This is a genomic window from Bacillus sp. UNC438CL73TsuS30, assembly GCF_000482325.1.
Classification (GTDB): domain Bacteria; phylum Bacillota; class Bacilli; order Bacillales; family Cytobacillaceae; genus Neobacillus.
Genome location: NZ_KI535298.1, coordinates 61,399 through 118,394 on the forward strand (window position 1 = coordinate 61,399; position 56,996 = coordinate 118,394).

61 protein-coding genes, 2 tRNA genes and 2 other annotated features (1 of these 65 running past the window's edge) are annotated in these 56,996 nt (G+C 38.3%); of the genes, 23 read left to right on the plus strand and 40 right to left on the minus strand.

Annotation, left to right across the window (positions count from 1 at the left end; translation table 11 throughout):
• Positions 1-377: 377 nt before the first annotated feature.
• The 3 genes from M028_RS0126360 to M028_RS31730 all read right to left on the minus strand — a co-directional run bounded on the left by M028_RS0126360 (position 378) and on the right by M028_RS31730 (position 5,971).
• Positions 378-962: a 3D domain-containing protein gene (locus M028_RS0126360; RefSeq protein WP_026576523.1), complete on the minus strand. Its 585-nt coding sequence runs from the start codon at positions 960-962 to the stop codon at positions 378-380.
• A gap of 209 nt (positions 963-1,171) precedes the next feature.
• Positions 1,172-3,232, minus strand: a complete 2,061-nt coding sequence (fdhF, locus tag M028_RS0126365) for a formate dehydrogenase subunit alpha (protein WP_231510898.1) — start codon at positions 3,230-3,232, stop codon at positions 1,172-1,174.
• A gap of 195 nt (positions 3,233-3,427) precedes the next feature.
• Positions 3,428-5,971 (minus strand): PAS domain S-box protein, encoded by a 2,544-nt coding sequence (locus M028_RS31730; protein ID WP_051591270.1) that lies wholly within the window; start codon positions 5,969-5,971, stop codon positions 3,428-3,430.
• Between the two features lie 287 nt (positions 5,972-6,258).
• On the opposite strand from M028_RS31730, the gene yhfH (M028_RS32435) reads away from it, so the two are divergent.
• From yhfH (M028_RS32435) to M028_RS0126395, 4 genes are all read left to right on the plus strand, one after another.
• Positions 6,259-6,396 carry a protein YhfH gene (gene yhfH / locus M028_RS32435; protein ID WP_081810901.1) on the plus strand — a complete coding sequence of 46 codons (138 nt, stop codon included), beginning with the start codon at positions 6,259-6,261 and terminating at the stop codon, positions 6,394-6,396.
• Positions 6,397-6,466: 70 nt separating this feature from the next.
• The gene (gene yhfH / locus M028_RS32440; RefSeq protein ID WP_081810902.1) at positions 6,467-6,604 is read left to right on the plus strand and encodes a protein YhfH; all 138 of its coding nucleotides are present in this window, start codon (positions 6,467-6,469) and stop codon (positions 6,602-6,604) included.
• Between the two features lie 70 nt (positions 6,605-6,674).
• Positions 6,675-6,809, plus strand: a complete 135-nt coding sequence (yhfH, locus tag M028_RS32445; RefSeq protein WP_081810903.1) for a protein YhfH — start codon at positions 6,675-6,677, stop codon at positions 6,807-6,809.
• 110 nt (positions 6,810-6,919) lie between these two features.
• A complete protein-coding gene (locus M028_RS0126395) occupies positions 6,920-7,111 on the plus strand; it encodes a hypothetical protein (RefSeq protein WP_026576526.1) in 192 nt (63 codons plus the stop codon).
• A gap of 48 nt (positions 7,112-7,159) precedes the next feature.
• Here M028_RS0126395 and M028_RS0126400 read toward each other — a convergent pair whose 3' ends face one another.
• Complete coding sequence (locus M028_RS0126400; protein WP_231510901.1) at positions 7,160-7,384, minus strand: cold-inducible protein YdjO-related protein; 225 nt, start codon at positions 7,382-7,384, stop codon at positions 7,160-7,162.
• A 63-nt stretch (positions 7,385-7,447) separates the two neighbouring features.
• Between M028_RS0126400 and M028_RS33925 the strand changes: the two genes are divergently transcribed.
• A complete protein-coding gene (locus M028_RS33925) occupies positions 7,448-7,579 on the plus strand; it encodes a hypothetical protein (protein ID WP_026576528.1) in 132 nt (43 codons plus the stop codon).
• Between the two features lie 23 nt (positions 7,580-7,602).
• Here the strand turns inward: M028_RS33925 and M028_RS0126410 are convergent, their stop codons facing one another.
• The 4 genes from M028_RS0126410 to M028_RS0126425 form a co-directional block, all read right to left on the minus strand.
• On the minus strand, positions 7,603-7,860 hold the full coding sequence (locus M028_RS0126410; RefSeq protein ID WP_026576529.1) for a hypothetical protein: 258 nt from the start codon (positions 7,858-7,860) through the stop codon (positions 7,603-7,605).
• An 82-nt stretch (positions 7,861-7,942) separates the two neighbouring features.
• On the minus strand, positions 7,943-9,868 hold the full coding sequence (locus tag M028_RS0126415) for an endonuclease MutS2 (RefSeq protein WP_026576530.1): 1,926 nt from the start codon (positions 9,866-9,868) through the stop codon (positions 7,943-7,945).
• A 387-nt stretch (positions 9,869-10,255) separates the two neighbouring features.
• On the minus strand, positions 10,256-10,933 hold the full coding sequence (locus M028_RS0126420; RefSeq protein WP_026576531.1) for an LrgB family protein: 678 nt from the start codon (positions 10,931-10,933) through the stop codon (positions 10,256-10,258).
• On the minus strand, positions 10,917-11,306 hold the full coding sequence (locus M028_RS0126425) for a CidA/LrgA family protein (RefSeq protein WP_026576532.1): 390 nt from the start codon (positions 11,304-11,306) through the stop codon (positions 10,917-10,919). The genes M028_RS0126420 and M028_RS0126425 overlap by 17 nt, the downstream gene beginning before the upstream one ends.
• A gap of 129 nt (positions 11,307-11,435) precedes the next feature.
• Between M028_RS0126425 and M028_RS0126430 the strand changes: the two genes are divergently transcribed.
• A complete protein-coding gene (locus tag M028_RS0126430; RefSeq protein WP_026576533.1) occupies positions 11,436-12,038 on the plus strand; it encodes an SCO family protein in 603 nt (200 codons plus the stop codon).
• A gap of 60 nt (positions 12,039-12,098) precedes the next feature.
• Here the strand turns inward: M028_RS0126430 and M028_RS33930 are convergent, their stop codons facing one another.
• Complete coding sequence (locus M028_RS33930) at positions 12,099-12,233, minus strand: hypothetical protein (RefSeq protein ID WP_256218458.1); 135 nt, start codon at positions 12,231-12,233, stop codon at positions 12,099-12,101.
• A 204-nt stretch (positions 12,234-12,437) separates the two neighbouring features.
• On the opposite strand from M028_RS33930, the gene M028_RS0126440 reads away from it, so the two are divergent.
• On the plus strand, positions 12,438-14,057 hold the full coding sequence (locus M028_RS0126440; protein WP_026576534.1) for an ABC-F family ATP-binding cassette domain-containing protein: 1,620 nt from the start codon (positions 12,438-12,440) through the stop codon (positions 14,055-14,057).
• 54 nt (positions 14,058-14,111) lie between these two features.
• On the opposite strand, the gene M028_RS33135 is transcribed toward M028_RS0126440, so the two are convergent.
• Positions 14,112-14,243, minus strand: a complete 132-nt coding sequence (locus M028_RS33135; protein WP_133337996.1) for a YuzL family protein — start codon at positions 14,241-14,243, stop codon at positions 14,112-14,114.
• A 99-nt stretch (positions 14,244-14,342) separates the two neighbouring features.
• Here M028_RS33135 and M028_RS0126450 point away from each other — a divergent pair, with 99 nt between their 5' ends.
• Positions 14,343-14,585 carry a YkuS family protein gene (locus tag M028_RS0126450; RefSeq protein WP_026576535.1) on the plus strand — a complete coding sequence of 81 codons (243 nt, stop codon included), beginning with the start codon at positions 14,343-14,345 and terminating at the stop codon, positions 14,583-14,585.
• Between the two features lie 30 nt (positions 14,586-14,615).
• On the opposite strand, the gene M028_RS0126455 is transcribed toward M028_RS0126450, so the two are convergent.
• Positions 14,616-15,059: a hypothetical protein gene (locus M028_RS0126455; protein ID WP_026576536.1), complete on the minus strand. Its 444-nt coding sequence runs from the start codon at positions 15,057-15,059 to the stop codon at positions 14,616-14,618.
• A gap of 88 nt (positions 15,060-15,147) precedes the next feature.
• Complete coding sequence (locus M028_RS0126460; RefSeq protein WP_026576537.1) at positions 15,148-15,636, minus strand: Hsp20/alpha crystallin family protein; 489 nt, start codon at positions 15,634-15,636, stop codon at positions 15,148-15,150.
• 96 nt (positions 15,637-15,732) lie between these two features.
• Between M028_RS0126460 and M028_RS0126465 the strand changes: the two genes are divergently transcribed.
• Positions 15,733-15,996 carry a hypothetical protein gene (locus M028_RS0126465; protein WP_026576538.1) on the plus strand — a complete coding sequence of 88 codons (264 nt, stop codon included), beginning with the start codon at positions 15,733-15,735 and terminating at the stop codon, positions 15,994-15,996.
• 155 nt (positions 15,997-16,151) lie between these two features.
• Complete coding sequence (gene modB, locus M028_RS0126470; RefSeq protein ID WP_231510899.1) at positions 16,152-16,820, plus strand: molybdate ABC transporter permease subunit; 669 nt, start codon at positions 16,152-16,154, stop codon at positions 16,818-16,820.
• A 25-nt stretch (positions 16,821-16,845) separates the two neighbouring features.
• Here the strand turns inward: modB and mprF are convergent, their stop codons facing one another.
• A complete protein-coding gene (gene mprF / locus M028_RS0126475) occupies positions 16,846-19,374 on the minus strand; it encodes a bifunctional lysylphosphatidylglycerol flippase/synthetase MprF (protein WP_026576540.1) in 2,529 nt (842 codons plus the stop codon).
• 224 nt (positions 19,375-19,598) lie between these two features.
• Here mprF and M028_RS0126480 point away from each other — a divergent pair, with 224 nt between their 5' ends.
• The 4 genes from M028_RS0126480 to M028_RS0126495 all read left to right on the plus strand — a co-directional run bounded on the left by M028_RS0126480 (position 19,599) and on the right by M028_RS0126495 (position 24,207).
• Positions 19,599-20,051, plus strand: a complete 453-nt coding sequence (locus tag M028_RS0126480; protein WP_026576541.1) for a cupredoxin domain-containing protein — start codon at positions 19,599-19,601, stop codon at positions 20,049-20,051.
• A 268-nt stretch (positions 20,052-20,319) separates the two neighbouring features.
• Complete coding sequence (gene pflB, locus M028_RS0126485) at positions 20,320-22,545, plus strand: formate C-acetyltransferase (RefSeq protein ID WP_026576542.1); 2,226 nt, start codon at positions 20,320-20,322, stop codon at positions 22,543-22,545.
• Between the two features lie 61 nt (positions 22,546-22,606).
• Positions 22,607-23,344: a pyruvate formate-lyase-activating protein gene (gene pflA, locus M028_RS0126490; protein ID WP_026576543.1), complete on the plus strand. Its 738-nt coding sequence runs from the start codon at positions 22,607-22,609 to the stop codon at positions 23,342-23,344.
• A 131-nt stretch (positions 23,345-23,475) separates the two neighbouring features.
• On the plus strand, positions 23,476-24,207 hold the full coding sequence (locus tag M028_RS0126495) for an urease accessory protein UreH domain-containing protein (RefSeq protein ID WP_026576544.1): 732 nt from the start codon (positions 23,476-23,478) through the stop codon (positions 24,205-24,207).
• Between the two features lie 26 nt (positions 24,208-24,233).
• On the opposite strand, the gene M028_RS0126500 is transcribed toward M028_RS0126495, so the two are convergent.
• On the minus strand, positions 24,234-25,814 hold the full coding sequence (locus M028_RS0126500) for a cation:proton antiporter (protein ID WP_026576545.1): 1,581 nt from the start codon (positions 25,812-25,814) through the stop codon (positions 24,234-24,236).
• Between the two features lie 510 nt (positions 25,815-26,324).
• Here M028_RS0126500 and yidC point away from each other — a divergent pair.
• Positions 26,325-27,116, plus strand: coding sequence for a membrane protein insertase YidC (yidC, locus tag M028_RS0126510; RefSeq protein ID WP_026576547.1), 792 nt, complete (start codon positions 26,325-26,327; stop codon positions 27,114-27,116).
• Positions 27,117-27,157: 41 nt separating this feature from the next.
• Here the strand turns inward: yidC and crcB (M028_RS0126515) are convergent, their stop codons facing one another.
• Together crcB (M028_RS0126515) and crcB (M028_RS0126520) are read right to left on the minus strand one after the other, a co-directional pair.
• Positions 27,158-27,517 (minus strand): fluoride efflux transporter CrcB, encoded by a 360-nt coding sequence (crcB, locus tag M028_RS0126515; RefSeq protein WP_026576548.1) that lies wholly within the window; start codon positions 27,515-27,517, stop codon positions 27,158-27,160.
• Positions 27,514-27,897, minus strand: a complete 384-nt coding sequence (gene crcB, locus M028_RS0126520) for a fluoride efflux transporter CrcB (RefSeq protein ID WP_026576549.1) — start codon at positions 27,895-27,897, stop codon at positions 27,514-27,516. The genes crcB (M028_RS0126515) and crcB (M028_RS0126520) overlap by 4 nt, the downstream gene beginning before the upstream one ends.
• Positions 27,898-28,042: 145 nt before the next feature.
• On the opposite strand from crcB (M028_RS0126520), the gene M028_RS0126525 reads away from it, so the two are divergent.
• Complete coding sequence (locus tag M028_RS0126525; protein ID WP_026576550.1) at positions 28,043-28,606, plus strand: YhcN/YlaJ family sporulation lipoprotein; 564 nt, start codon at positions 28,043-28,045, stop codon at positions 28,604-28,606.
• An 87-nt stretch (positions 28,607-28,693) separates the two neighbouring features.
• On the opposite strand, the gene M028_RS0126530 is transcribed toward M028_RS0126525, so the two are convergent.
• Together M028_RS0126530 and M028_RS0126535 are read right to left on the minus strand one after the other, a co-directional pair.
• Complete coding sequence (locus tag M028_RS0126530; protein ID WP_026576551.1) at positions 28,694-28,897, minus strand: DUF6501 family protein; 204 nt, start codon at positions 28,895-28,897, stop codon at positions 28,694-28,696.
• A gap of 266 nt (positions 28,898-29,163) precedes the next feature.
• Positions 29,164-29,925 carry a VOC family protein gene (locus M028_RS0126535; protein ID WP_026576552.1) on the minus strand — a complete coding sequence of 254 codons (762 nt, stop codon included), beginning with the start codon at positions 29,923-29,925 and terminating at the stop codon, positions 29,164-29,166.
• A 190-nt stretch (positions 29,926-30,115) separates the two neighbouring features.
• Here M028_RS0126535 and sda point away from each other — a divergent pair, with 190 nt between their 5' ends.
• Positions 30,116-30,241, plus strand: a complete 126-nt coding sequence (sda, locus tag M028_RS0126540) for a sporulation histidine kinase inhibitor Sda (RefSeq protein ID WP_371261560.1) — start codon at positions 30,116-30,118, stop codon at positions 30,239-30,241.
• Positions 30,242-30,301: 60 nt separating this feature from the next.
• On the opposite strand, the gene odhB is transcribed toward sda, so the two are convergent.
• From odhB to trpE, 13 genes are all read right to left on the minus strand, one after another.
• Positions 30,302-31,570, minus strand: coding sequence for a 2-oxoglutarate dehydrogenase complex dihydrolipoyllysine-residue succinyltransferase (gene odhB, locus M028_RS0126545; protein ID WP_026576554.1), 1,269 nt, complete (start codon positions 31,568-31,570; stop codon positions 30,302-30,304).
• Complete coding sequence (locus M028_RS0126550; protein WP_026576555.1) at positions 31,563-34,412, minus strand: 2-oxoglutarate dehydrogenase E1 component; 2,850 nt, start codon at positions 34,410-34,412, stop codon at positions 31,563-31,565. The genes odhB and M028_RS0126550 overlap by 8 nt, the downstream gene beginning before the upstream one ends.
• A 208-nt stretch (positions 34,413-34,620) precedes the next feature.
• Positions 34,621-36,021 (minus strand): HAMP domain-containing sensor histidine kinase, encoded by a 1,401-nt coding sequence (locus tag M028_RS0126555; RefSeq protein WP_026576556.1) that lies wholly within the window; start codon positions 36,019-36,021, stop codon positions 34,621-34,623.
• On the minus strand, positions 36,018-36,695 hold the full coding sequence (locus tag M028_RS0126560) for a response regulator transcription factor (protein ID WP_026576557.1): 678 nt from the start codon (positions 36,693-36,695) through the stop codon (positions 36,018-36,020). Before M028_RS0126560 ends, M028_RS0126555 begins: the two co-directional genes overlap by 4 nt.
• Positions 36,696-36,733: 38 nt before the next feature.
• The gene (locus M028_RS33935; protein WP_268884128.1) at positions 36,734-36,859 is read right to left on the minus strand and encodes a hypothetical protein; all 126 of its coding nucleotides are present in this window, start codon (positions 36,857-36,859) and stop codon (positions 36,734-36,736) included.
• Between the two features lie 378 nt (positions 36,860-37,237).
• A complete protein-coding gene (gene mnmH, locus M028_RS31155) occupies positions 37,238-38,317 on the minus strand; it encodes a tRNA 2-selenouridine(34) synthase MnmH (protein ID WP_051591271.1) in 1,080 nt (359 codons plus the stop codon).
• Positions 38,318-38,533: 216 nt separating this feature from the next.
• Positions 38,534-39,316: a tryptophan synthase subunit alpha gene (trpA, locus tag M028_RS0126575; protein ID WP_026576558.1), complete on the minus strand. Its 783-nt coding sequence runs from the start codon at positions 39,314-39,316 to the stop codon at positions 38,534-38,536.
• 2 nt (positions 39,317-39,318) lie between these two features.
• On the minus strand, positions 39,319-40,518 hold the full coding sequence (gene trpB, locus M028_RS0126580; RefSeq protein ID WP_026576559.1) for a tryptophan synthase subunit beta: 1,200 nt from the start codon (positions 40,516-40,518) through the stop codon (positions 39,319-39,321).
• A complete protein-coding gene (locus M028_RS0126585; RefSeq protein ID WP_026576560.1) occupies positions 40,515-41,141 on the minus strand; it encodes a phosphoribosylanthranilate isomerase in 627 nt (208 codons plus the stop codon). The genes trpB and M028_RS0126585 overlap by 4 nt, the downstream gene beginning before the upstream one ends.
• On the minus strand, positions 41,138-41,929 hold the full coding sequence (gene trpC, locus M028_RS0126590) for an indole-3-glycerol phosphate synthase TrpC (RefSeq protein WP_026576561.1): 792 nt from the start codon (positions 41,927-41,929) through the stop codon (positions 41,138-41,140). The genes M028_RS0126585 and trpC overlap by 4 nt, the downstream gene beginning before the upstream one ends.
• Positions 41,930-42,955 carry an anthranilate phosphoribosyltransferase gene (trpD, locus tag M028_RS0126595; protein ID WP_026576562.1) on the minus strand — a complete coding sequence of 342 codons (1,026 nt, stop codon included), beginning with the start codon at positions 42,953-42,955 and terminating at the stop codon, positions 41,930-41,932.
• Positions 42,927-43,538 (minus strand): anthranilate synthase component II, encoded by a 612-nt coding sequence (locus M028_RS0126600; RefSeq protein ID WP_026576563.1) that lies wholly within the window; start codon positions 43,536-43,538, stop codon positions 42,927-42,929. Before M028_RS0126600 ends, trpD begins: the two co-directional genes overlap by 29 nt.
• Complete coding sequence (gene trpE, locus M028_RS0126605) at positions 43,535-44,923, minus strand: anthranilate synthase component I (RefSeq protein ID WP_026576564.1); 1,389 nt, start codon at positions 44,921-44,923, stop codon at positions 43,535-43,537. Before trpE ends, M028_RS0126600 begins: the two co-directional genes overlap by 4 nt.
• Positions 44,924-44,992: 69 nt before the next feature.
• Positions 44,993-45,269, minus strand: a binding site (T-box leader).
• A gap of 36 nt (positions 45,270-45,305) precedes the next feature.
• Positions 45,306-45,562 (minus strand) — a binding site (T-box leader).
• 182 nt (positions 45,563-45,744) lie between these two features.
• Here trpE and M028_RS0126610 point away from each other — a divergent pair.
• A complete protein-coding gene (locus M028_RS0126610; RefSeq protein ID WP_026576565.1) occupies positions 45,745-47,028 on the plus strand; it encodes an MFS transporter in 1,284 nt (427 codons plus the stop codon).
• Between the two features lie 33 nt (positions 47,029-47,061).
• On the opposite strand, the gene M028_RS0126615 is transcribed toward M028_RS0126610, so the two are convergent.
• Positions 47,062-47,862: a DUF2935 domain-containing protein gene (locus M028_RS0126615; RefSeq protein ID WP_026576566.1), complete on the minus strand. Its 801-nt coding sequence runs from the start codon at positions 47,860-47,862 to the stop codon at positions 47,062-47,064.
• A gap of 197 nt (positions 47,863-48,059) precedes the next feature.
• Between M028_RS0126615 and M028_RS0126620 the strand changes: the two genes are divergently transcribed.
• The gene (locus M028_RS0126620; protein WP_026576567.1) at positions 48,060-48,965 is read left to right on the plus strand and encodes a nuclease-related domain-containing protein; all 906 of its coding nucleotides are present in this window, start codon (positions 48,060-48,062) and stop codon (positions 48,963-48,965) included.
• A 69-nt stretch (positions 48,966-49,034) separates the two neighbouring features.
• Here the strand turns inward: M028_RS0126620 and M028_RS0126625 are convergent, their stop codons facing one another.
• From M028_RS0126625 to M028_RS0126645, 4 genes are all read right to left on the minus strand, one after another.
• Entirely contained in the window at positions 49,035-49,424 is a 390-nt protein-coding gene (locus tag M028_RS0126625; RefSeq protein WP_026576568.1) for a hypothetical protein, read from the minus strand.
• A gap of 242 nt (positions 49,425-49,666) precedes the next feature.
• Positions 49,667-51,535: a PTS fructose transporter subunit IIABC gene (locus M028_RS0126635; RefSeq protein ID WP_026576569.1), complete on the minus strand. Its 1,869-nt coding sequence runs from the start codon at positions 51,533-51,535 to the stop codon at positions 49,667-49,669.
• A gap of 11 nt (positions 51,536-51,546) precedes the next feature.
• On the minus strand, positions 51,547-52,461 hold the full coding sequence (gene pfkB / locus M028_RS0126640) for a 1-phosphofructokinase (RefSeq protein ID WP_026576570.1): 915 nt from the start codon (positions 52,459-52,461) through the stop codon (positions 51,547-51,549).
• Complete coding sequence (locus M028_RS0126645; RefSeq protein ID WP_026576571.1) at positions 52,458-53,210, minus strand: DeoR/GlpR family DNA-binding transcription regulator; 753 nt, start codon at positions 53,208-53,210, stop codon at positions 52,458-52,460. The genes pfkB and M028_RS0126645 overlap by 4 nt, the downstream gene beginning before the upstream one ends.
• Positions 53,211-53,401: 191 nt before the next feature.
• On the opposite strand from M028_RS0126645, the gene M028_RS0126650 reads away from it, so the two are divergent.
• The 3 genes from M028_RS0126650 (at position 53,402) to M028_RS0126660 (ending at position 53,977) form a co-directional block, all read left to right on the plus strand.
• Positions 53,402-53,475: transfer RNA gene (locus tag M028_RS0126650), tRNA-Gly, on the plus strand.
• Between the two features lie 2 nt (positions 53,476-53,477).
• Positions 53,478-53,570 (plus strand) — tRNA-Ser (locus M028_RS0126655).
• 113 nt (positions 53,571-53,683) lie between these two features.
• Entirely contained in the window at positions 53,684-53,977 is a 294-nt protein-coding gene (locus tag M028_RS0126660) for a DUF6509 family protein (RefSeq protein ID WP_081810904.1), read from the plus strand.
• Between the two features lie 37 nt (positions 53,978-54,014).
• Here M028_RS0126660 and M028_RS0126665 read toward each other — a convergent pair whose 3' ends face one another.
• The 4 genes from M028_RS0126665 to ku all read right to left on the minus strand — a co-directional run bounded on the left by M028_RS0126665 (position 54,015) and on the right by ku (position 56,695).
• On the minus strand, positions 54,015-54,218 hold the full coding sequence (locus M028_RS0126665; RefSeq protein WP_026576573.1) for a cold-shock protein: 204 nt from the start codon (positions 54,216-54,218) through the stop codon (positions 54,015-54,017).
• 173 nt (positions 54,219-54,391) lie between these two features.
• A complete protein-coding gene (locus tag M028_RS0126670; protein ID WP_026576574.1) occupies positions 54,392-54,592 on the minus strand; it encodes a cold-shock protein in 201 nt (66 codons plus the stop codon).
• 206 nt (positions 54,593-54,798) lie between these two features.
• Entirely contained in the window at positions 54,799-55,749 is a 951-nt protein-coding gene (locus tag M028_RS0126675; RefSeq protein ID WP_026576575.1) for a nucleoside hydrolase, read from the minus strand.
• A 91-nt stretch (positions 55,750-55,840) separates the two neighbouring features.
• The gene (gene ku / locus M028_RS0126680; protein WP_026576576.1) at positions 55,841-56,695 is read right to left on the minus strand and encodes a non-homologous end joining protein Ku; all 855 of its coding nucleotides are present in this window, start codon (positions 56,693-56,695) and stop codon (positions 55,841-55,843) included.
• A gap of 131 nt (positions 56,696-56,826) precedes the next feature.
• On the opposite strand from ku, the gene M028_RS0126685 reads away from it, so the two are divergent.
• A protein-coding gene (locus M028_RS0126685) for a DNA ligase D (RefSeq protein WP_026576577.1) crosses the window boundary here: on the plus strand, positions 56,827-56,996 show its start. 1,669 nt of this gene lie beyond the right edge of the window; the window shows 170 of its 1,839 coding nt (coding positions 1-170); the start codon lies at positions 56,827-56,829; its stop codon lies off the right edge, out of view.

Here is a 56,996-nt window from a genome sequence, read left to right on the forward strand (position 1 = left end):
CAGGCTTCGCCAAAGCTGTCCGAATAGGCTCCTGATTCGGACTCAACTGCCCCTGTATTCATCAAAGCTGTCCGAATGAGCTCCTGATTCGGACTCAACTGACTCCAGGCTTCGCCAAAGCTGTCCGAATGAACTCCTGATTCGGACACAACTACCCCTGGCTTCACCATAGATGTCCAAATGAACTCCTGATTCGGACACAACTACCCCTGGCTTCGCCAAAGCTGTCCAAATTAGCCCATTATTCGGACACGATCGTCCACGGCTTCGCCAAAGCTGTTTTGCAGGGACAAATAATAAAAATATCATTTAGATTCAAAAAAAAATTGCCGAGAATTTATCCTTTCTCGACAATCTGACTGCCGTTGCCGGCAGTTTTAATTCATGATCGTGACATTTACATGTTTTCTTCCCCAATTGATCGCTTTTGTTTTAGATGGGATAAACACATCGATATGATGGCCTTTAATGGCTCCGCCTGTATCTCCGGCAACAGCATATCCATACCCTTCCACGTAAACCTTTGAACCTAAAGGAATAACTTTCGGGTCAACTGAAATAACCTTTGCTTTCGGATTTGACTTAAGATTAATCCCAGTCGCCGTAATTCCGGAACAACCTTTACACTGTGCAGTGTAGGCAGTTGCTTTCACGGCAATTACTTTTGATTTTTTCACTGCCCTTTTTTTCTTCACATGTTTCTTTTTTGAAACATGTTTTTTCTTTTTACCATGTTTAGTAGCTTTTTTATTTGAATCAATAGTGAGTTTATCTCCAGGATGAATCACACTAGAAGACAGATGATTTTTCTTTTTAATCTTATGTACAGTTGTCTTATGTACTTTTGCAATATCCCAAAGGGTATCTCCCTTTTTTACTGTAATCTCAGCGGCATCGACATTAGCACCTATAGTCCCTGAGAGTGCAGCTACTGCGAATAATGCTATTATTTTTTTAAACATTTTTTTACCCCCCATGTTCTTTCGTTCGCTAACTAGTACCATGATAACATGGAATTTCCTTATAAAAAGAACAGGGAGATGTTAATTACTTTACACAAAGTCCAATTATATTACAATAACATTTCAATGGTCAGAAAAATATTTCTTCTTCGAATTATATATATTCCATAAAAAAAACGGAGGTCAAAACCTCCGTTTTCACTACAAGATTAGCTTATTTTGGAAATTGCAACGGCACAGGCCTTATACTCTGCGGTTCCGGAAATAGGATCAAATTCATTTAAGGTTAGTACATTGGTAGGCGTTTCACTCCAGTGAAAACTCATGAACACTAGACCAGGTACCACTTGATCCGTTATTTTCGCCTTAACATTTAATCCTCCTCTACGGGAACGTACCTGAACAACCTCGCCATCTACGATTCCTAATAATATTGCATCTTCCGGATGAATATCAACCGTTTCTTCCGTCTGTTTTATCTTTACTCCAGCTGCATAATGACGTGTTTGTGAGTGCGTATTATAGGATTCATAGCGGCGTCCGGTTGTGAGCATAAATGGATATTCCTCATCAGGACGCTCTAATGGCTGTGTGTAGTCAACAGGGACAAACGGTGCTTTTTTACTTGGTTGCATTTCTTGGTGGAATCGCTCATGCATGACAAATGTGCCCGGATGGTCTTCCGCAGGACATGGATAATGGAGGCTGTACTCTTTTTCCAGACGTTCATAGGAAATACCGCCATACATCTCCCATGCAAGCCTTCTCACTTCATCCCAGATTTCCTCACTGCTGTTATACTTCATCGTGTAGCCCATTATTGTTGAAAGTTCGCAAAGAATTTCCCAATCTTCTTTTACATTTGGATGGGACTCAACTGCTTTGCGCACCCGTTGAATACGTCGATCTGTATTTGTATACGTCCCATCCACCTCACCCCAAGAACGGGCCGGCAACACGACATCCGCCATTTGGGCTGTCTCCGTTAAAAAGATGTCTTGAACAACTAATAGGTCGAGCTTTTCTAATAATGTTTTAGTATGATTCATATGAACATCAGCTAGAAGTGGATTTTCTCCTATTACATAAAGGGCCTTTACGGCACCAGTTTCAATCCTATCAAAGGTTCTGGTTTGGGTATCACCTGCGATTGGGTTCAACACCACATTCCATTCTTTTTCATACCGTCCCCGATATTCCGCGTTTGTAAGACTCATTGCCCCTGCCAATTGATTTGGCAAGCAGCCCATATCTCCTGCACCCTGAACATTATTTTGCCCCCTAAGCGGCATAATTCCGGTGCCTTCCCTGCCAATATTGCCGGTTAATAATGCTAGATTCGCAATATCAAAAACATTATTTACACCGCAATGGTGTTCCGTAATCCCAAGAGTATAGGCAATCATGGAGCCGCTTGAGGCAGCATAATCTCTTGCTGTTGCAACAATATCCGCTGGATTTAACCCAGTAATTTTGGCCGCATGCTCCGGTGTATAAGATTCCACGAGTCTTTCAAGTGCAGCAAAATCAATCGTAAATTGCTTTATAAACTCCTGGCTATATAATTCTTCTTTTATAATTACATGGATAAGCGCATTAATAAGAGCGATATCCGAACCGACATTGATTTGTAAATGACGATGGGCTACTTTCACCATTTCAATTTTTCTTGGGTCAATAACAATAATTTTAAGACCTGATTTGGCTGCTCTTTTCATTCGGTTCGCGATAATTGGATGGGCCTCGGTTGTGTTTGACCCCATTAACAGCAATACCTTCGCTTTTTCAAAATCTTCAAGTGTGTTGGTTGGGAAACCGCTTCCAAAAACAGTTGCCAGACCGGCAACGCTAGGGGCGTGTCACGTTCGGTTACATCCGTCGATATTATTGCTGCCAATCACAGTTCTCATAAATTTTTGTGTGATAAAATTGGATTCATTCGTAGTCCGTGCACAGGCAAACATGGAAATGGCATTTGGACCCCAATCGCCATTAATTTCTCCCAATTTCTTTGCGATAAATTCGTAAGCTTCATCCCATGTTGTTTCAACCAGTTTTCCGCTTCTACGAATGAGCGGAGATGTTAGTCTATTTTTTGCGTGAACATATTCATAGGCAAATGCTCCTTTTACACAGGTTTGTCCCTTGTTGACAGGAGCCTCCTTATCACCGCGGATCTTCTTGATTTTATTATCCTGGACTTCGAGCACTAAGCCGCAGCCGGTTCCACAATAACCACAAATGGCCTTTACCAAAGATGTTTCACCCATTGTCTTCCCTCCTTTGATTAAACAAGAAACCCTACTACCATCATATTAATCTATTCTTTTCATCATGTAAGTTTCTTTTTCGACTCAAATTTGTCTATTTTTCGAAAACTAGATAAGCAGAAGCACCTTGTTCAGCCTCGACAAGCGCTAGAGCTAGACAAATAAAAAACGAGAGAATGAATCTCCCGTTTTTTGTCAGGCCGTTTTAGCCGGTAATAATATATTAAAGGTGGTACCTTTATTTGGTTCGCTTTCAACAAACACTTTTCCGTTATGGCTTTCAATGATTTTAAAGCTGACCATTAACCCTAACCCGTTTCCATTTTTCTTTGTGGTGAAAAACGGTTCTCCCAAGTTCTTTAATTTCTCTTTTGGAATTCCAACACCCGTGTCTTGAATCGAAATTTGTACGTTATTCTCATGAATAAGCGTTTTAACGTGCAGCTCACCGCCATTCGGCATCGCTTCGATTCCATTTTTAATAAAGTTCAAAAAGACTTGCTTTAGACGGTTTTCATCGCATTCAATCTGAATAATTTCTTGATTACACTCAAAGTGAAGGCGAACATTTTTCTTTCTCGCCTCAAATTCCAGTAAAGATACCACATTTTTAATGACCGGAACAACATTCTTTTCCTCTAATTCAACCGCTTTTGGTTTTGCTAACACCATAAAATCCTCAACAATCGTGTTAACCCGTTCTATTTCATCAAGAATGATGTTCAAGAATTCCAACCGTTCTGGGTCCGTTTCATCTAATTGAAGAAATTCAGCATAACCTCGCATCGAGGTTAACGGATTCCGTATTTCATGAGCTACCCCTGCCGCCAATTGACCGACGGCCGCAAGCTTATCCTGACGATGGAGGACTTCTTCCGTACGTTTACGTTCGGTAATATCATTGCGAATTGCTAAATACTGATAAGGTTTACCCTGGTCATTCAAGAAGGGAATTATGGTTGTATCGACCCAATAATGGGAGCCATCCTTGGCCTTATTTCTAATTTCCCCTTTCCATACATTCCCCTCGCCAATTGTTTTCCATAAACTTTTGAAATATTCCTTGGAATGGAAACCGGAATTTAATATATTATGATCTTTTCCAATGATCTCCTCACGGCTATACTTCGAAATCTCACAAAACTTATCATTCACGCTGGTAATCTTACCTTGTGCATCGGTAAAAGCAACAATAGAAGACTGGTCGAGGGCAAATTTAATATCCGTGTTTTCCTTAACCATTTGTTTTAAATGTTCTTCCGCTTTCTTCCTATTTGAAATATCGGTTCGAATCGCAACATATTGATAGGGTTTACCGTTCTCATTGAGGAATGGAACAATCGTTGTATCTACCCAGTAATTACTGCCATCTTTTGCCCGGTTACAGATTTCACCCTTCCAAACATTTCCCTGTCCAATCTTTTTCCATAACTCTTTAAAAAATTCTTTTGAGTGGTAACCAGAATTTAAGATCCGATGATCCTGACCGATTAATTCATTTCGCTGATACTTCGAAATCTCACAGAATTTATCATTAACAGTCGTAATTCGACCCTTCTCATCTGTTATGGCAACAATAGAGGATTGGTCCAGAGCGAATGTAATGTCACGAACTTCCTTAAGTGAATCCAGCAAATCCTGCTCGGCCTGCTTTCGCTTTGAAATATCAGAACGAATCGCAATATATTGGACCGGTTTTCCTTTTTTATTTAAAAAGGGAACAATCGTCGTGTCCACCCAATAAAAAGAGCCATCTTTGGCCATGTTGCGAATTTCTCCTCTCCAGATTTTTCCGGAGGTAATTGTATGCCATAATTTTGCAAAGAATTCTTTTGAATGGTACCCCGAATTTAAAATTCGATGATTTTCACCAAGAATTTCTTCCTTTTTGTATTTTGAAATTTCCTCAAATTTATCATTTACATACATAATCGTTCCACGTTTATCGGTAATGGCTACAATGGTTGATGCATCAAGAGCCGCCTTTATATCCTTTAAATTCGTATCCGAAGCAACCAGTTGTTTACTAATTAAGGTACTGGAGGCAATGAGTCCGCCAATAATTAAAATGGATACAAATAAGACTAAATAAATAATAAAGGTATCCTCGCCACTTGAAGGCTTAATGATTTCAGCAGTTGAAAGAATTGTTGTAGCTCTCTTAATTAGAAAATGCCCTTCAGCAATCGCACCTGCCATAATTACCGCACTAACCGGTTTCAGCCATACTTGATTAGCGTGTGTATAACTCTTTGATGAATATAAAATCCATAATGAAAACATGAAGGTACAAAAAATTAGAATACCAGCAAAAACACATAGCGGAATATTATATTTCAGGGTCACATTCATTGCATAAAGACTTATGATGTGAGTAGCATAAACTGCAACTGTTAAAAGTAATGCACCAATCATTAGCTGGAATAACCGAATTTTTTTACCAAAGAACGGGACAAAAGCCATCCCAGTAAAAGCAATCCCGATAAAAATGGATAAAATGGTAAATGGAATTTGATAACTTGCAAACCGGCTGCTATCTGCCGCAATAAGCCCCATAAAATTCATTACCCAAATTCCAACACCTAATGTTACCGATCCCCCTAAGAATAAAAGGCGTTTATTAGGTTCAGCTGATTTAATTAAGGTGAACATATCTAATGCTGTATAGGAAGCCATTATCGTTAATCCAATGGCAATCAAAATAAAAAAAGGATGAATCGCTCCAAGAACTATATTCATTAACGTGCATCCCTCCAATCTCCATCATTACTATTATGATTGTAATGTAAAGTATTTTATTAGGGAAGTACCAATTACTGAAAGAAAGCTAATTTTCTACTATCATTACCTAAAAGCTGTTTTTCATCAGAGATAAAAAAACATTCAGGAATCGGGACAAAAGAACTATATTTAAAAAAGTTAAAATTTTTTGAAAAAAGGCCTACACATTTTTAATTTTTTCGTTTATACTGTACTACAACAGATGAATTATTAATAAACTGTATTAAACAAAGGAGGAATTTTAAATGTTAATGAATCCAGTTGAGTTTTTCCGTAACCTACCTAAGAAGGAATGTCCAGAGTGCGGTCAGCATATGGAGGAGCAAGCGGAATCCTACATGATGGAATGTGATCGCTGCCTGTCAAAAAAAGAGGAGTATTAATTTTTCGTCCCCACTGTACTATAACAAAAGAAATATTAATAAGTTGTATATAACAAAGGAGGAATTTTAAATGTTAATGAGCCCAGTTGAATTTTTCCGTAATTTGCCTAAGAAGGAATGTCCAGAGTGTGGTCAACACATGGAAGAGCAAGCTGAATCCTACATGTTGGAATGTGATCGCTGCCTGTCAAAAAAAGAGGAATATTAATTTTTCGTCCCCACTGTACTACAACAAAAGAAATATTAATAAACTGTATATAACAAAGGAGGAGATTTAAATGTTAATGAGTCCGGTTGAATTTTTTCGTAATTTGCCTAAGAAGGAATGTCCAGAGTGTGGTCAGCACATGGAGGAACAAGCGGAATCCTACATGATGGAATGCGAACGCTGTTTATCAAAAAAAGAAGAGTAAACCAACTCTCCAGGAAGCTGGAGAGTTTTTAATTTGCAATTACTTCCGCCGCAGAAAAAGAATAAACCAATCCCTTGTTGCAAATCATGTAACAAAGGAGTTGAAATGACGTGGCAAGGGCAAAAAAAGAAGATTATCTTACAAATTCACCAAAGCAAGAACAAGTAACAATCGAGAACGGATCCATTTTTCCAAATTTAAAAAATGTTGCCGGTGATTCCGTTGACCGTCACATGGAACTCACCGAAGCCAATATTGTAATAACCGGGGATGAAATTAAACAACAGAATGAAAACCTGTAAAAAGAATAAAAGACTGTCATAGTACAGTGACAGTCTTTTCAAAATATCTTATATTTTTGGAAGCTCTCTAATTTCAGACATCATTTCATTTCCACACATTGGGCAAAGTAAATCATCTGTAACAAAATCCTTTCGCATCCAGCCGATGCAGGAGTCATCTATACATGAGTAAATTTCAGTATCCACAAGGATATTTTCAATTTCTTCCTCTTTAGCTCGTTTACCATAAAAAATGGGAACCGCCTCCTTTTCACTACTATTGTTAGTATGCACAAAAATCAATTATTTCATTTCTAAAAATGGAATTATCTTTTTTCTATTGAAGGGAGAATACAAATGAGCATAAATTCAAAAAAATTCACGAATGTTGGGACCGATATTGAAGAGGTTAAAAGATTAAACAGCCGGTCAGGTCTTAGTTATAATGAAGTAAAAAAATTGCTGGCAGAACAATATCGAAAAAAATAACAGAGGCTGATTCTTCAGCCTCTTTACGGAAAATAGATCTCAATTTTTTTATTTTCGATATTTAATGAATAATAATTTTTAAACACTTCTTCTTTTTTTAATTCTATTCCGTCAGGTAGTTCAATGACGTTAATTGTTTTTCCCTCTTTTATAAAAGCAATTGTTGAACCAATCATGATCATCTCTTCAAACCAAAACCCGTCCCGTTTTACTAATTCTTCGTCTACATACGTATTCACAACAACCTGCCGATGATGAAATTTTATCATTTCCTTAGGCATATCAAAGACTCCCTTGGTTCATTTATATCATTCATTTTCCTCCTTTATTCAAGGTTTGACAAGGAGAAAAGGAATCGCTTCCCTAGTCAGTATGGTCAATGATGATACCTTCGTGATGCCTTTTGGACAAGATTTTACTTTTCTTCCGGGTTTCCTTTGACTGAAAAATAATATCAAAATCATAATCATCCGGGTAAAGCTCAGCTGCCGATATATATAGCTTTAATCTTTTCTGGTTTACGGAAATCTTCTCTCCTTTTATTTGAACAAGATAGTTCCCTTGCTGATCTGGACCGGTATAGACGATTCCATACTCGTTGGAAGGAGAAATTTTGACATTGTCGCCCTGATGATAAATTGGGACATTATCATGCTCTTTAAAAGCTGCTTTCCGCTTTTGATACTTGTTGACGATGATTTGTTTTTCTATTTCTTTACGTTTCCTGGGATCGATTTCGGCCATCTCATAATGTTTTTCTTCCTTATAGGTAATCGCATGTGCCCTTTCAATGATGTTTGGATGGATTCCCAGCTTAAGTGCAATCGCAAAGGCCTGGCTTTCTCCCCCTCTGCCAATATGAAGGCGATACGTAGGCGAGAGCGTCTCCAAATCGAATTCCATCGATCCGTTCATAAATCCTGAATGCGCTTCGGCAAATTCCTTTATTTCGCTATAGTGAGTAGTTGCAAATAATGTAGCCCCTTTTTCATAGAGTGTTTCTAAAATGGAGGTTGCAAGCCCCATTCCTTCACCAGGGTCTGTCCCCGATCCCAATTCATCTAATAAGACCATTGTTTGATCATTGGTATCCTTTAAAATTTCAATGATATTCACGATTCTAGAACTAAAAGTGCTTAAATTCTCTGTAATGCTTTGGCCGTCCCCAATATCAACAAGAATACGATGAAAAATACTAAGATTACTTCCCGGGGCTGCAGGAATATGAAGGCCGCTTTGTACCATTAGCGTTAATAGCCCAATAGTTTTTATCGTTACTGTCTTTCCTCCTGTATTCGGACCCGTGATCACTAATGCATTCGCTGTATTACCTAGTTCCAGTGTTAACGGTACTGCCTTTTCTCCAAGCAAGGGATGTCTTGCTTGAATTAATTGGATTTCATGTGATTCATTGATCCCTGCCTCCACACCATTCAGGGTACGGCTATATTTTGCTTTCGCAAATAAAAAATCATAATGAACCATAATTTCCATTGCTGAGCAAATTTGCTGTTGATTTTCCTCTACTAAACCAGTTAGATAAACAAGCACCTTTTGTACCTCTACTTCTTGATCTGCTAGAAACCATGTTAATTGGTCCTGGTAAAACGAAATTTCCTCCGGCTCTATGAAAAGGGTCGAACCTGATGCAGAGGTATCAAGGACAGTACCTTTGATTTTGTTACGATATACTTTTTTAATCGGGATGACATATCTCCCGTTTCTTTGACTGACAACATTTTCTTGAAGATAGGTTTTATATTTATTGGAACGAATCAACTGCATGGTTTTCTCTTTTAAGCGTTCCTCATGAATAATGATTTGTTTCCTGATTTTTAATAATTCTTTGCTTGCATAATCATCCACCTTGCCATTCCTGATACAGCGGATGATTTCATTTGCAAGTTCAGGCAGGTCATTCATTGTCACGACATATGAAGAAACTCTTGGTGCCAGGCACTCTTTATCCTTCATAAATCTTCGCATTTTCCTACAGCAGTCCAAAAACTCATAAAGCTTTGCCAGTTGATCCGGACGGAGTGCTACTCCCTTATTCAATTGCAGGATTAACTGCTGCATACCATCCATCCCATGTAGAGGTACACTTGAGCTTTTTTTCAAAATTTCTACCGCTTCTGACACCTCACCCAGCCATGCTTCAATTTGTTTTAAATGGGTAGACGGAGTGAGAGCTAGAATTTTTTCTTTCCCTTCGTTTGTTAAGGCAAATTGAGCAATCTGCTCTTTAATTTGTTGAAATTCCAATGTTTTAAAAGTATGTTGATTCAATTTGGTTTTTCCTCCCTAAAAATAAAAATAGCCGCAATGAACAATGTCATTGCGGCCAACGTGAAAAAATGAGTCTTTCCCCTTCATTTTTTCATGCATAAATTTTCCCAAAATAAAAACTGTCTACACAAGTGTACACAGCATCATGGAAAAAGAATGTATGCCTATGTTCGCTCATTGTTCTTAACTTCACCCCATAACAAATAACCCTCTTTCACCCTTTTAAAAAATGAATGAGGCTAACGGAATGATTGTATCCAATTCATGGATTAGTTAAGAACGACACCTAACATAAAACATACTCCTTACTTTTTACAATTTATCAAATATAGAATATTCAATTTGGAACCAATTGTCAATAATGGAAGAGAAATTCAGCTTAGATTTTTATAGTAAGACAGGAATAAGATACGGCAAGATACAGGAAGTCAAAATTGCAGCAATTCCCATCGCTGCTCCAGCCACTGCCCCTTGGATTTCCCCCTCCTTGACTGCTTCAGCAGTTCCGATTCCGTGAGCAATCGTTCCAATCGAAAGGCCGCGGGCAAACGGATGATCAATCTTAAACAAGTTTAATAATTTGGGACCAAACATCGCACCAATCATCCCGGTAATAATGACAAAGGCAACAATTAACGGCAAGTTCACTTTTAATATTTTACCAATCTCTGTTGCCACCGGTACAGTCACAGATTTGATACTTAATGCAAGAAGAGTGGTTCTAGAAAAGTGAAAGGCTTTCGCCAAAAGCAAGGCAGTGCCAATTGTTAAAACGGTCCCTGCAATTAACCCAATCAATGCAGCACCAAAATATTTAGATAGAAGATGCCAATTCTTATATATCGGTACTGCAAGAGCAACTGTAGCCGGACCAAGCAAAAAGGTCATGATATTCTTTGCGGGAGTATAATCATCATAAGATATGTGCAGTCCCAGTAAAAAGGCAATAATCAAAATTGTACTTAAAAACACTGGGCTGGTTAAAGGTGTGGGATATTTTCCCGCTAAAAAAATTGTCAGTCTATAGATTAACAGTGTTAAAAGGATACTAAATAACGTGATCATGATAATCTACTACCTTTTCTTTTTTCTTTATGACAGCCTGAGTTGTTTTTCCAGCCGTTACCAATCCAATGAATGCACTAATTACAAGAATAAACAGAAAAAGCAGCCCTTTATTAAGTAAAGTTGGACCCAGAGTCATTAAACCAACCGAAATGGGAATGAAAAAGAATCCTAAATGCTTCAAAAGCCAGCTAGAAACAAGTTCAATTTGGTCAATTTTTATGATTTTAAGCCAGAGTAAAACCAAAAGCACCATCAAACCCAGTACATTCCCAGGGATTTTCAAATGTGTAAAATGGACGGTCCAATTTCCGATTTGATAGATTAAAACTAAGATCAACAATTGGCAGAATATTTTCCAACCCTTTTTCATCCACCGAACCCCCACTCCGTTTTTATTTAGTATAAGGGATAAACTTATGAACAACTATCTTTTGTTCACAAATTATCCATATGATTTTTTTTAAAACTTCTTTATCTTATTGATAGGAGGGATTACAAAATGAAAAAGATCTACCTAATATGCACTCTTGCTGTATTCGTTGGTATAGCAGCTGGAATTGCTTTTTTTCTGATTCGGGATGCAAACACAAAAATACCTTCAAATATTACCTTATTTAACCAAAATGGAGAATCATACAAATTTGGAGCGGACGATTCAAAGCTAAAGCTTGTAGAATTTATTTATACTCATTGTCCTGATATTTGTCCGACAACAACGCAAAAAATGAATGTTTTAAAACAAGAATTGGAGAAAAGCGGTGTTTTTGGCAAGAATATCGAATTTCTTACGATTACCATCGATCCATACCGCGATACTCCCAAGGTATTAAAAGGCTACATGAAAGGATTCGGCATTAGCAATGATCAAAATTGGCTGTTTTTAACAGGGGATAGGCAGAACATTAAAAGAGATCAGAAGAGTATTAGAGAAATCGCCACCTCCTTACAATTTCAATATAAGGATCCAGGTAACGGACAATTTATCCATACGACGAACACTTATTTAGTGGACAAAAATAATAAGTTTATCGCCAAATTCCCAATGGGAGAAAAATTCGACAAAAAAGCAGTGTATGAAAAAATCATGAATAAAATTAATTAGAATTACCCTTCACTAAAAAAAGCGGCTAGTCCATTGGATTAACCGCTTTTTTCAACCTATTTAATTCACCGATGAAGGATATCTTTTAATTTGCTGCAAGGATAAAAGGTAATTGGACTTTGGTTTTGTAAGACTTACTTTAATACCAGCTTTTTTTAATTTATTAACGAATTCTGTAAGCTGCTTTTTTGCCATGCTTCTCACCTTCTTTAACATCATACGTACATTCTACAATAAAAATATGAATAAAGTGTTAAAACCTGAAAAAAAATTTAGAAATATTTTCATGTTAGGATGAACCGCTCACACGAATTAATGGAACTGCCATTACTAATAGTTTCGTTCTATGAGTTATTAATGGTATAATAAATAGATATTTTGTTTTGGAGGATTTTAACTATGATTACCGTTAGCAATGTAGGCTTAAGATATGGAGACCGCAAACTGTTTGAAGATGTTAATATTAAATTTACACCCGGAAATTGTTATGGTTTGATTGGGGCAAATGGCGCCGGAAAATCTACATTTTTAAAAATACTTTCAGGTGAAATCGAAGCACAAACCGGGAACGTTTCACTTGGACCAAATGAGCGGATGGCAGTATTAAAACAAAACCATTTTGAGTATGAAGAATACGAGGTTTTAAAAACTGTTATCATGGGTCACGTAAGATTATACCAAGTAATGCAGGAAAAGGATGCCATCTACATGAAAGAAAATTTCACTGATGAAGATGGGATGAAAGCTGCTGAACTTGAAGGTGAATTTGCAGAATTAAACGGATGGGAGGCTGAACCGGAAGCCGCTATCCTATTAAAAGGTCTTGGGATTGAAGAAGACCTGCATTATAAAACTATGGCTGAATTAACCGGTTCTGAGAAAGTAAAAGTCCTTCTTGCTCAAGCCTTGTTCGGACGCCCTGATGTCCTTCTTTTGGACGAGCCAACGAACCACTTAGATATAAAAGCGATTCAATGGCTTGAAGATTTCTTAATTAACTTTGAGAATACCGTTATCGTCGTTTCCCATGACCGTCATTTTCTAAACAAGGTTTGTACCCATATCGCTGACCTAGATTTCAGTAAGATCCAAATCTATGTCGGGAACTATGATTTCTGGTATGAATCCAGCCAATTAGCGTCAAGGATGGCTTCTGACGCCAACAAGAAGAAGGAGGAAAAAATTAAGGAGCTACAAGGCTTCATTGCCCGCTTTAGTGCAAATGCTTCCAAATCCAAGCAGGCTACCTCCCGTAAAAAACTATTAGAAAAAATTACGTTAGATGATATCAAGCCATCGTCACGCCGTTACCCATTTGTCGGTTTTACACCGGAACGTGAAATCGGAAATGACCTATTAAGGGTAGAAGGTTTGACAAAAACGATTGATGGTGTGAAGGTTCTTGATAATATTAGCTTCTTTATGAATAAAGGAGACAAAATTGCACTTGTTGGAACAAACGAGGTTGCAAAAACCACTTTGTTTAAGATTTTAATGGGTGAAATGGAACCTGACAGTGGTTCATTTAAATGGGGAATTACAACAAGTCAGGCTTATTTTCCAAAGGATAACTCCGAGTTCTTTGAGAACAGTGAATTAAATCTTGTGGAATGGCTCCGCCAGTTTTCACCTAAAGATGAAAGCGAAAGCTTTTTACGAGGCTTCTTAGGAAGAATGCTATTTTCCGGTGAGGAAGTATTGAAAAAGGCTAGTGTGCTTTCAGGTGGCGAAAAGGTTCGTTGTATGCTTTCAAAAATGATGCTAAATGGCGCAAACGTATTGCTGCTAGATGAACCAACCAACCACCTTGATTTGGAATCCATTACAGCATTAAATAATGGATTAATTAATTTTAAGGGATCTCTCTTGTTTTCTTCCCATGACCATCAGTTCATTCAAACCATTGCCAATCGAATTTTCGAATTGACACCAAAGGGGTTGGTTGACAAGGAAATGAGTTATGATGAGTATCTTGAAAATGCTGATATTCAAAAACAAGTAGCGGAAATGTATCAATAAGTATAAAGCGGGCACATAAATGTGCCCGCTTTTTTGGTGAAGCTCTAATAGTGCTTAGGGGCTTTTTTTCCTGCGACGAGACGAAGGCTCAGATCTCGTTCCTGTTTCGGTATTTGTCGTCCCTTGTCCTTCTACCTGAGAAGAATTAAGCCCTATTGTCGAAGCATCTTTTTTACGCTTTCCCATATCAACACCTCCCATTATAGTTTTGGAAAAATATCGGTACTTATACGGAATAATTCAGGAAAACTTAGGCAAGATAATCTACAGGAGGAGGTGTTTTGTATGGCAAAGATTGGAGTAGAACAATCTCTTACAAATATTCAACAGGCATTAAAGGAAAAAGGTTATGATGTTGTTGAACTGAAGCAGGAATCAGATGCGCAGAATTGTGATTGCTGTGTGGTTACTGGTATGGACTCTAACGTTATGGGAATGCAGGATACCTATACAAAGGGATCTGTTATTGATGCCAATGGAATGTCCGCTGACGAAGTATGCCAACAGGTGGAAAGCAGACTGCAATGATTTTCTCAGGAAGACTAAAGGTTTAAAACTTTAGTCTTTTTTCATATCTTCTTCTTTTTTGGGGTTAATGTTGACTTTTGGACCAAAACCATTTGTTTGTTTATTTATTTTCTCCTTTCGGGCAGGCTCTTCTTCTACTTTTTCTTCATCCTCATTCAAATTTGGCGTATATTCACTTCCATATGTTGCACCAATATTCAATTTCCCCTTCAATTCTTTAATTCCTAACTGGCCAAAATTATTATTAAGCTCATATTTATCTAAAATGATTTTTTCGATGTTAATTTTTTCAATAATAATCGGGGGCTCCTTATGAATGACTTTTTTCTCTTCAGAGTCCTTTTTTTGTTCCTGGATTGCTAATATAGATTTTTTCAATTCTTTTATATCTAATTCTAGGGAAGTCAATTTTCTTTTTAAGTTCTTTTCATCATCATTTTTATTGAAAATGAAGAATAAATCTTTTAGTGACATGTGCGCGGACGCTCCCTTATTTTATCCTTACTTATATATATGGGAGATAAAGATAAACATGTCCAAATAAAGAAAAGGAGAACGTATTCTAGTCAATTGGGATTATTTCTCCTTTTTCCATTTTCCGTTGATAGCTCACAAATAAAATTCCGTTCCAAAACTTTGCATTTATTTCATTGGGGCTAATTTGATCCGGAATTTTAATTTGTCTCTGAAACTCACCATAGAACCTTTCAGAATAAGCTATTTTCAAATTAGGATGAATGGGCAGTGCGGTCCCTTTAATCGTTAAAATATCTCCGTTAAGACCTAATTCAATATTTTCTTTCCTTACTCCTGGGAGCTCGATTAAAACCATTACCTCTTCCTCCCCTTCCAAAATATCAATGGATGGAAAGGTACGCGAGTTTTTCTCTTCTCGCATATTTTTTTCACCATTTCCGTAAATAGGGGATTTAAAGGAAGGATCATTCATAAATTGTTTTGCAAAATCCTGTTCAAATATATTTTTCCAGAAATCGCCTCCTTGCATATTTTGAGCGACCTCCAGCCATTGTTTTAATTTATCCATATCCATCTATTTACACATCTCCTTCATCTCTTGCCCCGTTCATTCGGGATAAACCTCAGGAACAATGCATATATTTAACCACAAGCATAAGGAGGAGATAACATGCCGGCTCCGGTTCCGTATATTAATATAAATATATTTATGATTAAAATTAATTCCTTTGAAAATGCATCTGCTGTAAATATTGGTCAAAATCTTTTGGCCGAATGGCATAATTCAGACAAAAAAAATCAAGGATATGGGCAAAACTTTGGTGATAAAAGCGACTTTTTTGGGAATAGAAGTTTCGTAGATGATCGCGATCAAATTGACTCCCCAAGTTCGTTTGAAACAATAGGCGATCCGTTTCCGTGCAGGGAGGAATAAACGAAAAATGAATTGTGGTATTTTTCTTTGAGGATTCTCTCCAATTAGATATAATGATTACAGTACATCTGCTCCTCTTCTATGAGTATTTACAAAGAAGGACAACGAGAACTGTATTCGAAAAATTAAGGCATTAATGTATTGGATTGATGATTTTGTTTCCAAATGAATTTTGGTCCCCGATTACCTTATCGTTAAAAATAGCATCGATTTCCGTCGTGATTGTTTTTTTATTCGGGATTATTTTCGCAAGATTATTCACATTACGGGCATTTAAAGGGAAAGCTTTTATTGAAACCATCCTAATGCTTCCCATTGTCCTCCCGCCAACAGTAATTGGCTTTTTACTTATCTTCTTTTTCGGAAGAAATAGTCCTATAGGCACCTTGATTGAAGAAATTTTCCATCAATCAATCATGTTCACTACATGGGCAGCTATAATCGCATCTACGATTGTGGCATTTCCACTTATGTTTCAAACGGTCAAATTAGGTTTTCAATCGGTTGATAAAGATATTGAAGAAGCAGCAAGAGTAGACGGAGCAAATGAAATGAAAGTTTTTTTATTTGTCACACTCCCCTTGTCGGCTAAATCCATGGTCACAGGTTTAATTTTAAGCTTTGCGAGAGCATTAGGTGAATTTGGAGCAACCCTAATGTTTGCCGGAAATATACCAGGTAAAACGCAAACAGCCCCTACTGCAATCTATGTGGCAATGGATTCAGGGAATATGTCACTTGCATGGATGTTAGTTTTGTCCATGGTTGTGATCTCTTTTTTAATGCTATTTGTAACCAATTACTCCGTAAAACAAAAGCCATGAACAGTTTTTCGCTGTCCATGGCTTTTTATCTTCTTTTTTTAGAAATCAATAAAGTGATTTGTGCCATTGTAAAAGCCAGTGAAGATTTTCTTCGATAGGCAAGGTATTTCGGCTCCCAAATATTTGTATATCTCTCTTTAAATCCTCGAAGCCCCTGGAAGTCATAGATAAAGTGCCCATGAAAGAAAATTTGGGCCGCAACTTTTTCGCTTAGAGATGCGAATCTTGACATACCGACATTTGCTAGCGGGGCCATACCCATATTAAAACGATCAAATCCTTCTTCTTTCGCCCAATCAATTAAAGAAAGAATAAGAAAATCAATCAATCCCGCCTGTAAATTCGGTTTCAACCTCATCAAATCTATGGAAACCGTATTTTGGTCATCGTATACCTGCATAATCGTAATAAAACCAAGAATTTGATTCCTTTGATTTTTCACAAGGGCGATGGGTCCTTTATTTAAATAATCCCGGTCAAAAAACCCAACAGAAAATCCCTTTTCGGCTCTACCCTGGAGCCAGTCGTTTGAAATTCCATTTAATTCGTTTAATAAATCTTCCGAAAAAGGAGGTTTTATCATTTCAAACTGATAGTCTTCCCGGATAAATTTATTTCGTAAGGCTCGTAAATCCTTCATATTATTTTCTGACAGTGAAAAGGTTTTAAGATTGACGTATGCCTCCTCACCTAATTTAAAAAAGGCATACCCGCTGCCGTAGAGCAATGGCAAAATATCATCACTGACCTGATAAAAAACTGGGGTGAAACCATGCAAATCTGAAATTTCCTGAAATTCCTCGATTGCATTTGATAGCTCTCTTTTTTCCCCTATAGGATCTCCTAGAATCACAAGCTTATCTGCATATTGCTGAAAGGAAATCAGAACATTCCTTTTACTGTTCCAAAAAATATACTTATCATGTAGAAAAATTAAATGGGACAATACCTTTGCCTTATATTCTGTTAAGTGAGACTTGATTTCTTGTTCTTGGCCTTTTGAATTCTCAAATTTCCAATTTTTCGGCTTACTGCTTACGTAACCGAATACAAGGATTAAAAAGGCAATAATCAACCCGATCAAGGCACTATTGAATAAGTCATGGTAATCTACAATTACAAATGGTAGAAACCTTCTAGGCATCTCTAATTTGGCTGAAGGTAAATTTAAATAACCGATTAAAATGTACATGAATGTAATAATAAGAATCAGCGTGACATCAAATAAGGTTTTCCCCCATGTAAGAACATAGCTTTCACGGTAAAATTGTCCCTTCGCCATTCTTAAAAGAAGGGCTACAATAATTAAAAAAATCGCTTCCTCATAATCAATTCCCTTAAAAATAGAGAATAACGCAGCAAGAATTAATACAAACATAGTTAATTCATACGTTCTCTTAACACTATACTCAATGCCCCGTGATAACCCCAATAAAAGGAAACCCGCGGCAACCGAGAGCTGATGGGATACATTTATAATCGGAAATGACAGGATCTCCTGTGCAATCCTAAGACGCGACATGATGCCCGGTACACTTGCTGATAAAAGCAAAATCAGTCCTGATAAAAATACCATCAAGGTTAATACAATATGGCTGAATCCCTGCACAATTAATTTTGGTAAATTACTCCAGGTTCTGTTCCATTTTTCCCAATACATTTTGACAAACAGAATGATACTGACTAAAAACGGTAAAATATAATACCCAAACCGATAAAATAATAGAAGAACAATCACTTTTTCCTGCGGTATATGTAAATCCTGCATTCCCCAAATAAATACTAAATCAAACGAGCCCAGGCCTCCGGGAATCATACTAATAATCCCTGCACAGGCAGCAATGATGTATACAGGAAAAAGCTGCTTAAATGAAATTGAAATTCCAAAAAGATGGCTTAAAATCCAGATGGCCATAAAAACGGCAAACCATTCGACCACAGAAACAATAATTAGTTTTACTGCCGAGTTAATGGTAATTAAGGACGGACTGTCTTTTTTGTTTTTTATAATATGTATAAATAGAAATACCGGTAAGTATAATCCAACGCCAAGAACTGCAAAAAACAGCCATTTCACATCCTTGAACAATGGAAAGTGATGATAGAATAGGGTAACAAACCACGATAGGACTGAAATTCCCGTTAAATAAAAAAGGGAAACAGTTGCGATTACCCCTAACAGCTTTCGCTTATCCTGTTCAAGACTATGAAAAAAATAGGTTCTTAGCATCGCACCGATAATACCGCCAAATCCAATTAAATTGGAAAAAGAATTAGCGATGAAGGATTGCTCAAAAAGCTCCTTTTTAGGGACCTTTAGTCCAAGAATTCGAACTAACAGTACATCGTAAAGCAGCATTGGAAGCACGGCCGTAAACGTTATCGCCAGGATTAGAATGAGCATGCTGATATGTAAATTATGCAGTTCATCTGCTAGTAATTGTCCGTTCACATTTCCTGTAAATTTCTTTATTTCAACAATGGCAAAAATCAATAAAAAAAGTGGAAAAATAAATTTTGCTGATTTTAATAATTTTTCTTTTTTGATCCCCAACAAGATAACCACCTATTTTTTCTCTACTAATTTTAATATAAACTTTTCCATAGGAAAAAGAAATCAATTTATTTTTGATTGACCTTGCATACTTCTATTCTAGACAGTTTATTGAATCCCCAACCGTTTAGAATTTCTTGCGTTAAAAGTTTGAAAAAAGAGACAAGTTTTCTAGCTCTGTCCCATAAACATGAATTAGGACAAATCTGTGGGGGGGTTTAGAAATGAGATTTTTCGTGTTTAAGAAAGAAACATTGTTATTCTTCTTAGCTGTTGGGTTTGTACTCGTAACAGTCTCTGCTTGGTTTATATTAAGGGCTGGAGATACAGCTGTGTTTAACCAGCAATTAAATGAAAAAATTCGTGAGATTCATATGGTAACGGTGGAATATAAAACACAAACAAAGGATGGTAAGGAATTAGAGGCATACCGCTGGGATCCCGGTACCATTGTTTTGGAAAAGGGTGAAAAGGCCGAGTTATATATAAATGGAATAAACGGGGAAGAACATCCATTTTATATTGAGGGCACCAGCATTAAAGGAACTGTAAAAAAAGGAGAAGAGACGGTGGTTCCACTCCAATTTGATAAAGAAGGAACCTACCGCTTAGTTTGTGAGGTCCATTCAGACAAGGCACATAATGGACCAATGATTGCAGATATTGTTGTGGATTAAAAAGCAGGAGATTATTCTCCTGCTTTTATTATTAAGTATATCCTTCTATATAACAGCCCCACAATTACCTTTTGATTATTCTAATACAGAAACTATTCCATTGATAAACAAAAACAGTTGAATTCCTCTTACAAAACCTTTATTCACAATATCTTAACAATTACCCCTTTTATTTGTGATATTTTTCACAAATGAGCTGTTATACTGAATGTAAGATATAAATATCAAATCTGTTATATGTTTCTTAAAAAATTAGAGGTGAAAAATCATGGAACAATGGCAAGGGTTTAACAAAGGTATTTGGACGAGTGAAGTAAATGTTCGAGATTTTATTTTGAAAAATTTCTCTCCATACAAGGGAGATGACTCATTTATAACCGGTGCTACTGAAGCAACCAAAAAACTTTGGGCACAAGTTATGGATCTTACCAAACAGGAACGTGAAAACGGCGGCGTCCTGGAAATGGATACCGAAACCGTTTCAACCATTACCTCTCATGGTCCTGGTTATCTTGATGAAGAACTCGAAAAAGTGGTTGGGGTTCAAACGGATAAACCATTCAATCGCTCCTTACAGCCATTTGGCGGGATTCGGATGGCAAAACAAGCCTGCGAATCATACGGTTATCAATTAAATCCCGAAATTGAAAGAATTTTTACTGATTATCGTAAAACCCATAATCAAGGTGTTTTTGATGCTTATACACCGGAAATGCTGCGTGCACGAAAAGCAGGAATTATTACCGGACTCCCAGATGCATACGGACGCGGGCGTATCATTGGGGACTATCGCCGTGTGGCTTTATATGGTGTTGATTTCTTGATCAAAGAAAAACAAAAGGATTATGGGCATACAAGCAGTGTGATGACAGAAGAAACGATTCGTTTACGAGAAGAGTTATCAGAGCAATATCGTGCCTTAAAGGAATTAAAAGAATTGGCGGCAAGCTATGGATTTGACATAAGCCAACCTGCTAAAAATGCAGCCGAGGCATTTCAATGGCTGTATTTCGGCTATTTAGCGGCTATTAAAGAGCAGAACGGTGCTGCAATGAGTCTTGGCCGCGTCTCAACCTTCCTCGATATTTATATTGAAAGAGATTTGGAGAATAGAATTTTAACAGAAACAGAAGCACAGGAACTAGTAGACCATTTTATTATGAAGCTTCGCCTAGTAAAATTTTCTCGCACACCAGATTATAATGAATTATTCAGCGGCGACCCTACATGGGTAACGGAGTCAATTGGTGGCATGGCACTGGATGGGCGTCCTTTGGTCACAAAAAACTCCTTCCGATTCCTAAATACATTAGATAATTTAGGTCCTGCACCGGAACCAAATTTAACTGTTTTATGGTCCGCCCAGCTACCGGAAAACTTTAAAAACTATTGTGCAAAGATGTCAATTAAAACGAGCTCCATTCAATATGAAAACGACGATATCATGCGTCCAGAATATGGCGATGACTATGGTATTGCCTGCTGTGTATCTGCAATGGAAATTGGCAAGCAAATGCAGTTTTTCGGGGCACGCGCTAACCTTGCCAAAGCCCTTCTCTATGCTATAAATGGGGGTATTGATGAAAAATTAAAAATTCAGGTTGGTCCTCAGTATCAGCCAATTAAAGCGAATGTATTAGATTATGAGGAAGTCATGCAAAAGTTTGATCAAATGATGGAATGGCTGGCAGGTTTATACATTAATACATTAAATATCATCCATTACATGCATGATAAATACAGCTATGAAAGAATTGAAATGGCCCTGCATGATACAAAGATTCTTCGGACAATGGCAACAGGTATTGCCGGTTTAAGTGTCGTAGCAGACTCTCTAAGTGCCATTAAATACGGCGAGGTAAAAGTAATCCGCGATGAAAATGGTATTGCCATTGATTTTGAAAACAATGGGGACTTTCCAAAATACGGGAACAATGATGATCGGGTTGACAGCATTGCGATTGAAATTGTTGAAAGCTTTATGAAAAAGCTTCGAAAGCACCACACTTACCGTGAATCTGTTCATACTTTGTCGATTTTAACGATTACCTCAAACGTTGTTTACGGTAAAAAAACAGGGAATACACCGGATGGACGCCGGACAGGAGAACCATTTGCACCAGGTGCAAACCCAATGCATGGTCGTGATACAAAAGGAACCCTAGCTTCCCTTTCTTCTGTCGCAAAACTGCCTTACAGCTATGCAATGGATGGAATTTCAAACACCTTTTCCATTGTTCCAAAGGCATTAGGAAAAGAGGAAGATGTAAGAGTTCGCAACCTTGTATCCATCCTGGATGGTTATATAATCAAATCCGGACATCATTTAAATGTTAACGTATTTAATCGGGAAACACTCATTGATGCGATGGAACATCCGGAACTATATCCACAGCTAACCATTCGGGTTTCCGGATATGCGGTTAACTTTATTAAATTAACAAAAGAGCAGCAGCTCGACGTCATTAACCGTACCTTCCACGAGTCACTTTAATCAAACATTGGAGCTCCCCTTAGGAGGGGCTCCTTCCTTAAAATGAAAGGGGAAAATAACCATGAACGGAAATATTCATTCAATCGAAACTTTAGGGACTGTCGACGGCCCTGGAATACGCTATGTCATTTTTACACAAGGGTGCCTGTTACGCTGCCAGTTTTGTCACAATGCCGATACATGGGAAATTGGCACGGGAAAACAAATTACAGTTTCTGAGGTGATTGATGACCTCATGAGTTACCTCCCTTTCATTCAAGCATCTGGCGGTGGGATTACCGTAAGCGGCGGGGAACCATTGCTGCAAATTCCTTTTCTTACAGAATTATTTAAGGAATGTCGGCGGATGGGAATCCATACCACAATAGACTCATCTGGGGGTTGCTTCTCACATTCTACGCATTTTATAGAGCAGCTCGAGGAGTTATTACAATATACAGACCTAATTTTACTTGATTTAAAACATATTAATCGAAAGAAACATATTCAATTAACCGGGATGGCGAATGACCATATTCTTGAATTTGCAAAGTTTTTATCTGAACGTAAGATACCAGTTTGGGTACGGCATGTCCTTGTTCCCTCAGTTACAGATGACCCAGAGGACCTTGAGCAGCTGGGAGAATTCATCGGCACTCTTGAAAATGTTAAAAAAATCGAGATTCTTCCTTATCATAAGCTTGGGGTATATAAATGGGAGGCATTGGGGCATGAGTATCCATTAAAAGGCATCGAACCGCCGTCAGAGGACAAGGTAAACCATGCTTATAAAATGCTTACAACAAATTGGATGGCCTAAACACCGAATCAGTTTGGATTCGGTGTTTTTTCTTACTAAATTGTGAACTCTCTTCTATGAGCATTTATTTTTGATAAAGTAATAGTATAGTACAAGCAGTGAAATATGCCGCACTATAGGGGTGACTCAATATGTACGAAGTTTTTAGTTCAATCAGCAGAGTTTTAAGCAGTCCGTTTCAAGTTTTATTTTATGAAACAAAACAAATTCCGCTGCTTGCTGCTTTTTTGCTGGGGTTAATTGGTGCCCTTGCTCCTTGTCAGCTTACCAGCAATATTAGCGCCATTACTTTTTACGGAAATAAAAGCCTGCAAACAAAGAAAACATGGGTGGAGGCACTCTTTTTTATATTTGGTAAAATTGTCGTATTTTCTACTTTAGGACTTTCCGTTTGGCTGATTGGTCAAGAATTCCAAACAGCGATTACCAGCTTCTTTGCCCTTTTCCGTAAATTAATTGGACCCTTTATTATCCTCTTAGGTTTATTTTTAATTGGAATGATCCAATTAAACTGGATTAACCGGCTCTTTTCCTCTATCCCCAATCAAAAGAGCGGAGGGATTTTCGGATCTTTCATAATGGGAGTCACTTTTTCTATTGCTTTTTGCCCAACCATGTTCATTTTGTTTTTCCTGACTCTGATGCCAATTGTGCTTAGTTCTAGTTACGGTGTAGTTCTCCCAAGTATTTTCGCTATCGGTACATCCCTTCCACTCCTTATCTTTATGTTTATGATTTGGTTTCTCGGGATGGATGGGGCAATTATGAAAAAAAGCCGACAATTTGGTTTAAGGGTACAGAAAACGGCCGGAGCCTTTCTACTCCTTCTAGGAATATTGGATACCATTACATATTGGATTTAAAAAGATGCGGAACCTGTCCGCATTTTTTAATGATTTTTTTCATCTAATTTTACTAAAAGGTCCATTACTTCAACTTCCTCCAAGTTTGCAATATCATTTGAAATGACTTCATCTTTATGAAGATGGCTTATGGCCTCATGTTCAGCATATAATGCCTGTCTCGATAATAAATTCCTCTGTTTTTCCTTTAATTCAGAATGAATTTTATATAATTCTTGAAGCTCGGTTTCAACTCGGGATTTTTTTCCTTGATATTCTGTCACCATTTCAGCTGAAACTGGTTCGGTTATGAATAACCTTCTTTTAACCCTGGTTATTTCTTCAATGGCTGAATCATAGCGATGAATTTTTGCAATCAAATGTTCATACTCCAATACCCCCCGTTCTTTAGGCTTAACACCTAAAACTGTAATCAAAGGTTTAACCGTCAGTCCCTGAACCACTAAGGAGAAAAGGACAACGAAAAACGTTAACACGAGCAATTCATCTCTACCCTTGAAACTGTAGGGAAGACTTAAAACAAGAGCAATGGAAAGAGAACCCTTTAGTCCTCCCCAATTAATAATATGCTTCCAAGCCCATGGGAAATCTTTATTAAAGATAAGACTTAAATAGACCGCAACACTTCTTGCGATTAAAACAATCAGAATCGCCCCAATAATTGTCCCCCATTTATTGCTTAAACCGATTCTTGTAATTTCGAGACCTACCATTAAAAACACGACTGAATTGGCTAATAAGGCGGCAACATCCCAAAAGTTTCCTATGTTTAATCTTGTTGTCGGAGACATGCCAATCCTGGCGCCAAAATTACCTAAAATAATAGCTGCTACAACAACGGCAATAACACCTGAACCATGCATACTTTCAGCCAATAAATAGGAACCGTAAAATAAAATGATACTAAAGATGATTTCAAGCGGATAATCATCATAAAACTTTGTTAAAATGGAGAATCCGTATCCCAGAGCACCTCCCACAATGAGCCCGAGAACAATGACCTTCACAAATATCCAGATCCCCATTCCTAAGCCTTCCCAGCCCAAATCCAGATAAGTTAATAAATAAAACCCTGAAATTTGATAAAGAACAACTGCCATACCATCATTAAACAAGCTTTCCCCTTCCACAATGATGGCTAATTTTTTATTGACCCCGACACTTTTAAAAATCGATAAAACGCTTACTGGGTCAGTAGCACTCATTAATGCGGCAAAAACAAAAGCAGCTTGTATCGACAAATTCAGTTGAAAGTAGGATGAAAACCCAACAACCAAATAAGATATTAACGTTGCCCCAAAGGCAAGAGCCAGTATAGGAAGCTTATTATTTTTTAACTGAGGAAAAGGGAGTTTTAGCGAAGCTTCCCCTAACAGTGCAGGTAAAAACAGGGTAACGATAACAAAATGAAAAACCTCCCCCTGTGTAATAAAGTTTTTTAATGATGCTAAGGAAGAAAAATCGGTAAGGCCAATCAATGCACCGACCAAAACTAATGCAATTGGATAGGGTTGTTTTAATTTCTTGGCAATGGCTGTTACGAAGGCAGCAAGCATGATGAGTACGAACCCAATGACAAAAATAGAATGTACATCTAATTCCTTCAAAAATAAAACTCCTTTTGTGCAAATGGATACAACAACTTTACTTTTCTCAATTTTTAATAAAAATAAACCGAAAACAGTTGAGGGTTGTTGATTCTCACAATCTATTATTCCTTCCACAATTCAGTATTTGATTATTTGCTAAAACTCCTTTATACTCTTATCATTGGCTTAAAAGTGAGGTGAAAATTTTTGTTCCAAATTCTAATCGATCATTCCGATATAAATACCCTTACAGCCCTCTATGTCAGCCTCTATTTAGGGATTTCATTAAAATTTCTGCTGGCTTGGAGTGTAAAATATTCCTTTATGGATTCCTTATCTAATCCTGCGGACACAAAAATTATTCACCCTATTTATTTTTATAAAGAAAAAAGTCGTTTAAATAGGAATTTTATTCTAATTAGAATTGTCAAATATATTCGTAGAAAAAAATGTTCACAGGATGATCCTGAAGATCCTGTTTCCTCTCTTTACTTATATACAATCTAACCACACTTTTTAGGAGGAAATATGAAAACAAAACGATCTTCACTATTATTGATTGCACTATTATCACTCACAACATTATTACTCTCAGCTTGTTCAAGTCAGGCTCAAAGTGGAAAGAGTACGGGCTTCTTCCATACTTACCTTGTACAGCCATTCGCTGTGGTCATTCATTCTGTCGCTGATTTTTTCAATGGTAATTATGGATTAGCCATTATTCTTGTTACCCTAATCATCCGGCTCATACTAATGCCATTAATGTTAAGACAATATAAAAATCAAATGGTCATGAAGGAAAAAATGGACGTGCTTAAGCCTGAAATGGATGCCATCCAGAAAAAAATGAAGGCTGAAACGGACCCGAAAAAGAAGCAGGAGCTTCAAGCAGAAATGATGGGTCTCTACCAAAAACATGGGGTCAATCCATTAAATATGGGCTGCTTGCCAATCGTTATTCAAATGCCAATTTTAACAGGATTTTATTATGCAATTCGTGGATCACAAGAAATTGCCCATCATAAGTTTTTATGGTTTAGCCTTGGTCATCCTGATATTGCGATTACGATTATTGCCGGTTTAATTTACTATTTTCAGTTTAAGGTTTCCCAATCCAATATGCCTACACAACAGCAACAGCAAATGAAATATATGGGATTACTTTCTCCGTTAATGATTGTAATGTTTTCGTTTCAAGCACCTGCTGCGCTACCGCTATATTGGGTAGTTGGGGGGACTTTCTTAATCATTCAAACCATGATCAGCCGAAAATTATATCAAAATCATAAAAAAGAAGAAGTAGCCGTTAAGCAAAAATAAAAGTAATAAAAAGGAAGCATCTTTTGACAGGTGCTTCCTTTTTATATTTCCTTTCCAATTAAAATCCCCAAAAAAGCAAGGATGATTCCGGCAAGATAACTGATGACTAAATAGCGTAAAAAAAGTTTATTTTTTTTACTTTTTAGGAGTCCGGAAAGTTCAAGCTTAAATGTTGAGAAAGTTGTAAATGCACCCATAAAACCTACACCAAGCAAACTATACACATGGCCTTTAATAGGAATTCCAACGATAAGTCCCAACAAAAAAGCACCGATTAAATTGACGGTTAAGGTTCCAATTGGGAATCCAGATTGGCTATGTTTTTGAAACGATTTGCTTATGATAAAGCGGCCAATGGCACCAAAAAATCCGCCAAGTGAGACAAAAAGTACTTCAGTCATTTTACTTTCCTCGTTTCATTACCAAAATCCTGCCCCATTTTTACAAATAAAAGACCGCCAAATAAACTAAGCAAAACATAGATCAATCCCTTAAAATAGGCCTCTGCTTCTATTAGGCGAACTGTTTCCAAGCAAAAAGTTGAAAAGGTAGTATAAGAACCCACCACTCCTGTTGAAAAAGCAGTAATAAAATAGGGGTGAAGCTTTTTGGATTGACCAAACCTGCTTGTAAACCACCCTAGCAGAAAAGCTCCAGTTAAATTAATCAAAAGGGTTCCAATTGGAAAACGTTCCCCCCAAATATTAATCGCTAGAAGGGATAAACCATATCGCAATAAACCTCCAATGATTCCACCCATTCCAACAAACAAATAGACCAAGTTTAAACACCTCGATAACCGAATAAAAAATCCATTTCATTTTAACATATCCAAGTTTTTCTTTCGTCATAACCCCTTGAATATTTTTATTTATAAATGGAATGCTATCCTTGAAACAACTTAGAAAAAGGAGTGTTTGGACAGCATGAAAAAGACTGTTTTCTTAATTGGTTCCCTTGTCTTTAGTCTTTATTTAACAGGGTGTGGTAAAAATAATGTCAATGACGATGTGGCAAATCGAAATCGAAATGTAAATGAACCAACCAGGGTAAATTATAATCCTCACGGTGGACCAGCAGTAACTGGTGTTGATAATTCTGATACAAGACTTAATCGAAATAACGTTACAGATGTCCGTAATGACAACGATAATCGTAATCGAATGAGCGTTGCTGACGATGCTGCAAACCGGGTTTCGGACCTTTCCGAAGTCGATTCAGCAACTGTAATTGCTTCAGACGATAATGCATATGTAGCTGTTAAATTGGCTGGAAATGATAAATTAACGAATAATCTTGAAGATAAAATCTCTGACAAAGTGAAGTCAGTAGATCATGATATCGACAATGTATATATATCCGCCAATCCAGATTTTTTTGGTCAAATGAATCAATGGGCTGGCGATATTCGCGATGGCAGACCGGTGACCGGCTTCTTTAAAGAATTTTCTGATTCAGTTCGACGCGTCTTCCCAGACTTAAAGGATTAATTAACTTCTGTTGCAAAAATGCCTGGCGATTGCCAGGCATTTCTAATTTTCAATCTGATTTCAGGCTGTGCCTATGTCTTAATTTCTTTATACTTCTTGGAAATATTCTTTGTAAAATCCGCCAACCTTACCGGTATTGTCAACGATGTAATAAAATTCTTCTGTTTCATTTTTTACATCATACTCTTTACCAGGAGTTAAAGCCCGATTAACAATATATTTTTTGGCATCCGTATGTACACATTTTACCTTTTTTAATGTTTCACGGTCACGCCATGTTAAATGGATCATTGCTGCCACCCTTTCCATTGTTGTCCACCTTCTAGTATAATCAATCACGGCGGGCATGCGCAACCATCTTAGTATTTTATTCGCCTTAATAATTACTTGGTCTGTTAATCTTAGTCGTTGATTTCCACTCCAGGCACTTCGCTTTCCGTGGGCGGTCTGGGGAGCCTCCTCGTCGCTTTGCTCCTGCGGGGTCTCCCCTACCCCGTACTCCCACAGGAGTCTTCGTGCCTTCCGCTCCAATCAACTTTGTTCTTTAACATAGCCAATTACTTAAGACGATCACCAAAAACGGTAATTGGCTCCCTCGCGATTGGTGGGTCTATTTCGACCTGAAAAGGTCGGTCTCCTTTTAATTTGTGAATGTTCGTTAAAATTTCACTATTCTTTTTATCATGGAAAACTAGGTCGGTTCTACCCACTTTTATTATATTTTTAGATTCTATTGGCATTCCCAACAATCGAGCCCAGTCAGCAACAACTTGCGCAACATTTGAAACAACAAAGGAAATGGATTTAACTGATTGATTTTCCTGCCTGGACGGTAGCATTCCGGATCGTTTTAGATCTTCCAATCTTTCTGGGTCACTCTGATTCCATTGAATGAAAAATGGATAGGGAAGCGGTCCGTCTTGCTGGATAAACAACATCTTCCATGAAATCTCTACTCCATCATTCCGCAGTCTTTTTCCTTCAAAAATTTCCGTTGAATGATATCCTTTCGTTTTTAAATCTTCCTTTAACCTGACAATATGACTCGTTCGGAAACAAATCTGGCCAAAACCTTCAAATCGTTTGCTGTCATTTAAGAGCTGCGATATTAACGGATTCTCTGATTGGTTTGCGCCCACTGGTTTTTCCACTGCTAAATATTCAATATACGATAATCCGAAATACAATAAGCTATTATAAGTACCCCAGTTTATATGACTTCCTCCACGAATAGCTTTTAGCCCATATTTCTCCCACTCATATACAGCTTCTTCTGGGTTACGATTTATAAAATGGACAATATGATCCAATTGTAACAACTCAATCATCTCCTTCCTATTGCTTGTCTTTATTTTAACGTGAACCGTATCGCGATTCTATTGAAATGCTTTTCATTAATTTGTTAAAAATTTTTATGAATAAGGGGTTTTCATTTTAAATGAAAACCATTACAATAATAAAAACTGAATATTCTATCCATTTTCCGAGGAGGCGTTTAAGGTGAAAATTATGAGTAACGAGCAGTTGGTTGTGTCATATCGGGATGCATTAAAGTCTGGTAAGGAAAAGGAATGGATTAAAATTTTGAAGGATGAAATTCAACGTCGTGGATTGAGACCGTTTAAGAAAAGCTGATTTCCTATTTAAAATGTAACAAACCGCCGAGAACACTCGGCGGTTTTCTAATCTAAAGTATTAACCTTCCAGAAGAAGTGATTCTGGATCTTCAATCATTTCCTTCACTTTGGCAAGGAAGCTTACAGCCTCTTTTCCATCGACAATCCGATGATCATAGGATAACGCAATATACATCATCGGGCGGTTCTCCATTTTATCTTTATCAATGGCAACCGGACGAAGCTTGATACTATGCATTCCCAAAATCCCTACTTGCGGGCCGTTTAAAATCGGAGTGGACATTAAGGAACCAAATACCCCGCCATTTGTAATCGTAAAGGTACCACCCTGCAGGTCATTCAATGCTAATTTATTATCTCTTGCCTTTTTCGCTAATTCAGAAATATTGCCTTCGATTTCAGCAAATGATTTACGATCAGCATCCCGAACTACAGGAACAATAAGTCCATCTTCAGTGGAAACAGCGACACCAATATCATAAAACTGTTTAATTAACAGTTCTTCTCCTTGAATTTCCGCATTAAGAAGCGGGAATTGTTTCAAAGCTCCTACTACAGCTTTTGTAAAGAAAGACATAAACCCAAGTCGAACATCGTGCTGCTCAAAGAACCGATCTTTCCTTCGCTTTCTCAAGTCCATGACGGCAGTCATATCAATTTCGTTAAAGGTTGTAAGCATTGCAGTTGATTGACTAACTTCCAACAAGCGCTTAGCAATTGTTTGTCTGCGTCTTGACATTTTTTCACGTAAAACTGGTTTTGACGGATCTTGTGCAACTGCCGGTGCAGCAGGCGCAGCTTTAGCAGCCGGTTTTCCTGCATTTGGCTGATAGGATGATACATCCTGTTTGCGAACCCGCCCTAGTGGATCAGCAGTTGGAACAGTCTGTAAATCAATCCCTTTTTCCCTTGCCAGCTTTCTTGCTGCCGGGGAAGCAATCGGGCGCTGCCCGTTCCCTTCTGTATTTTCTGAAACAGGTGCAGGGTTCGCATTCACGGACTGTGAAGACTCCATAACTGGTTGTTGAGCCTTCGGTTGTGCCGCAGCTTCCGGTTTCGGCTCTGAAGGTGCAGTTGTTTCGGCACCTGTAGCATTTTCATTTACGATTGCAATGGCTTCACCAACGTTAACCGTATCTCCCTCTTCAAATTTTTGTTCCGTTAAAACTCCTGCATAGTCTGAGATAATCTCCACATTTACCTTATCTGTTTCGAGTTCTACCAGGTATTCACCCTTGTCTACAAATTCACCAACATTTTTAAGCCATTTAGCAATTGTACCTTCACTAATGGATTCTGCTAATTCGGGAACTTTTATTTCAGCCATTGTTTAACCCTCCATCTTCTGCCCTCGTTAATGCTGCATTTATAATTTTAGATTGATAAAGCTTATGAACATTTGGATCTCCCTCTGCGGGGCTAGATCGTCTTCTCCGACCAATATACTGTACACGAACACCATTTGTGGCGATTTCATTTAATCGCGGTTCTACAAAATACCAGGCACCCATATTTTTTGGTTCCTCTTGTATCCAGAAAATCTCTTTTACATTTTTATATTGGTTAAAAATATTTTTTAAAATTTCTGTTGGGAACGGGTAAATTTCTTCTAAACGTAAAATTTGCAACCATTCATTATCTGGGTAATTTTTTAATTGCTCTGCTAAATCAATCGCAATTTTACCGCTGCAAAGTACAATTCGCTCTACTTTATCTTCTTTACCATCAAGGTTAAATTGTTCCATTACCGGTTTGAATTCACCTGTACTTAATTCGCTTGCCAGTGAAGAAACAAGTGGATTCCTCAATAAACTTTTTGGTGACATGATGACAAGCGGTCGAATCTCTTCTTTTAAAAGCAATGCTGCTTGTCTTCGTAACAAATGAAAATATTGTGCTGCACTTGTAAGGTTTGCAACCGTCCAGTTCTTTTCAGCAGCTAATTGTAAAAATCTTTCTACTCTACCACTGGAATGTTCAGGTCCCTGTCCTTCATATCCATGAGGCAATAATAAAACTAGGCCTGATTTCTGTCCCCATTTTGCTCTTCCCGCAGCGATAAACTGGTCGAACATTACCTGGGCTGCATTCGCAAAATCACCGTATTGTGCTTCCCAAATCACCAGTGCTTCCGGTGCGAAAATATTATAGCCATATTCGAAACCAACCACTGCCGCTTCTGTTAGTGGACTGTTATGAATGGCAAATGATGCTTTAGCATTTGAAATTTGGTGAAGCGGTGAAAAAGTCTTTCCAGTAACAGAATCATGCAAGACTAAATTACGGTGCGCAAATGTACCACGCTCGGAATCTTGACCCGTCATCCGGATAGGAGTACCTTCTTTTAAGATTGTTGCAAATGCTAATGTTTCAGCCAAAGCCCAGTCAACTTTGCCGTTCTCCTCAAATGCATCCACGCGTCGGTTTAGAATTTTCTCTAGTTTGTTAAATACTTTGAAATCCTTTGGCCATTGAAGTAGTTCGTGGTTAATTTGTTTTAGTTGATCAGCTGGAACACTTGTATTAATGATTGGCTCTTCTTCTAGGAAAACAGGAATCTCCGGCTCTTCTGTCTCATGTTCACCTTTATATTTTGAAACCTTATCATACGCAGCTTTAAGTTTTCCCTGGATTTCTGCCTCCATTTGTTTAAACTCTTCAGGCTTAAGAATTCCTGCTGCTTTGAGTTTATCTGCGTATAAGTCCTTAATAACTGGATGTTTATGAATTAATGTATACATTTGCGGACTTGTTGTCATCGGCTCATCCATTTCGTTATGTCCAAATCTTCTATATCCAACCAAGTCGATTAGGAAGTCTTTTTGAAATACTGAGCGATATTCAGCTGCTAATGCCGCAGCTTCAAGCACTGCTTCCGGATCATCACCATTTACATGTAAAATTGGAACTTCGAATCCTTTTGCCAAATCACTTGCATAACGGGTAGATCTGGAATCACGAGATTCGGTTGTAAATCCGATCGTGTTGTTCGATATGATGTGAATGGTTCCACCGGTTCGATATCCATTTAAACGGCTAAGATTTAAGGTTTCCGCTACAATACCTTCACCAGGAAATGCCGCATCCCCGTGAATTAAGATCGCAAGCGAGGCTTTTAAGTTTTCAACTGGATAGCCTGGTTCTTTTCGATTATCCTGTGCTGCTCTTGTATATCCTTCAACAACAGCTCCCACATATTCCAAATGGCTTGGATTATTGGCTAGTGTCACTTTTGCCTTTTTGGAATTTTCACCTGTAATTTGGCGATTTAAACCAAGATGATATTTCACATCTCCTGTCCAGCCAAAGTTGATTCCAATTGACCCTTCTGAAGGAACAAGTTCCTTATTCGGGGCATGCTGAAACTCAGCAAAAATCATTTCATACGGTTTTCCAAGGACATGTGCAAGCACATTCAGCCTGCCTCGGTGGGCCATTCCGATATTAATCGTTTCTGCACCATCAACCACAGCTTCTGAAATGATTTCATCAATCAATGGAACCATTGTATCCAAGCCTTCAATTGAAAATCTTTTTTGACCCACGAAGGTTTTATGAAGAAATTTTTCAAAAGCATCCACTTCAATTAACCGTTTAGTGATTTTTAACTTTTTCTCGTTTGTTAAATTGCTGTGGAGATTTCCTTTTTCGATTTTATCACGAAGCCAATTTTTTTCCTCGACATTATGTACGTGGTCATACTCATAAGCAATCGACTTTGTGTAGATTTCCTTTAACCAAAGGTAGGCATCATATGCCGTTTTAATTGCTACCGGTGGATTGGTTAACATAATGTTAGCCGGCATTGCTTTTAAATCTTCCACACTAAGCCCGTAATAAGCGGGATCAATTAATTCGACTTCCTCCCTTTTATTTCCTAAAGGATAAATACTAGCAGCAAGATGACCATATCCACGGATATTTTCCGCAAGCTTAACGGCTGCTAATATTTTTTCTGTTTGAACCGACCTTGTTTCAGGAACAACCTGAACATTATCCTGCAAAAGTGAAAAATCAGCTTCATTCATTTGCTCAAATAGCAATCTCATTTCCGGATCAATGGATTCGGGATTTTGTTGATAATTTTCAAATTGCTCAATAACATATCCAAGATTGGGGCCAAAAAAACTCTCCAAATAAGCTTTTTTGTCTACATTTGGTCTGTTCATTCTATATTCCCCTCCAATCAAAACCTAATTTTCATAGTCTTTATTACTATTGCCCATTCACAAAAAAAAACAGCGTCAAATAAAAAATCATTATAATATTTTTCCCCATGCAAATAGTAGTAACTTTGACTACTATAGCATTATAAACCTCTCTCGTCAGCTATTCAAAAGAAAAGGACCGAAAAATCGGCCCATTAGAAAAAATTTTTTAAACGGCAACAGGAAGAAGAATGTTTACCTTTGTTCCGACCCCTTCTTTACTTTCAATTGAAATAGCCCCATTATTTTTTTCAATCAACTGTTTCGCAATTGATAACCCTAATCCAGTGCCTCCATTTTCACGGCTCCGCGCCTTATCAATTCGGTAGAAACGATTAAACACCTCTGACACATGTTCGGACGGTATCCCGATTCCATGGTCAATAACGGATAATAAGACTTTTTTATCGATCCGATGACAGGAAACCTGAATGGTTCGATTATCCTTCGAATACTTAATGGAATTATCTAGTAATATGATTAACACTTGCTGCAAATGTTGTTCTGACAAAAGGACTTGCGGCAGTCCAGGTTCGAGTTCCATTATAAAATGGAAATCCGGATGTACGACCTCAAGATTTTTGACTACTCTTTGTATAACTACAGGGATATTTGCCTTCTCACCACTTAAACTTCGCTGGTTTCCTGCTCTTGTTAATTCAAGTAAATCCACAACAAGCTTTTTTAATCGCGCCAGCTCCTGAAGCGATGCCTGTAAGGATTCATCGAGAATAGCGGGGTCTTTTTTGCCCCAGCGATTTAATAAAGATAAATGCCCCTCTAAAATAGAAACAGGCGTCCTTAGTTCATGAGATGCATCCTCAACAAATTGTTTTTGTTGCAGGAAGGATGTTTCAATTTCATCCATCATTTCATTAAACACATTTGTAAGTTCTGTTAATTCATCTTTTTGTTTATATACTTCCATTCTCCCCTGAAACCCATTTTCTTTAATTCTTTTCATCGCACCTGTTAAATCACGGACAGGAGTCAGGAGCTGTCTAGCTAGGAAAAATCCACTGAGGGCACTAAATAAAATGGCTGCCATCCCAAAAATGGTCATTACCCAGAAAAAATGGTCCATCATTTTTTGATAGTTGTTTAATTGACGGACAATTTCAATGGTTCCTTCAAAATTGGAACCTTTTATCGGTGACCTCGCAACAATGGCTTCTTTTCCCTCAGCCGAAATTTTTTCAATTAAGGACGATTTGATTGGAGTCGGCTCCAAAACGGTGAAAGTACCATTCTTATCAGAAACGACTACTTCTCCTTTTTGATCATAGACCCGGATTAGTTGGTCCTTATCATTCATTTTTCGTAAAAAATCTCTACTATTTTTTATATCTTCACGAGTTAATGAGTCTGCTTTTTCCTTAAAATATGTTTTCAAATCAGTGATTGTCCGATTTACGGCAATTTCTTCTCGATTCATCATCCATTTTGAAACAGTATGATATTCCAAAAAACTAAATAAAAAGAAAGTAAAAAAAATAGCTGTAGAACCGCTTAGGACGAGCTTGTTTTGCCATGAAAGCCTATTCAAATAAAATTTAAGTTTTTTGATCATCTCATAACATATCCCGTACCGCGAACTGTTTGGATATAGCTTCCCTCATGATCATCATCAATTTTTGTACGTAAATATCGGACATAGACATCAACAACATTTGTTTCGACACCGGTATTATAGCCCCAAACCTTATTTAAAAGAACTTCCCTTGTCAAGACGATATTGATATTGCTCATAAAAATCACCAGCAAATCATATTCGCGTTTCGTCAAATTAATGACCTTATCCCCTTTCCTGACAACACAGGATTCGATTTCAACAGTGAGATCTTTGAAGGTTAAAATCGTTAAGCCAGCGGAAGTTAAGGCTTCCGTTCTTCTGAGCACAGACCTGAGACGTGCCAGCAGCTCTTCAATTGCAAAAGGTTTGATTAAATAATCATCTGCACCGCTGTCCAACCCGGAAACACGATCAAGGACACTGTCCCTCGCTGTAATCATAATAATCGGCAGGGTTTTATTTGTTTGCCTGATTCTGCGGCATACTTCTACTCCATTTAATTCAGGCAGCATTAAATCCAGCAGGATGGCATCCCAATTTTCAGACAAAGCGGCCTGCAAACCGCTTCGTCCGTCAGAACAAACCATGGTTTCATAACCCTCATACTTTAATTCAAGCTCGATAAACCTTGATAAATTTTTTTCATCTTCAATGATTAAAATTCTTGGCATCTATTCCACGCTCGCATATAAAATTTGACATATTACTATTATTTTAACTGATGTTTATCTTGAAGAAAATTCATGACTGCATGCACAATCTCAATTGATTGGAAAGACATGAGGGAAAGTGCGCTTAAAGAAAAGAATCCTACAATTAATAGTCGTACCCACATGTTACACCCCTCCTTTTTAATCGAATTAACGAATGAATGATCACTGGCAGGAATGGTCAATAGTCAATACGCTAATAAATGGAACATCTATCCATATCATACCTTTAGAAATTTAAAGCATAATGAAAGGAAAATGAGAATTTGCTAATAAAATAATCATTCCCTCTATAAATAACAGAAAAACACATGCCTTTATAGCATGTGCAATAGTGGGAACTCTCATTTTGGTTTAGCGGCTACTTAGCAGCATAACTAACCGCCAAAGCAAGAATGATATAAATTGTACCGATCAAATTGTTAAGTCCCCAATTCTTATCCATACAAGTTCATCATAAAGCAGCAAATAGAAGGTTTGATGAAAAAAACATTAAGATTAGATTAGAAAAGAGGCTCCATCGCTTTCTTTCCATTTAAGGTGAGAGTATCAAGATGAGCGATGATCCTATCCACTGCTTCGTCCGGATTTTCAGCGGGAATATCGATAAAATCTCCTTCATATTCATAACGCTTATGGTCATACCTTGGATCATAATAATGTTCTAATAAAGCTTGAATTAATTTCGGATAATCATATTTTTTTAAAGCATCGATAAGTCCATTTTTAGTATCTGCATTCGTCACACGACGTAGTACTTTATCAAGACCTTCTTGAATCTTTTCATCGTACCATGGTTCATCTTTATATGGAGTAACATACTCGTCGATCAAGAGATTTATCCTCTGTTCGATTGGAGAATGAATATAAAAATTGATACCTTGACGTTTTTTCTCCATTAATTCTTCGGGTTGTACCGCTTTTCCAATTCGTTTGCTTTCGGCCTCAATTAAGAAATACGAAGACCCTTTTATTTCCGTTAGCCCTTTATAAAGCAACGAATCAAATGTTTTTTGATTATGCCCATCACTAAGTCCAATCGTTCCGAAAATGGAACCGCGATGCCCCGCCATTTCTTCAAGGTCAAGTACTGGATAACCTTTCCTGTTTAAATTTTTTAGAATGACGGTTTTACCGACTCCGGTTAATCCATGTAAAACAACTGCTTTTTCAGGAAACATCGTTGGGATTTGACTGAGAATAAATTGGCGATATGCTTTATAGCCACCGACTAATCGCCAAGAGTAAATTCCTGAAAACTCCAAAAAAGTGACAACAGCATTGCTGCGCATTCCACCTCGCCAGCAGTTAATGATTAATTCATCACCGTTCGAAGCTAAATCCTTTATTTTGTGAAGCATTTCGGGGATTTTGGGAGAAACGAATTCCATTGCTCTCCATTTTGCGGCTGCCTGTCCTTCGTGCTTATAAACAGTACCGATAACAGCCCGCTCTTCATCCGTAAATAACGGGACATTAATCGCTCCTGGAATAGCACCATCCTTAAATTCAATTGGTGAGCGGACATCAATGATGACAGGATTTTTTAATTTAGAAAAGTCTTCAGCATGAATTTCCTTCATTTATTTCCACTCCTTTATTTTAAATTCCTATTTGAAAAACATACGGTAAATAAAAACAAACTTCCAGGTTTGGAAGTTTTCGGGCGCATAGCCTTTGCAGTTAAATAATATCGGATACCTACTTATTATATATAATTCATATAACACAATCAAGGTAACGGTAATTACTGTTAATTTCTCATAAGAAAAGTCTACTCCGTAGAGCAGACTTTTAAACTAGATTTTAGATTCAATTTTTAATACGGACATAAGCTTTTCTAATTCTGCCAAGTTGTTTTGATTTAACAAATCAACAATTTTACTACCGACAATCACTCCATCGCAGTATGGTGTAATTTCTTTTATTTGCGCTTCATTTGATATACCAAATCCAGCTAGAACAGGGATTGGACTGTTTTCCTTGATCGTTTGTAAGAACTGATTCAAATCTTGATTGTACTCATTTCTTGTTCCAGTTATCCCTTTTACCGTTACGGCATATAAGAAGCCGTTGCCTTTTGAGGAGATGGCCTTTATCCGTTCAATTGGAGTGGTTAACGTAACAAGCCGAATCAGTTCAATTTTAGCGTCCTCTAAATAGGGCTCAATGATTTCTTCTTCCTCTACAGGTAAATCAGGAATAATACATCCGTCCACCCCTGCCACTTTAACATCCGCTACAAACTTAGCTATTCCATAAGCGTAGATTGGATTTAAGTAGGACATCATAACAATAGGAACTGTAATCTGTGCTCTTGCTTTGGCAATCTCTGCAATGATCCCCTTTAATGTCGTGCCATTTGCTAGTGCTCTAAGCCCGGCCTGCTGAATCGTCGGACCATCTGCAACAGGATCGGAAAAAGGAACTCCTACTTCAATTGCCGTAGCACCCAATTTTTCTAGGGTAATAAGGCGGTCACTAAGGACCTCCAAGCCGCCGTCCCCTGCCATTATATAAGGAACAAACGCTTTCCTTTTCTGCTTGTTTAATTCATTAAATGATTGTGTAATTCGATTCATTTTTACCTTCCCCCTTTTAACCTTGCTCTGACGGCATCAACATCCTTATCCCCACGCCCTGACAAGCAAACAACCAAATGTTCTGATTCTTTCATTTCAGCAGCAAGTTTGACTGCAAATGCAACTGCATGAGAGCTTTCTAATGCAGGGATAATTCCCTCTTGTTTTGATAAAAGCTGAAAAGCATCAAGGGCCTCTTGATCGGTAATCGAGTTGTAAATCGCACGACCGCTTTCATGTAAATAGCTATGTTCCGGCCCAATACCCGGATAGTCAAGACCTGCAGAAATCGAGTGAGCTTCGATAATTTGTCCGTCATCATCCTGTAATAGATACATAAGTGCACCATGTAATACTCCGGGACTTCCGCTTGTTAATGAAGCAGCATGAAAACCGGTTTCAATCCCCTGCCCTGCGGCTTCAACTCCATACAATTTAACTTCTTCATTTTCAATAAATGGATAAAACATTCCCATGGCATTGCTTCCACCGCCAATACAGGCAACCACTGCCTCCGGAAGTTTGCCTTCTTTTTCAAAAAATTGCTGTTTCGTTTCCTTTCCAATCACACTTTGAAAATCACGAACAATCATCGGGAACGGGTGCGGACCTGATACAGAGCCTAATAGATAGTGAGTATCATCAACATTTGCCACCCAGTAGCGAAGCGCCTCATTTACCGCATCTTTTAAGGTTGAACTTCCGGTCGTCACACTGACTACCTTTGCTCCAAGTAATTCCATACGATATACATTCAGTGCCTGGCGTTTGATATCCTCCGCTCCCATAAAAATAATACAATCAAGATTTAGCAGTGCACATACCGTTGCCGTCGCTACTCCATGCTGGCCGGCACCTGTTTCTGCAACAATTTTTCTTTTCCCCATCCGAACCGCTAAAAGGGCCTGGCCAATTGCATTGTTGATCTTGTGTGCTCCAGTATGATTTAAATCCTCTCTTTTTAGATAGATTTTTGCACCGCCGGCATATTTCGTTAGATTTTCAGCAAAATAGAGCGGTGTCTCCCTGCCGACATAATCCTTTAAAAGCTGATTAATCTCTTCCTGAAAAGATGGATCCCCTTTTGCAATTTTATATGCCTCTTCTAGTTCCGTAACAGCCTTCATCAGTGTTTCCGGGACAAATCTACCGCCAAAAATGCCGAAGTGCCCTTTTTCATTTGGTAATGTATAACTTGTCATACTGTTGTCCTCCTTGTAAGGCTTCCCTTTGCCTTTTCAATAAATAGTTTAATTTTTTGAAGATCTTTCTTTCCGTCTGTTTCGACCCCGCTTGAAACATCAACCATATCAGGCTGGATGGTTTGGATTGCTTCCTCCACATTCTCCTGATGTAATCCACCGGCTAAAATAATCTTCTTTTCCTTAAGAACATCAAGATTAATGTTTTTCCAATTAAAGGCGAGTCCATTTCCCCCCCGGTACTTTCCTTTTGGTCCATCAAGCAGGAGGTATTCACACGGATAATTTTTAATCTCCTCGAGGGTTTCGTCCGATTCAATACTCGCAGCCTTTATTACCGGTAATGTCAATCTTTCACTTAACGATGCTGCTTCATCTCCATGTAGTTGGATATGAGTTAATCCAGTGAAGTTAGCAATCTTCTCTATTCCCTCCAAGGTTTCATTGACAAACACTCCGACCTTCATAACATCAGAAGGCAGCTTTTCAATGATGTCCTTTGCCTTATCAAGTTCTACTTTTCGTTTACTCTCTGCAAAAACGAAGCCAATCGCATCTGCACCATAGGCAACAGCAGCTAGTGCAGTGTCAGCGTCACGAATCCCGCATATTTTCACCTTCATTGCTCCACACCCCTTGCAAGAGGAAGACGAAAATTAACCAATGATTGATTTACATCTGTGCTGACCATTAATGCTTCCCCGACTAGAATACCGTTCGCACCTGCTTTTCTAACCCTATCAACATCTTCGATTGAATGGATACCACTTTCACTAATAAGAAACGCTCCACTTTCTTTAACGAGTGCTGCCAAGTTTTCTGTTACTTCAAGAGACACATTAAAAGTCTTTAAATCCCTATTATTAACTCCAATAAGTTTTACACCTAATTTTAGGGCGGTCTGCAACTCCTCCAAGTTATGGACTTCTACTAAGACTTCTAATCCAAGGCTTGTTGCATATTGATAAAGTTGCATTAGTTTGTTCTCATCCAGTGCAGCAACAATTAATAAAATGATGTCAGCCCCATTTGCAGCAGCATGATCAATTTGAACTGAATCGATCATGAAATCCTTACAAAGGATCGGCAGTTCTACTGCTTCCCTAACTGATTTTAAGTCTGAAAAGGCACCTTGAAAGAAGGTTTGATCGGTTAAAACCGAGATGGCAGAGGCGCCGGAACGTTCGTATTGCCTCGCCTGTTCTGCTGGAGTAAGTGCTTGGTTAATGATCCCTTTTGACGGTGAAGCACGTTTAAATTCTGCAATAATCGAAATTTCCTCCGCCTTCTCGAGCTTACGAATAAAAGATTTTCTATCCTCTAAAATGGGAGGAAGGTTTGGTCTCGTTTCTTGAAGAATCGGAAGCTCTTGTTTTTTTTGTTCAATAATCCGGTCTAATATCGTTCCCATTTAGATTGCCTCCCTCTGCCCTGTTGCAGTTTTCTCAATTAATTGTTGAAGTTTCTCGTAAGCGGCGCCTGAATCTATTACCTCTCTAGCTTGATTGATGCCGTCCTGAATGGAGACAGCCTTTCCTGTTGTATAGATTCCAAGGCCCGCGTTCAATAATACTGTATCCCGATAAGCTCCTTTTTCCCCTTTTAGTACTCGCACTAAGATTTCGGCATTTTCCCTCGAATCTCCGCCTTTTATCTCGCTGTTATCATAATGTGGAAGCCCAACTTCCTCTGGTGAAAAAGTAAATTTTGTGATATTGCCATTTTCTAAAATACTTAAATGATTTTCGCCCTGGAGGGATGCTTCGTCCATATACCCGGCACCATTTAAGACAATCGCCCGCTTCCGGCCTAGTTTGTGCAGCACTTCCGCAAACACCGGCAGCAAGTCGCGTCGGTAAACCCCTAATAATTGAAAATCTAAATCAATCGGATTGGTTAGTGGTCCTATAAAGTTAAACACCGTTGGAATTCTTAACTGCTTACGAACCAGCCCAATTTTTTTAAGTTTTGGATGGACATTTGGGGCAAACAAAAAGGCAATGCCCACCTCATCTATCACTTCTTCGATTCGTTCTGGTGCTAAATCTAAATTGATTCCGAGTTTCTCCAGAACATCCGCACTTCCTGTTTTGCTCGAAATACTTCTATTTCCATGCTTGGCAACCGGTATTCCTGCCCCGGCAATTACAAAAGCAGAGGTGGTACTAACATTAAAACTTGATGATCCGTCTCCTCCTGTCCCACAATTATCCAGAACATTCGGAAACTTCTTTTTAAAGCTTAGGGTATTTTCCTTCAATGCCCTTACAATACCGGTGATTTCTTCCACTGTTTCTCCTTTTGACTTTAACCCCATTAAAAAGGCGGCAATCTCACTTTCTGATACTTCCTCACAGAGGATATTGTCAATTGCTTCTTTCATTTCGTTTTCAGTGAACGATTTTTTTTCAGCTAATTGGAGTAAATAATTTTTCATCACGATTCATCCTTTCTATGTCATTTAAGAAATTTTTAAGGATACCTTTTCCAGTTGGTGTCCCAATTGATTCAGGGTGGAACTGAAGCCCATACACCGAATAATGCCTGTGTTTAATCGCCATTACCTCTTGGTCATCCATTGAAATTGCAACCGATTCAAATTCTTCTGGAAGACTATTTTTTTCAATCACTAACGAGTGATAACGCATTACCTCTAATGGGGATGATAAGTATTCAAATAGCCCACAGCTGCTATGTGTGATAAAAGACGTTTTCCCATGCTTAATTGAATCAGCCCGTGTAATATTTGCCCCAAAAGCATAACCAATCGCCTGATGTCCAAGGCAAATCCCTAATATAGGAACCTTTTGATAAAACTCCTTAATTACTTCGACGCAAATCCCGGCGTCCTCCGGTCTGCCAGGTCCGGGTGAAAGAATAATGGCTTTAGGATTTAACTCCTTCAGCTGTTCTATTGTAAGTTGATTATTGCGAATGACAGTTGCTTTTTCTCCCAATTCACCAAGATATTGGTAAAGGTTAAATGTAAAAGAATCAAAATTATCGATTAGTACAATCATTTTTCACCCTCCAAAAATGATTTCAATTTATTTACAGTCTCCTCGTATTCGGACTCCGGATTAGAGTCGTGAACGATGCCTGCGCCGGCCTGAATATAGGCATTTCCATCTTTCAAAATCATCGTCCTTATTGCTAAGGCAAAATCCATATTACCGTTTGCGGAAAGGTATCCGATCGCTCCTGAATAAAGACCGCGCTTTGATTCTTCTAAGGAATTTATGATTTCCATTGCTCTAATTTTTGGTGCCCCGGAAACTGTTCCTGCCGGCAAGCATGCTGCCAACGCATCAAGAGCTTTGTTTTGGGAAGTTAATTGCCCACTGATTTCTGAAACCAAATGGATGACATGGCGGAATTTTTCAACAGCCATATATTTATCAACTGTAACAGTTCCAAATTCGCAAACCCTGCCAAGATCATTTCTTCCAAGATCGACAAGCATTTTATGTTCAGCTAATTCTTTTTCATCTGCCAGCAGTTCTTTTTCAATTAATTGGTCATCTTCAGGACTTGTTCCTCTTCTTTTTGTCCCGGCAATCGGATTTGCGATCACCTGTGTTTCCCTAACCTTAATCAAACTTTCCGGTGACGATCCAATGACCGTGTATGGTTCAAAATCAATATAAAACATATAAGGAGTAGGATTATTCGCACGATGTTTACGGTATACGGATAATGGCGTTCCTTGAAATGCTGACTTCATCCGCCTTGAAAGGACAACCTGAAAGATATCTCCGGCAAGGATATGTTCCTTTGCCTTTTTCACATTATTGATAAAAGTCTCCTTCGTTGTCTCTGACTCATAACCGTTAAACTGGCAGTGTTCCTCTTCAAGAAAATAATCAGGTTGTTTTAACTCTTCGACTCTTTCCATAATTCTTTTTTCAATTTGAACTGGATCGGAGTCCTCTAAAATCGGCAAGCCGCAAACCGTAACCTTTTCCTGAAGGTGATCAAAGACCATTAATTCTTCGTAAAACATCAAATGGACATCCGGCATATTTAAGCTGTTCTCTAAGCTTGGGCCAATATCTTCATACTGCCGGACAATATCATAACCAACATACCCGACAGCCCCCCCGATAAATGGAAATGGAGTATCATTTATTTCCATTTTTGGGAGCAGTCTTTTTAAAATCTCTAACGGATTTCCTTGGAGGATTGTTTCTTCGCCATTGCGTTTTATTAATTGAGCATGATCACCTGTTGCAATTAATTCCAGGGCAGGATCTGCTCCAATAAAGGAATAACGTCCGGAGTCATTATATTTATGGGAACTTTCTAATAAAAATTTCTTTCTGCCGCTTATTTTTTTTAATATAGAAATCGGTGTCAGGGTATCCCCTTTTAATTCCTGAACCAAAAAGTTACTTTTTGTTTTCATTCCATTTGTGCTCCTTTCAAAATAAAAAAAATCGCCCTCTATGGATGCATTTTAAAATTTCATGCATCCATAGAGGGCGATTCTTAAACCGCGGTGCCACCTCCGTTTGAAACAGACCTCACAACCTGTTTCCTCTTTCAGATACAGGACATATTCGTCCGATATCCTATCCTTATAACGGTGGAACTCCGTGCAGTCCTACTGATCTAAGGAAGCATTTTCGCTTCCAGCGTTCAAACTGCATCTCGCAAGTCCATTCCACAAATTTCTTCTTACCGGGCTCTCACCCTCCCCGGCTCTCTGGAAAGAATCAAAAATGTGTACTCCTCTTGCTTAACGATTTCAATATTTATTTTTTCAAAACAAAAAGGGCCCCCCATCCAAAAAGGACGAGAGACCCGTGGTGCCACCTTTATTAGCTAAAAAATTAGCTCACTTTACCGATATCGAAGCAGGTTAAAAACTGCTTGAATATCTGTCTCATGTAACGATGAGATTTCCGCCAAAGCCTACTACGCCATTTTGGGGTTCGGTTTGGGGCTCAGAAGTCCATTCACCATTACGTCTACACTGATTCGCACCATCCATCAGCTCTCTAAAGAATCCGTAAAAGTTACTACTCTTCATCAATGCCGTATCAATCTTTATTAATTGTTTTTAATGATAATCACTTTCCAACCGTTTGTCAACCATCAATTTTGGAATTTTCGAAATTGAATCTCAGGTCTAATTCCATTTAAAGGATTTTGGGTTCCTAATTATTTTGGCTCAAATAAGCCAATATTAACAGTAGCACATTATGAAGGCGGGATAGAAGGGTAATGGAACATATCGAGCAAATTTGCCCAAGTCCACGGGCAGTGAAAAAGAAATCATCATCGGCCGGAAAAAATAAATCTGGTGAAATATCTAAGCAAAAGTGGGCCATTGTTTCTCTTTCCTCCATTCCATTGGTGATGACATTAGGGAATTCCATGTTAATACCTGTTTTGCCTGCAATGGAAAAAAAATTAAATATTTCTTCGTTTCAAACGAGTATGGTTATAACGGTTTACTCAATCGTTGCCATTTTTTTAATACCTGTCGCAGGTTACTTGTCCGATCACATCGGCAGAAAAAAAGTCATTATTCCCAGCCTCATCATTGCTGGTATTGGCGGAATAATTTCAGGATGGGCCGCTTGGAAATTTGACAATGCGTATTGGCTCATCTTACTGGGGCGCTCCCTGCAAGGGGTTGGTGCTGCAGGTGCAGCACCCATTGTCATGCCACTAGTAGGAGACATGTTTAAAAATGACGATGACGTCAGCACCTGCCTCGGTCTGATTGAAACATCCAATACATTTGGGAAGGTGTTAAGTCCGATTTTGGGAGCTTTTTTAGCCGGTTTTATCTGGTTTTTACCATTTTTCTCTTTTCCGTTATTTTGCGGGATTTCCGTGATTCTCATGATATTTTTAGTTAAGTGTCCTAAATCAACTCAAAAACCAATTCCGTTTAAACAATTTTTCCAAAATGTAAAGAAAACCTTTACCCAGGAAGGAAAATGGTTATATGCCATTTTCTTTATTGGCGGAATCTTAATGCTTATTCTATTTGGAATTCTGTTTTATCTTTCGGAAATTTTCGAAAAAGAATATGGGATTCACGACTTGAAAAAAGGGTTCTTTTTAGCATTACCACTTGGCGCCCTTTGCTTATCATCTTTTATTTCAGGAAAAATCATTAAAGAAAATAAAGTTTTAATGAAATGGTTAACGTTTGGCGGAATTGTGGCAGCAGCTTTGTCCATTGCCGCCCTTTGGTTCTCGATCAAGTTATGGTTCATGATTACGATGTTTTTAATTAGCGGAGTAGGGATTGGTGCAGGGCTTCCGTGTTTGGATGCTTTAATTACCGAAGGAATTGAGAAAAAAGAACGTGGAACGATTACCTCGATTTATAGTTCGATGAGATTTATTGGGGTGGCTGCCGGTCCTCCACTGATTGCCTTGCTCATGAAGCAGTCCAATCATTGGATTTTTATTTTGCTAAGCGGGCTAAGTATCATTGCTGCAATTGTTGCTTTAATGGCGATTAAGCCGGAGACGGAGGGGCAGAAATAAACGCTGGAATTTTTTCCAGCGTTTTTTATTTTATCAGTCTTCCTTTAATCGAGGCTTGGTCGGGTCACAGTTTGGTTTATCAACATTTGTTGATTCCGCCAATTTCATTAGGTAATAACATTCTTCCCTAAACATATGGTCCGCCATTAACGGAGAGAAAGTACCTAAAGCCTGGGCGCTTAATTCGAGTTCTTCAATTTCTTGAAGGAAGTTTTGAAATAACTTAATTTCTAATGTTACATCTGAATTTAATTTTTCTAATGCCGGATAATTGGTGAGTTGTGTTCTTAGAAAACCCGCCATTTCAACTGCCTTTAGGTAAAAATCTTCAAAATGCTTTGTATAAGAATCACTTTTTTCTTTTAACTTTTTTTCCACACTATCCAGGTTGGAGGAAATCGCGCTCGCATGCCCTGCAGCATCCAATATCCATACGAGATGATGGTGCAGTTCGTGGTAGATAGGGGGGATTTCTTGGGACTTTAAGTGTTTTAAAATCCGCACATATTCCTCAAGTTCATTTACCATGTGATTTAGAAAAGATGGCGATAAATGGATTTTTATTTTACTAGTTAGATGTCTTTTGATTAAATTCAGCTTAAAGTCGCGCAGCCTAAGGGTTTCAGTTTCTGCCTTTTCAGTTAATTGGTTAATATCCGCGGATTTAGCTTGTTCAAGAAGATTATCAAATGAATGATTAAATTCTGATGCAATTTGAATTTCATTTTTTTCTACAGGAGCTAATGCTTCGTGGATAAATCGGGAATGATCACCTAATATTTGCAGCCAAAACCGATGCTCGAATCTGGCGGTTCTCTCATAAACACCGTTCATATCTTCTTCTCCCCCTTATTAAAAATCCAATTAAAAGTTTATTCCGTTTTCTTGAAAAAATGTTAACAAAGGATTCATATTTCTTCCTGTGGAGTGAAAGATTTTTAGATAAAATTTACTTGAAGCATTAAAAGAAAAGATGTGAAGGTTGTATTTTTAATAGTATTGGTTTTTTTACAATCAGAGAGGAGCGAAGTATGCCTTTTAAAGCGCGAATTGAGTCAGATGATTTAAAAAGATTTAAAATTTTGAATGGACGGATGGAACTCACGGCTGATGAAAAAAGGTACCTTTCAAGCCTCATAAAAGGTTTTGAGGGTGAAGTTAAGTTCGATTTGTTAACTGAAAAACTGAATAGTAAACCACTTATTTTAAATGATTTGTTATTGGAAGTAGGAAACACAAAATTTCAGATTGATTCCTCTCTTATTTTCCAAGAAACTTTACATTTTTTTGAGGTGAAGAATCATGAAGGCGATTATATTTACGACCCTGAAAATTTCCGTAGTGTTTCAGGAAACACTATTCAAAATCCTTTAGACCAACTAAAACGGAGTAAGGTCCTCCTTCGGCAACTTTTGAAGAATCTTGGATATAATCTCCCAATTGAAGGACATGTTGTTTTTATTAACCCCGAGTTTTTGTTATATAATGCCCCTCCAGAATTGCCGTTCATTTTCTCACCTCAGATTAATCGGTTTATGAAAAAACTAGATACGAAGTCATCCAAGATAAATCAGTGGCATATGAAGATTGCAAGCCAATTGGCAGCAATGCATCTCGATAAGTTGTCCTTGATTAAATTACCATCCTATCAAAATGCTCCGTTAATAATGGGGCCAATATGTAAAGTATGTAACTCTTTTTTTATGTCTCCGCAAGGACACCGTTTATTATGTAATGATTGCGGATGTAGCGAGACAGCTGAAATTGCTGTATTACGCTATGTTGAGGAACTCAAGCTTTTATTTCCACTTCGGAAAATTACCACGAACGAGCTATTTTATTGGTGTGGGGGTGTGATTTCGAAGAAGAGAATTTGCAAGATTTTGGGGAAATATCTACAGGTTCAAGGGGTTCATCAATGGACTTTTTTTGAGTAGAAGAATTATATATTGACCAGCTTGAAGAAGATGATTTTAAAGGTCTTCTTTAGGTTTTTGTTCATCATCTTATTGGTGAAGGATGTTTTTATGGGTATCTTTAGCTTTTTGTCCTTCATCCGCTTGATGAAAGACGTTTTCACGGCTATCCTCCGGTTTTCGTCTTTCATCCCTTTTATGAAGGATGTTTTTACGGGGACCCTCCGGTTTTCGTCCTTCATCCACTTGTTGAAGGACGTTTTCACGGCTATCCTCCGGTTTTCGTCCTTCATCTCCTTGATGAAGGACGTTTTCATGGGTATCCATGGCATTTCGTCCTTCATCCTCTTTATGAAGGACGTTTTCTTGGATATCCATGGTATTTCGTCCTTCATCCTCTTTATGAAGGACGTTTTCTCGGATATCCTTGGCATTTCGTCCTTCATCTCCTTTATGAAGGACGTTTTCATGGGTATCCATGGCATTTCGTCCTTCATCCACTTTATGAAGGACGTTTTCTCGAATATCCTTCGTTTTTCGTCCTTCATCCTTTTTATGAAGGACGTTTTCTCGGATTCCTTGGCATTTCGATCTTCATCTCCTTTATGAAGGACGTTTTCACCGCCATCCTCCGTTTTTGTCCTTCATCCCCTGAATCTTTCCCCATCTTTCTTTCAAACGACAAAAAACCGGCAGCACCCCCGCTGCCGGCTCTACATTCACTATTCAGACTTCACAGGCTTCTTTAGAATCCCAAGTAACACAGCCGTCACAACAGCACCAACAAAGATCGCTAATGCGTACTGAAGTGCCCCGCCTTCAACTAATGGAACTACGAAGATTCCGCCATGCGGTGCACGAAGACCGATTCCAAACGCCATAGACATCGCACCTGAAATTGCTGAACCTACCATCACAGATGGAATTACACGAAGCGGGTCTGCTGCCGCAAATGGAATCGCTCCTTCCGTAATGAAAGATAGACCCATTACATAACAAGCCTTACCTGCATCACGGTCCTCCTTATTAAACTTCTTCTTAAATAGTGTCGTTGCAATCGCGATACCAAGCGGCGGCACCATACCTGCTGCCATAATCGCTGCCATTGGCTCATAGACACCGTTCGCTAGTAACCCGGTACCAAATACATAGGCTGCCTTATTGATCGGGCCACCCATATCAAACGACATCATCAAACCTAACACAATTCCTAGTAAAACAGCATTTCCTGTTCCAAGACCTGTTAACCAATGAGTAATTTCTTTATTTAACCAGGTAACCGGATGGTTGACTGCAAAGAGCATGATAAATCCGGTAATCCCAATCCCAAATAAAGGATAGAGCAGAATACTTTTAATTCCTTCCAATGACTGTGGAAGACCAGCAAATACCTTTTTCAAAAGAACCACAACATAACCCGCAAGGAAACCTGCAATCATCCCGCCAAGGAAACCAGCGCCGCTTGATGCTGCCATCATACCGCCAACCATACCAGGCGCAAATCCAGGACGATCGGCAATGCTAAGTGCAATGAAACCAGCCAAAACAGGTACAATTAAACCAAATGCATTTCCACCGCCGATGGTCATCAATGCTTCGGCAATTTTATTATAGGATGGATCATCTGGTTTAAACGAGTTATAGCCAAACATAAAACAGATAGCGATTAAAATACCGCCCCCAACAACAAATGGAAGCATGTTGGAAACACCATTCATTAAATGCTTATAGAAGCCTTTTCTTCCACTTGAATCGGCACCGCTATTCTCACTTTTGCCGCCATTCCCCGAATAAACTGGTGCATCTTGCTTTAAAGCACGCTCAATCAAATTTTGCGGCTTGCGAATACCATCGGCAACGGCCGTCTGAATCACATGCTTACCTTTAAATCTTTCCATTTCCACATTGATGTCAGCAGCAATAATAACAGCTACGGCATTCTCAATTTCCTCTTTTGTTAAAACATTCTTCGCTCCACCGGAACCATTGGTTTCAACCTTGATGTCAACACCCATTTCCGCTGCCTTAGCTTTTAAAGAATCAGCTGCCATATAAGTGTGGGCAATCCCCGTGGGACATCCCGTAACCGCTACAATGGCATTCTTTTTATTTGACACATCTTGTTCTTCTTCATCTTCCTGGTCATAAAAATTGATAACCTCAAGGACATCAGCAGCAGAAACAGCATGAAGTAACTTTTCACGTACTTCCTGTTTCATTAATAAACCTGAAAGGCGTGCAAGTGCTTCAAGGTGGGTATTATTCGCGCCTTCTGGTGCTGCAATCATAAAGAACAAATGGGCAGGCTGTCCATCTAATGATTGATAATCTACACCGGAAGTGGATTTACCAAAAACAATGGCTGCTTCTCTTACCGCTTTTACTTTCGCATGAGGGATCGCAATCCCGTCACCAATTCCCGTTGTACTCTGCTCTTCACGTTTTAGAATGGCTGCCTTAAACTCTTCACGGTTCGTAATTTTATTGGCCTTAAATAGCACATCAACAAGTTGGTCGATAGCTTCTTCTTTCCCCTGGCCATCTATATTTAGCAGAATAGTATTCTTTGTGAGCAATTCTGTAATTTTCATAGCTTCTCCTCCTAATTAATCTCTCTAATTTTTACCTGTTCAAGGAGTTCTTCAATTAAATCTTTTGTACACAAGCCGAGTGAAAAGGCGGTTGCGCTGCCTGCGGCAACACTATATTGAAATGCCTTTTTCACACTCGAAGTTTTTTGATATTCAGCCAAAAAGCCTGCCACCATTGAATCTCCGGCACCAACCGAATTTTTTACCACGCCTTTAGGCACTTCGGCAATGAGGGCCATTTCGTTATTTATAAAAACAGCCCCTTCACCCGCAAGTGAAACAATCACGTTTTTAGCCCCCATATCAATTAACTTCTTTCCAAATGGGATGACATCTTTACAGCTTGAAAGAGTAGTTTGAAATAAATCGCCAAGCTCGTGATGGTTTGGTTTTATTAAAAATGGTTGGTAAGGAAGAACTTTTTTTAACAAGTCGCCCTCAGCGTCAACAACAAATTCAGCCTTACTTTCCTTACAAATCTTTACCAACTCTTCATATGTGGTCACTGGCATTGTCGAAGGAATACTTCCCGCGAGGACCAATAGATCCTTTTCAGTTAAATGGGTAATTTTCTCCCTTAATTCTCTGAAATTTTCTTCGGAAATCCTTGGACCGTTCGCATTGATTTCGGTCTCGTCACCAGTTTTCAACTTAATATTGATTCGAGTATCTTCGTTTACTTTGATAAAATCCGTTTCTATTTTTTCATTTTGCAGATATTCTTCAATGTATCTTCCGGTAAAACCACCGTTGAAGCCTAAAGCCCTGCTTGTTTGACCTAATTGGCTTAAAACCCTGGAAACATTGATTCCCTTACCGCCAGGAAACTTTGTTTCCCTTGTTGTTCGATTCAGTTCTCCTAACTGAATGCTTTCAAGTTGAACGATATAATCAACTGAAGGGTTTAAGGTTAATGTATAAATCATGCTGTCACGACCTTTATTGTAGTTCTATTTTTATATTGTGTTTGGGTTTCATCGTCAAGATCATTGGTTATCACCACAGCCTCCGAGATATCGGCTATTTTTGCAAAGGCAACTTCCGAAAACTTGGAGTCGTCTGCTAAGACGTATGCTTCTCTTGAGAGAGAAATGGCTTTATGTTTCACCATTGCCTCTTCTTGATCTGGTGTTGTAAAACCAAACTGCGAATGGATTCCATTTACCCCCATAAAGCATTTATCGAACCGATAAAGATCAAGACTTGCTAATGCTCCCCTGCCGATAATTGCGTTTGTGTTTAGCTTTGCAAATCCCCCAATTAAATAGGTTGGAATTCCTTTACTTAGTAATGGCATTAAATGAGTTAGACCATTTGTAACGACAACAATGTCAGTTAGATTTAAGAATTCTACCATTTCAAGAACTGTTGACCCGGCATCAAGATAAATGCAGTCGCCTTTTTCTACCAAACTTGCAGCATATTGGGCGATTCTCCGTTTTTCTTGAAGGTTTTTGGCTGACTTTTCAATCATGCTCGGTTCTTGCAGCTTTCCTTGCAGTCTTGATGCACCGCCATGAATTCTTTTTAATTGTTTTTCCTTCTCTAATTGTGATAAATCGCGTCGGATTGTTGACTCAGATGTATTGGTAAGGTCCACAATCTCCTGGATTTTAACGATATTCTGTTCCTTTAAAAGTTGTAAAATCAGCCGATGACGTTCTGGTGTTAACAAGTCATCACCACCTATAATTATTGTTCTTGATTCTATATTACTGAAACCGATTGCAAAAATCAATCACTTTCTATCAAAAACAATCATTTCTTGAATGCTATTGCATGTTTTTGAGAGAAATAATGATTGTTTTGCAAAAAACTAGATGGAAATAAAATATTGTGGTATAATTTCTGATGTTATTGGGATTTGCGGGTGTAGTTCAATGGTAGAACTCCAGCTTCCCAAGCTGGCGGTGCGGGTTCGATTCCCGTCACCCGCTCCAATGGAGAAGTACCCAAGTGGTTATAAGGGGGCGCACTCGAAATGCGCTAGGACGGGCAACCGCCCGAGTGAGTTCGAATCTCATCTTCCCCTCCATACATATTGTTTCAATAAACACTTTAAAATAAAGTGTTTTTTTTATTAATCACGGAATCTTAGTTCTATAAAAAATTGTGTATAATAAGAAAGAGTTTATACATAAGCAAAGGATGATAAATTTGAACATTACTGATCATACAGTTGAAAAACTTGAAGATCCATTTGGTCTACTTTCCGGCGATCGCTATGAATTTTTCCTTCAACTAGAAATTGATGAAGAGGATGAACTTTATTCGGAAAAAGGGATAGGCTTAAGGGTAATCTTCGTAATGGATGAAAATGAGGAGAAAATCACGAATTATCATTTTTACGAAAGAGGAACAGAGAAAGTTCTCGATTTTGCCTTAGAAGAAGACGAGGAAGCTTTAGTTATCGCCTATTGCAAAGAAAATATTGGGGAATAATAAAAAGCAGGGGCGAAAACCCCCTGCTTTTTATATTTTACATAAAGTTTTTACTATGGTTATGGATAACCTGTAATTCTCTAGTTGCCTGTTTCATTTCACTTTTACAAATTGGGCAAAGTGGTACTTCACTGCTTTTAAAATTATCGCGTATCCAGCATTTACAATTTTCCGAAGTACATTCCCAAACCTTTGTTTCTTCTAATTTTACTTCCACATCATTTCTTCTGCCGAAAGCCAAAATTCTTCACTCCTTGCGCTTATTATCGTCCAAAAAGTTTCCAAATAAAAAAGCCCTAGAGCAAAATCAAAAAACATGCATCCTTGTATTCTATTCCCAATCAATAGGTTTTAGAATTAGGATATAGATAAAAAGGTGATGCATTTCACGAGCATCACCTTTTATTTAAAAGATTAAACTGTTTTTACGTTAGCTGCTTGTGGTCCACGAGCACCTTCAACAATTTCAAAAGAAACCGATTGGCCTTCTTCTAATGTTTTGAAACCTTCAGTTTGAATTGCAGAAAAGTGAACGAATACGTCTTGACCGCCTTCAGCTTCAATAAATCCAAAACCTTTTTCTGCATTAAACCATTTAACTTTACCGTTATTCATGGATCTTACCCCCAACATATTGTTCACTTTAAAGTTAATTTTACATTTAAATATAGAAAAGCCATAACCTCACAAATTGGGGCAATAGACATCACCCACAGTTCGTGTAGCTACGACTACTTAATCCAATAAATATTAACGAACTTAAAGCGTAATTTAATAGTATACTATTTTCCTTTAAAAGTCAAATTTTATAAAAGTACTTGTCATTCATTTCCCCGGAGAAAAACCTCCATGAACTGAACAACAAACTTTTGAAAATCAGCATCTAAGCCGATTTGGTCAAGAGATTCAATTGGTTCAGGATCAGGTTTTGGGCGAAAATCAGCAATGCTTTTCCCTTTTGCCGGACCAGTTTCCTCTACCCTCACTCTTCGCGGAATGTACTGGACAAAATCAGGATTAACTAGAGCCATAAGCGGAACCACATCATGAAGTGGTGCCCCTTTAATACCAGGAACATTTTTTTGATAAGCGTGATAATAATAATCAAATGCTGGTTTTAATAGCGGGCGAAATGGTGTTGGGCTATTTTCTGATAGAAAATGAATTACTTCAGGCGTGATAATAGCACGATTGGTAATATTCAGGGGAAATAAATAAACATTATGGGCTTTTTCCATTACGGAGTTGGCTGCAATTGGGTCTACATAAAAATTCGCCTCTGCTTCAGCTGTTATGTTACCCGGGACTAAAAAAGCCCCTCCCATTATATAAAAAGCTGTCACGTCTTTTAGCGCGTTGTTCCCATATAAAATAAACATCAATGCAAGCTCTGTCAGCCTTCCTACAGAGACAATCACGATATTGCCGCTATATTGCTTAATGATCTCTATAATTTTATTAAAATCATATACCTTTATATTTTTTATATTGTCAGGAGGTTTTATAGGGCCTAACCCTTCCTTCCCATGAATCTCGGGGTAATATTGGACTGGTTCTCCTGATAATGGGCCGGCGCTCCCAGCGATTATCGGGATATCTTCTCTTCCTGCTAAATTTAACAAATAAGCTGTATTCCTAATTGAAATCCCTTTCGGAGTATTTCCATAGCCGCTGACAATCCCGACAAGATTAATTTTCGGATTTAGCAGGGCATACATAATTGCAAAAGAGTCATCGATTCCGGGATCAGTAATCATCAGGACATGAACCATTATTTCACCCCTTTTCTATCTATTGTATTCCTCTACCTGTCTTACATGAAAAAAAACCGATTTGACTTGCATTCAAATCGGCAATTTCTCCTTATGCTTCTTTTTTCACTCTTGAAACGGTCTTTTTCTTTGGGGCAGCAGCTTTTTTCTTTGGTGCTGGGGCTTTTTCCGGTTTAGTGCGATCAATTGATGCCTGCAAGGCTGCCATTAAATCGGTAACGTTTGATGGAGACTCTTTGGCAGCAGGCGTCACCACAGTTTCTTTTTCCATACGTTTGGACTCAATCAATTCTAATAGGGCTGTTCGGTATTCATCTGTATATTTTTCAGGAGTAAAATCAGTTGTTAATTGATCAATGAGCATAATGGCGGTGTCCAATTCCTTTTTCGTGACCTTATCCTCTGATGGAACGCTAGGGACATCACTTGCATTTCGAACTTCATCAGGATAGTGAATGGTTTCCATAACCAATGTATTTTCATACACCCTTATCACGGCCATTTGCTCCTTCGAGCGAATCACAATTTTAGCCAGTCCAACCTTTCCGGTTTCATGAAGGGCTTTACGTAATAACGAGTAAGCTTTACCGCCTCCTTCATTTGGAGACATATAATAACTGCGATCAAAATAAATAGGATCAATTTGTTCCATTTTGACAAAATCAATAATTTCGACCGCTTTATCTTCGTTTTCTTTTCGTAATTTTTCAAGGTCATCATTGTCCAGGACGACAAATTTTCCCTTTGTGTATTCATAGGCTTTGACAATATCCTCAGGTTTGACCTCTTCTTCGCAAACCGTACAAATTTTTTCATACCTGATTGGAGCATGACACTTATTATGAAGAGTCCGAAGCTTAATATCCTTATCCTCTGTTGCCGTATGGAGCTTTATGGGAATATTCACGAGCCCAAAGCTGATACTTCCCTTCCACATCGTATGCATATACTGATTCTCCATTCTTTTTACTGTTATTTTGCTAAACGGACAAACCTGTCATTCCTATAAACAACTGGAAAAGGATGAAGAGAGTCTTTTTGAAACAAAATAAAGCTAAAAAGAAGGGACCATTACAGATGAAACCGATGCTTCCAAGTCTGACATTTGATCGTCCCGTCCATCCTGATTGGCTGTACGAGGTGAAATATGATGGATTCCGTGCATTATTGGAGTGGAATACAGAGGGGATAACTTTAACAAGCAGAAATGGCAAGCCCCTCATTCCACAATTCCCGGAAATAGAAGA

What these genes read in the sequence shown, in the direction of transcription:
- M028_RS0126610 (WP_026576565.1), top strand. Translation starts at nt 45,745, where the DNA reads ATGGAACATATCGAGCAAATTTGCCCAAGTCCACGGGCAGTGAAAAAG.
- M028_RS0126660 (WP_081810904.1), top strand. Translation starts at nt 53,684, where the DNA reads ATGATAAATTTGAACATTACTGATCATACAGTTGAAAAACTTGAAGAT.
- M028_RS0126560 (WP_026576557.1), bottom strand. Translation starts at nt 36,695, where the DNA reads ATGCCAAGAATTTTAATCATTGAAGATGAAAAAAATTTATCAAGGTTT.
- M028_RS33930 (WP_256218458.1), bottom strand. Translation starts at nt 12,233, where the DNA reads ATGGCAAAAAAGCAGCTTACAGAATTCGTTAATAAATTAAAAAAAGCT.
- M028_RS0126600 (WP_026576563.1), bottom strand. Translation starts at nt 43,538, where the DNA reads ATGATTGTACTAATCGATAATTTTGATTCTTTTACATTTAACCTTTAC.
- M028_RS0126480 (WP_026576541.1), top strand. Translation starts at nt 19,599, where the DNA reads ATGAGATTTTTCGTGTTTAAGAAAGAAACATTGTTATTCTTCTTAGCT.
- M028_RS0126440 (WP_026576534.1), top strand. Translation starts at nt 12,438, where the DNA reads ATGATTACCGTTAGCAATGTAGGCTTAAGATATGGAGACCGCAAACTG.
- trpD (WP_026576562.1), bottom strand. Translation starts at nt 42,955, where the DNA reads ATGAAAAATTATTTACTCCAATTAGCTGAAAAAAAATCGTTCACTGAA.
- trpB (WP_026576559.1), bottom strand. Translation starts at nt 40,518, where the DNA reads ATGACAAGTTATACATTACCAAATGAAAAAGGGCACTTCGGCATTTTT.
- yhfH (WP_081810903.1), top strand. Translation starts at nt 6,675, where the DNA reads ATGTTAATGAGTCCGGTTGAATTTTTTCGTAATTTGCCTAAGAAGGAA.
- M028_RS0126625 (WP_026576568.1), bottom strand. Translation starts at nt 49,424, where the DNA reads ATGGATACCCATGAAAACGTCCTTCATAAAGGAGATGAAGGACGAAAT.
- M028_RS0126525 (WP_026576550.1), top strand. Translation starts at nt 28,043, where the DNA reads ATGAAAAAGACTGTTTTCTTAATTGGTTCCCTTGTCTTTAGTCTTTAT.
- yhfH (WP_081810901.1), top strand. Translation starts at nt 6,259, where the DNA reads ATGTTAATGAATCCAGTTGAGTTTTTCCGTAACCTACCTAAGAAGGAA.
- M028_RS0126430 (WP_026576533.1), top strand. Translation starts at nt 11,436, where the DNA reads ATGAAAAAGATCTACCTAATATGCACTCTTGCTGTATTCGTTGGTATA.
- pflB (WP_026576542.1), top strand. Translation starts at nt 20,320, where the DNA reads ATGGAACAATGGCAAGGGTTTAACAAAGGTATTTGGACGAGTGAAGTA.
- M028_RS0126450 (WP_026576535.1), top strand. Translation starts at nt 14,343, where the DNA reads ATGGCAAAGATTGGAGTAGAACAATCTCTTACAAATATTCAACAGGCA.
- M028_RS0126495 (WP_026576544.1), top strand. Translation starts at nt 23,476, where the DNA reads ATGTACGAAGTTTTTAGTTCAATCAGCAGAGTTTTAAGCAGTCCGTTT.
- pflA (WP_026576543.1), top strand. Translation starts at nt 22,607, where the DNA reads ATGAACGGAAATATTCATTCAATCGAAACTTTAGGGACTGTCGACGGC.
- M028_RS0126410 (WP_026576529.1), bottom strand. Translation starts at nt 7,860, where the DNA reads ATGCCTAAGGAAATGATAAAATTTCATCATCGGCAGGTTGTTGTGAAT.
- M028_RS0126615 (WP_026576566.1), bottom strand. Translation starts at nt 47,862, where the DNA reads ATGAACGGTGTTTATGAGAGAACCGCCAGATTCGAGCATCGGTTTTGG.
- ku (WP_026576576.1), bottom strand. Translation starts at nt 56,695, where the DNA reads ATGCATACGATGTGGAAGGGAAGTATCAGCTTTGGGCTCGTGAATATT.
- M028_RS0126670 (WP_026576574.1), bottom strand. Translation starts at nt 54,592, where the DNA reads ATGAATAACGGTAAAGTTAAATGGTTTAATGCAGAAAAAGGTTTTGGA.
- mnmH (WP_051591271.1), bottom strand. Translation starts at nt 38,317, where the DNA reads ATGAAGGAAATTCATGCTGAAGACTTTTCTAAATTAAAAAATCCTGTC.
- yidC (WP_026576547.1), top strand. Translation starts at nt 26,325, where the DNA reads ATGAAAACAAAACGATCTTCACTATTATTGATTGCACTATTATCACTC.
- M028_RS31730 (WP_051591270.1), bottom strand. Translation starts at nt 5,971, where the DNA reads ATGAATATAGTTCTTGGAGCGATTCATCCTTTTTTTATTTTGATTGCC.
- trpA (WP_026576558.1), bottom strand. Translation starts at nt 39,316, where the DNA reads ATGAATCGAATTACACAATCATTTAATGAATTAAACAAGCAGAAAAGG.
- M028_RS0126585 (WP_026576560.1), bottom strand. Translation starts at nt 41,141, where the DNA reads ATGAAGGTGAAAATATGCGGGATTCGTGACGCTGACACTGCACTAGCT.
- M028_RS0126530 (WP_026576551.1), bottom strand. Translation starts at nt 28,897, where the DNA reads ATGATCCATTTAACATGGCGTGACCGTGAAACATTAAAAAAGGTAAAA.
- odhB (WP_026576554.1), bottom strand. Translation starts at nt 31,570, where the DNA reads ATGGCTGAAATAAAAGTTCCCGAATTAGCAGAATCCATTAGTGAAGGT.
- M028_RS33925 (WP_026576528.1), top strand. Translation starts at nt 7,448, where the DNA reads ATGAGCATAAATTCAAAAAAATTCACGAATGTTGGGACCGATATTGAA.
- M028_RS0126360 (WP_026576523.1), bottom strand. Translation starts at nt 962, where the DNA reads ATGTTTAAAAAAATAATAGCATTATTCGCAGTAGCTGCACTCTCAGGG.
- M028_RS0126635 (WP_026576569.1), bottom strand. Translation starts at nt 51,535, where the DNA reads ATGAAAATTACAGAATTGCTCACAAAGAATACTATTCTGCTAAATATA.
- M028_RS0126620 (WP_026576567.1), top strand. Translation starts at nt 48,060, where the DNA reads ATGCCTTTTAAAGCGCGAATTGAGTCAGATGATTTAAAAAGATTTAAA.
- M028_RS0126675 (WP_026576575.1), bottom strand. Translation starts at nt 55,749, where the DNA reads ATGGTTCATGTCCTGATGATTACTGATCCCGGAATCGATGACTCTTTT.
- crcB (WP_026576548.1), bottom strand. Translation starts at nt 27,517, where the DNA reads ATGACTGAAGTACTTTTTGTCTCACTTGGCGGATTTTTTGGTGCCATT.
- M028_RS0126455 (WP_026576536.1), bottom strand. Translation starts at nt 15,059, where the DNA reads ATGTCACTAAAAGATTTATTCTTCATTTTCAATAAAAATGATGATGAA.
- M028_RS0126425 (WP_026576532.1), bottom strand. Translation starts at nt 11,306, where the DNA reads ATGAAAAAGGGTTGGAAAATATTCTGCCAATTGTTGATCTTAGTTTTA.
- trpC (WP_026576561.1), bottom strand. Translation starts at nt 41,929, where the DNA reads ATGGGAACGATATTAGACCGGATTATTGAACAAAAAAAACAAGAGCTT.
- M028_RS0126550 (WP_026576555.1), bottom strand. Translation starts at nt 34,412, where the DNA reads ATGAACAGACCAAATGTAGACAAAAAAGCTTATTTGGAGAGTTTTTTT.
- M028_RS33135 (WP_133337996.1), bottom strand. Translation starts at nt 14,243, where the DNA reads ATGGGAAAGCGTAAAAAAGATGCTTCGACAATAGGGCTTAATTCTTCT.
- M028_RS0126465 (WP_026576538.1), top strand. Translation starts at nt 15,733, where the DNA reads ATGCCGGCTCCGGTTCCGTATATTAATATAAATATATTTATGATTAAA.
- M028_RS0126420 (WP_026576531.1), bottom strand. Translation starts at nt 10,933, where the DNA reads ATGATCACGTTATTTAGTATCCTTTTAACACTGTTAATCTATAGACTG.
- M028_RS0126460 (WP_026576537.1), bottom strand. Translation starts at nt 15,636, where the DNA reads ATGGATATGGATAAATTAAAACAATGGCTGGAGGTCGCTCAAAATATG.
- yhfH (WP_081810902.1), top strand. Translation starts at nt 6,467, where the DNA reads ATGTTAATGAGCCCAGTTGAATTTTTCCGTAATTTGCCTAAGAAGGAA.
- pfkB (WP_026576570.1), bottom strand. Translation starts at nt 52,461, where the DNA reads ATGATTTATACATTAACCTTAAACCCTTCAGTTGATTATATCGTTCAA.
- M028_RS0126555 (WP_026576556.1), bottom strand. Translation starts at nt 36,021, where the DNA reads ATGATCAAAAAACTTAAATTTTATTTGAATAGGCTTTCATGGCAAAAC.
- trpE (WP_026576564.1), bottom strand. Translation starts at nt 44,923, where the DNA reads ATGAAAACAAAAAGTAACTTTTTGGTTCAGGAATTAAAAGGGGATACC.
- sda (WP_371261560.1), top strand. Translation starts at nt 30,116, where the DNA reads ATGAGTAACGAGCAGTTGGTTGTGTCATATCGGGATGCATTAAAGTCT.
- M028_RS33935 (WP_268884128.1), bottom strand. Translation starts at nt 36,859, where the DNA reads ATGTGGGTACGACTATTAATTGTAGGATTCTTTTCTTTAAGCGCACTT.